General features: G+C 55.7%; 56 protein-coding genes and 1 riboswitch (2 of these 57 cut by a window edge). Of the genes, 28 read left to right on the top strand and 28 right to left on the bottom strand.

The window, feature by feature from the left end; translation table 11 throughout:
- The 3 genes from ADIMK_RS08965 to ADIMK_RS08955 all read right to left on the bottom strand — a co-directional run.
- On the bottom strand, positions 1-393 hold the 5' portion of the coding sequence (locus ADIMK_RS08965; protein ID WP_036186502.1) for a TIGR01620 family protein. The gene continues 639 nt to the left of window position 1, outside the view; the window shows 393 of its 1,032 coding nt (coding positions 1-393); its start codon is at positions 391-393; its stop codon lies off the left edge, out of view.
- A complete protein-coding gene (locus tag ADIMK_RS08960) occupies positions 390-1,829 on the bottom strand; it encodes a YcjX family GTP-binding protein (RefSeq protein WP_051692756.1) in 1,440 nt (479 codons plus the stop codon). The genes ADIMK_RS08965 and ADIMK_RS08960 overlap by 4 nt, the downstream gene beginning before the upstream one ends.
- A gap of 78 nt (positions 1,830-1,907) precedes the next feature.
- The gene (locus ADIMK_RS08955; protein ID WP_036186498.1) at positions 1,908-2,522 is read right to left on the bottom strand and encodes a LysE family translocator; all 615 of its coding nucleotides are present in this window, start codon (positions 2,520-2,522) and stop codon (positions 1,908-1,910) included.
- Positions 2,523-2,676: 154 nt separating this feature from the next.
- On the opposite strand from ADIMK_RS08955, the gene ADIMK_RS08950 reads away from it, so the two are divergent.
- The 3 genes from ADIMK_RS08950 (at position 2,677) to ADIMK_RS08940 (ending at position 4,798) form a co-directional block, all read left to right on the top strand.
- On the top strand, positions 2,677-3,207 hold the full coding sequence (locus ADIMK_RS08950; RefSeq protein WP_036186495.1) for a DUF2058 domain-containing protein: 531 nt from the start codon (positions 2,677-2,679) through the stop codon (positions 3,205-3,207).
- A gap of 81 nt (positions 3,208-3,288) precedes the next feature.
- Positions 3,289-3,921 (top strand): helix-turn-helix domain-containing protein, encoded by a 633-nt coding sequence (locus ADIMK_RS08945; protein ID WP_036186492.1) that lies wholly within the window; start codon positions 3,289-3,291, stop codon positions 3,919-3,921.
- Positions 3,922-3,997: 76 nt separating this feature from the next.
- The gene (locus tag ADIMK_RS08940) at positions 3,998-4,798 is read left to right on the top strand and encodes a response regulator (protein ID WP_036186490.1); all 801 of its coding nucleotides are present in this window, start codon (positions 3,998-4,000) and stop codon (positions 4,796-4,798) included.
- A gap of 9 nt (positions 4,799-4,807) precedes the next feature.
- Here the strand turns inward: ADIMK_RS08940 and alr are convergent, their stop codons facing one another.
- Together alr and ADIMK_RS08930 are read right to left on the bottom strand one after the other, a co-directional pair.
- Positions 4,808-5,887 carry an alanine racemase gene (gene alr / locus ADIMK_RS08935; RefSeq protein WP_036186487.1) on the bottom strand — a complete coding sequence of 360 codons (1,080 nt, stop codon included), beginning with the start codon at positions 5,885-5,887 and terminating at the stop codon, positions 4,808-4,810.
- A gap of 25 nt (positions 5,888-5,912) precedes the next feature.
- Positions 5,913-6,302: a RidA family protein gene (locus tag ADIMK_RS08930; protein ID WP_036186485.1), complete on the bottom strand. Its 390-nt coding sequence runs from the start codon at positions 6,300-6,302 to the stop codon at positions 5,913-5,915.
- 314 nt (positions 6,303-6,616) lie between these two features.
- Between ADIMK_RS08930 and ADIMK_RS08925 the strand changes: the two genes are divergently transcribed.
- The 4 genes from ADIMK_RS08925 to ADIMK_RS08910 all read left to right on the top strand — a co-directional run bounded on the left by ADIMK_RS08925 (position 6,617) and on the right by ADIMK_RS08910 (position 10,459).
- Positions 6,617-7,117 (top strand): Lrp/AsnC ligand binding domain-containing protein, encoded by a 501-nt coding sequence (locus ADIMK_RS08925; RefSeq protein ID WP_036186482.1) that lies wholly within the window; start codon positions 6,617-6,619, stop codon positions 7,115-7,117.
- 254 nt (positions 7,118-7,371) lie between these two features.
- Positions 7,372-8,721, top strand: coding sequence for an alanine/glycine:cation symporter family protein (locus ADIMK_RS08920; RefSeq protein WP_036186479.1), 1,350 nt, complete (start codon positions 7,372-7,374; stop codon positions 8,719-8,721).
- Positions 8,722-8,834: 113 nt separating this feature from the next.
- Positions 8,835-9,602: a TlyA family RNA methyltransferase gene (locus tag ADIMK_RS08915; RefSeq protein WP_036186476.1), complete on the top strand. Its 768-nt coding sequence runs from the start codon at positions 8,835-8,837 to the stop codon at positions 9,600-9,602.
- Positions 9,602-10,459, top strand: a complete 858-nt coding sequence (locus ADIMK_RS08910; RefSeq protein WP_156042858.1) for an RluA family pseudouridine synthase — start codon at positions 9,602-9,604, stop codon at positions 10,457-10,459. Before ADIMK_RS08915 ends, ADIMK_RS08910 begins: the two co-directional genes overlap by 1 nt.
- Positions 10,460-10,462: 3 nt before the next feature.
- Here the strand turns inward: ADIMK_RS08910 and ADIMK_RS08905 are convergent, their stop codons facing one another.
- The 3 genes from ADIMK_RS08905 to ADIMK_RS08895 all read right to left on the bottom strand — a co-directional run bounded on the left by ADIMK_RS08905 (position 10,463) and on the right by ADIMK_RS08895 (position 14,562).
- Complete coding sequence (locus ADIMK_RS08905; protein WP_051692754.1) at positions 10,463-12,415, bottom strand: putative bifunctional diguanylate cyclase/phosphodiesterase; 1,953 nt, start codon at positions 12,413-12,415, stop codon at positions 10,463-10,465.
- Positions 12,415-12,915 (bottom strand): putative pterin-binding protein, encoded by a 501-nt coding sequence (locus ADIMK_RS08900; protein WP_051692746.1) that lies wholly within the window; start codon positions 12,913-12,915, stop codon positions 12,415-12,417. The genes ADIMK_RS08905 and ADIMK_RS08900 overlap by 1 nt, the downstream gene beginning before the upstream one ends.
- A gap of 162 nt (positions 12,916-13,077) precedes the next feature.
- A complete protein-coding gene (locus ADIMK_RS08895; RefSeq protein ID WP_036186473.1) occupies positions 13,078-14,562 on the bottom strand; it encodes a RimK family ATP-grasp domain-containing protein in 1,485 nt (494 codons plus the stop codon).
- Positions 14,563-14,709: 147 nt separating this feature from the next.
- Between ADIMK_RS08895 and ADIMK_RS08890 the strand changes: the two genes are divergently transcribed.
- A complete protein-coding gene (locus ADIMK_RS08890; protein WP_036186471.1) occupies positions 14,710-15,825 on the top strand; it encodes a GNAT family N-acetyltransferase/peptidase C39 family protein in 1,116 nt (371 codons plus the stop codon).
- A gap of 73 nt (positions 15,826-15,898) precedes the next feature.
- Here the strand turns inward: ADIMK_RS08890 and ftsZ are convergent, their stop codons facing one another.
- The 5 genes from ftsZ to ADIMK_RS08865 all read right to left on the bottom strand — a co-directional run bounded on the left by ftsZ (position 15,899) and on the right by ADIMK_RS08865 (position 20,954).
- On the bottom strand, positions 15,899-17,098 hold the full coding sequence (gene ftsZ / locus ADIMK_RS08885; RefSeq protein ID WP_036186468.1) for a cell division protein FtsZ: 1,200 nt from the start codon (positions 17,096-17,098) through the stop codon (positions 15,899-15,901).
- A 130-nt stretch (positions 17,099-17,228) separates the two neighbouring features.
- Complete coding sequence (gene ftsA, locus ADIMK_RS08880; RefSeq protein ID WP_036186465.1) at positions 17,229-18,491, bottom strand: cell division protein FtsA; 1,263 nt, start codon at positions 18,489-18,491, stop codon at positions 17,229-17,231.
- A gap of 582 nt (positions 18,492-19,073) precedes the next feature.
- The gene (locus tag ADIMK_RS08875) at positions 19,074-19,799 is read right to left on the bottom strand and encodes a phosphatase PAP2 family protein (protein ID WP_036186462.1); all 726 of its coding nucleotides are present in this window, start codon (positions 19,797-19,799) and stop codon (positions 19,074-19,076) included.
- A 156-nt stretch (positions 19,800-19,955) separates the two neighbouring features.
- On the bottom strand, positions 19,956-20,582 hold the full coding sequence (locus ADIMK_RS08870) for a hypothetical protein (RefSeq protein ID WP_036186459.1): 627 nt from the start codon (positions 20,580-20,582) through the stop codon (positions 19,956-19,958).
- An 18-nt stretch (positions 20,583-20,600) separates the two neighbouring features.
- The gene (locus ADIMK_RS08865; RefSeq protein ID WP_036186456.1) at positions 20,601-20,954 is read right to left on the bottom strand and encodes a hypothetical protein; all 354 of its coding nucleotides are present in this window, start codon (positions 20,952-20,954) and stop codon (positions 20,601-20,603) included.
- 132 nt (positions 20,955-21,086) lie between these two features.
- On the opposite strand from ADIMK_RS08865, the gene ADIMK_RS08860 reads away from it, so the two are divergent.
- The 5 genes from ADIMK_RS08860 (at position 21,087) to ADIMK_RS08840 (ending at position 25,748) form a co-directional block, all read left to right on the top strand.
- Positions 21,087-21,728: an O-methyltransferase gene (locus tag ADIMK_RS08860; RefSeq protein WP_036186454.1), complete on the top strand. Its 642-nt coding sequence runs from the start codon at positions 21,087-21,089 to the stop codon at positions 21,726-21,728.
- 22 nt (positions 21,729-21,750) lie between these two features.
- Entirely contained in the window at positions 21,751-24,075 is a 2,325-nt protein-coding gene (locus ADIMK_RS08855; protein WP_036186451.1) for an intermembrane phospholipid transport YdbH family protein, read from the top strand.
- A 75-nt stretch (positions 24,076-24,150) separates the two neighbouring features.
- Positions 24,151-24,348, top strand: a complete 198-nt coding sequence (locus ADIMK_RS08850) for a YnbE family lipoprotein (protein ID WP_036186447.1) — start codon at positions 24,151-24,153, stop codon at positions 24,346-24,348.
- Between the two features lie 14 nt (positions 24,349-24,362).
- Positions 24,363-24,698, top strand: coding sequence for a YdbL family probable chaperone protein (locus tag ADIMK_RS08845; RefSeq protein ID WP_036186444.1), 336 nt, complete (start codon positions 24,363-24,365; stop codon positions 24,696-24,698).
- Positions 24,699-24,701: 3 nt separating this feature from the next.
- Positions 24,702-25,748, top strand: coding sequence for a lipid A deacylase LpxR family protein (locus ADIMK_RS08840; RefSeq protein WP_036186442.1), 1,047 nt, complete (start codon positions 24,702-24,704; stop codon positions 25,746-25,748).
- A gap of 12 nt (positions 25,749-25,760) precedes the next feature.
- Here ADIMK_RS08840 and ADIMK_RS08835 read toward each other — a convergent pair whose 3' ends face one another.
- From ADIMK_RS08835 to ADIMK_RS08825, 3 genes are read right to left on the bottom strand one after another with little or no spacing between them, the layout of a single operon-like run.
- Positions 25,761-26,054 (bottom strand): DUF2149 domain-containing protein, encoded by a 294-nt coding sequence (locus tag ADIMK_RS08835; protein ID WP_081849726.1) that lies wholly within the window; start codon positions 26,052-26,054, stop codon positions 25,761-25,763.
- Entirely contained in the window at positions 26,054-26,530 is a 477-nt protein-coding gene (locus ADIMK_RS08830) for a MotA/TolQ/ExbB proton channel family protein (RefSeq protein ID WP_051692744.1), read from the bottom strand. The genes ADIMK_RS08835 and ADIMK_RS08830 overlap by 1 nt, the downstream gene beginning before the upstream one ends.
- Positions 26,530-30,924, bottom strand: coding sequence for a cobaltochelatase subunit CobN (locus ADIMK_RS08825; protein WP_081849725.1), 4,395 nt, complete (start codon positions 30,922-30,924; stop codon positions 26,530-26,532). The genes ADIMK_RS08830 and ADIMK_RS08825 overlap by 1 nt, the downstream gene beginning before the upstream one ends.
- 210 nt (positions 30,925-31,134) lie before the next feature.
- A riboswitch (cobalamin riboswitch) is annotated at positions 31,135-31,359 on the bottom strand.
- An 88-nt stretch (positions 31,360-31,447) separates the two neighbouring features.
- On the opposite strand from ADIMK_RS08825, the gene ADIMK_RS08820 reads away from it, so the two are divergent.
- The gene (locus tag ADIMK_RS08820; protein ID WP_303645114.1) at positions 31,448-31,732 is read left to right on the top strand and encodes an MGMT family protein; all 285 of its coding nucleotides are present in this window, start codon (positions 31,448-31,450) and stop codon (positions 31,730-31,732) included.
- A 5-nt stretch (positions 31,733-31,737) separates the two neighbouring features.
- Here the strand turns inward: ADIMK_RS08820 and ADIMK_RS08815 are convergent, their stop codons facing one another.
- On the bottom strand, positions 31,738-32,907 hold the full coding sequence (locus ADIMK_RS08815) for a DUF5610 domain-containing protein (protein WP_036186435.1): 1,170 nt from the start codon (positions 32,905-32,907) through the stop codon (positions 31,738-31,740).
- 237 nt (positions 32,908-33,144) lie between these two features.
- Between ADIMK_RS08815 and ADIMK_RS08810 the strand changes: the two genes are divergently transcribed.
- Entirely contained in the window at positions 33,145-33,645 is a 501-nt protein-coding gene (locus ADIMK_RS08810) for a GNAT family N-acetyltransferase (RefSeq protein WP_036186433.1), read from the top strand.
- Here the strand turns inward: ADIMK_RS08810 and ADIMK_RS08805 are convergent.
- On the bottom strand, positions 33,642-34,190 hold the full coding sequence (locus tag ADIMK_RS08805; protein ID WP_036186431.1) for a YaeQ family protein: 549 nt from the start codon (positions 34,188-34,190) through the stop codon (positions 33,642-33,644). The two genes, ADIMK_RS08810 and ADIMK_RS08805, sit on opposite strands and share 4 nt — an antisense overlap.
- 85 nt (positions 34,191-34,275) lie before the next feature.
- On the opposite strand from ADIMK_RS08805, the gene ADIMK_RS08800 reads away from it, so the two are divergent.
- A complete protein-coding gene (locus tag ADIMK_RS08800) occupies positions 34,276-34,902 on the top strand; it encodes a DUF2238 domain-containing protein (protein ID WP_036186430.1) in 627 nt (208 codons plus the stop codon).
- 6 nt (positions 34,903-34,908) lie between these two features.
- A complete protein-coding gene (locus ADIMK_RS08795) occupies positions 34,909-36,246 on the top strand; it encodes a magnesium transporter (protein ID WP_036186428.1) in 1,338 nt (445 codons plus the stop codon).
- Positions 36,247-36,252: 6 nt separating this feature from the next.
- On the opposite strand, the gene ADIMK_RS08790 is transcribed toward ADIMK_RS08795, so the two are convergent.
- On the bottom strand, positions 36,253-37,380 hold the full coding sequence (locus ADIMK_RS08790) for a GGDEF domain-containing protein (protein ID WP_051692743.1): 1,128 nt from the start codon (positions 37,378-37,380) through the stop codon (positions 36,253-36,255).
- Between the two features lie 288 nt (positions 37,381-37,668).
- Here ADIMK_RS08790 and ADIMK_RS08785 point away from each other — a divergent pair, with 288 nt between their 5' ends.
- Entirely contained in the window at positions 37,669-38,628 is a 960-nt protein-coding gene (locus tag ADIMK_RS08785; protein WP_036186426.1) for a methylenetetrahydrofolate reductase, read from the top strand.
- On the opposite strand, the gene ADIMK_RS08780 is transcribed toward ADIMK_RS08785, so the two are convergent.
- From ADIMK_RS08780 to ADIMK_RS08765, 4 genes are read right to left on the bottom strand one after another with little or no spacing between them, the layout of a single operon-like run.
- The gene (locus tag ADIMK_RS08780; RefSeq protein ID WP_156042853.1) at positions 38,625-39,488 is read right to left on the bottom strand and encodes a retropepsin-like aspartic protease family protein; all 864 of its coding nucleotides are present in this window, start codon (positions 39,486-39,488) and stop codon (positions 38,625-38,627) included. The two genes, ADIMK_RS08785 and ADIMK_RS08780, sit on opposite strands and share 4 nt — an antisense overlap.
- Positions 39,427-39,801, bottom strand: a complete 375-nt coding sequence (locus tag ADIMK_RS08775; RefSeq protein ID WP_036186423.1) for a translation initiation factor Sui1 — start codon at positions 39,799-39,801, stop codon at positions 39,427-39,429. The genes ADIMK_RS08780 and ADIMK_RS08775 overlap by 62 nt, the downstream gene beginning before the upstream one ends.
- Before the next feature lie 28 nt (positions 39,802-39,829).
- Positions 39,830-41,155, bottom strand: a complete 1,326-nt coding sequence (locus ADIMK_RS08770) for a deoxyguanosinetriphosphate triphosphohydrolase (protein ID WP_197027511.1) — start codon at positions 41,153-41,155, stop codon at positions 39,830-39,832.
- Positions 41,156-41,172: 17 nt separating this feature from the next.
- Positions 41,173-41,787, bottom strand: a complete 615-nt coding sequence (locus ADIMK_RS08765; protein WP_051692741.1) for a YigZ family protein — start codon at positions 41,785-41,787, stop codon at positions 41,173-41,175.
- Between the two features lie 101 nt (positions 41,788-41,888).
- Between ADIMK_RS08765 and ADIMK_RS08760 the strand changes: the two genes are divergently transcribed.
- From ADIMK_RS08760 to ADIMK_RS21670, 5 genes are all read left to right on the top strand, one after another.
- Positions 41,889-42,863, top strand: coding sequence for a LysR family transcriptional regulator (locus ADIMK_RS08760; RefSeq protein ID WP_231517027.1), 975 nt, complete (start codon positions 41,889-41,891; stop codon positions 42,861-42,863).
- A 90-nt stretch (positions 42,864-42,953) separates the two neighbouring features.
- Entirely contained in the window at positions 42,954-43,988 is a 1,035-nt protein-coding gene (locus tag ADIMK_RS08755; protein WP_051692739.1) for a TRAP transporter substrate-binding protein, read from the top strand.
- A 44-nt stretch (positions 43,989-44,032) separates the two neighbouring features.
- Positions 44,033-44,527: a TRAP transporter small permease gene (locus tag ADIMK_RS08750; protein WP_081849723.1), complete on the top strand. Its 495-nt coding sequence runs from the start codon at positions 44,033-44,035 to the stop codon at positions 44,525-44,527.
- Entirely contained in the window at positions 44,518-45,795 is a 1,278-nt protein-coding gene (locus ADIMK_RS08745; protein ID WP_036186417.1) for a TRAP transporter large permease, read from the top strand. Before ADIMK_RS08750 ends, ADIMK_RS08745 begins: the two co-directional genes overlap by 10 nt.
- 111 nt (positions 45,796-45,906) lie before the next feature.
- Positions 45,907-46,560, top strand: a complete 654-nt coding sequence (locus ADIMK_RS21670; protein WP_231517026.1) for a M15 family metallopeptidase — start codon at positions 45,907-45,909, stop codon at positions 46,558-46,560.
- 165 nt (positions 46,561-46,725) lie between these two features.
- Here ADIMK_RS21670 and phrB read toward each other — a convergent pair whose 3' ends face one another.
- The 4 genes from phrB to ADIMK_RS08725 are packed head-to-tail and all read right to left on the bottom strand — an operon-like array spanning position 46,726 to position 50,424.
- Complete coding sequence (phrB, locus tag ADIMK_RS08740; RefSeq protein WP_036186414.1) at positions 46,726-48,138, bottom strand: deoxyribodipyrimidine photo-lyase; 1,413 nt, start codon at positions 48,136-48,138, stop codon at positions 46,726-46,728.
- A gap of 20 nt (positions 48,139-48,158) precedes the next feature.
- A complete protein-coding gene (locus ADIMK_RS08735) occupies positions 48,159-49,133 on the bottom strand; it encodes a YbgA family protein (protein WP_036186410.1) in 975 nt (324 codons plus the stop codon).
- A gap of 38 nt (positions 49,134-49,171) precedes the next feature.
- On the bottom strand, positions 49,172-49,822 hold the full coding sequence (locus ADIMK_RS08730) for a ChrR family anti-sigma-E factor (protein ID WP_036186407.1): 651 nt from the start codon (positions 49,820-49,822) through the stop codon (positions 49,172-49,174).
- Positions 49,819-50,424 carry a sigma-70 family RNA polymerase sigma factor gene (locus tag ADIMK_RS08725; RefSeq protein ID WP_051692738.1) on the bottom strand — a complete coding sequence of 202 codons (606 nt, stop codon included), beginning with the start codon at positions 50,422-50,424 and terminating at the stop codon, positions 49,819-49,821. Before ADIMK_RS08725 ends, ADIMK_RS08730 begins: the two co-directional genes overlap by 4 nt.
- Before the next feature lie 149 nt (positions 50,425-50,573).
- On the opposite strand from ADIMK_RS08725, the gene ADIMK_RS08720 reads away from it, so the two are divergent.
- From ADIMK_RS08720 to ADIMK_RS08705, 4 genes are read left to right on the top strand one after another with little or no spacing between them, the layout of a single operon-like run.
- Positions 50,574-51,944: an NAD(P)/FAD-dependent oxidoreductase gene (locus ADIMK_RS08720; protein ID WP_036186404.1), complete on the top strand. Its 1,371-nt coding sequence runs from the start codon at positions 50,574-50,576 to the stop codon at positions 51,942-51,944.
- Positions 51,938-52,756, top strand: a complete 819-nt coding sequence (locus tag ADIMK_RS08715; RefSeq protein ID WP_036186402.1) for a DUF1365 domain-containing protein — start codon at positions 51,938-51,940, stop codon at positions 52,754-52,756. The genes ADIMK_RS08720 and ADIMK_RS08715 overlap by 7 nt, the downstream gene beginning before the upstream one ends.
- The gene (locus ADIMK_RS08710; RefSeq protein ID WP_051692736.1) at positions 52,743-54,014 is read left to right on the top strand and encodes an SAM-dependent methyltransferase; all 1,272 of its coding nucleotides are present in this window, start codon (positions 52,743-52,745) and stop codon (positions 54,012-54,014) included. Before ADIMK_RS08715 ends, ADIMK_RS08710 begins: the two co-directional genes overlap by 14 nt.
- Positions 54,011-54,505 (top strand): DUF3833 family protein, encoded by a 495-nt coding sequence (locus ADIMK_RS08705; protein ID WP_051692734.1) that lies wholly within the window; start codon positions 54,011-54,013, stop codon positions 54,503-54,505. Before ADIMK_RS08710 ends, ADIMK_RS08705 begins: the two co-directional genes overlap by 4 nt.
- Before the next feature lie 187 nt (positions 54,506-54,692).
- Here ADIMK_RS08705 and ADIMK_RS08700 read toward each other — a convergent pair whose 3' ends face one another.
- Positions 54,693-56,366, bottom strand: a complete 1,674-nt coding sequence (locus ADIMK_RS08700; protein ID WP_036186399.1) for a methyl-accepting chemotaxis protein — start codon at positions 56,364-56,366, stop codon at positions 54,693-54,695.
- A 282-nt stretch (positions 56,367-56,648) separates the two neighbouring features.
- Between ADIMK_RS08700 and ADIMK_RS08695 the strand changes: the two genes are divergently transcribed.
- A protein-coding gene (locus ADIMK_RS08695; RefSeq protein WP_197027510.1) for a peptidylprolyl isomerase crosses the window boundary here: on the top strand, positions 56,649-56,981 show its 5' portion. 231 nt of this gene lie beyond the right edge of the window; only the first 333 of its 564 coding nucleotides appear in the window; the start codon lies at positions 56,649-56,651; its stop codon lies beyond the right edge, outside the window.

The raw sequence follows: 56,981 nt of genomic DNA, 5'->3' as shown, positions 1-56,981 counted from the left end.
AAGACGCTCAACATTTCGCAGTTGGCGTAGCCCCTTTAAAGCCAGCCACCCTTGCACAGCGCCGCTAAGGGCCAACACCACCAGTAATACACTCACCACTGAACCAGCGGCAGGATGGAGGGTGTAGGACCAGTCCAACAACCTGTACAGCTCGACACCCACCGCACCAATAAGCGTGGCCGTCAGTGATACGCCAAACACCCGCCGCCAGCGGCCTTTTCGGCGCGCTAACCTCTGAGTCGTCACTGCCGCGGGAGGTTCTTCAACAACATCCGTTATCTGCTGCAGCGAAAACTCCTGCGCTGACATAGAGTTTTCAGCCGCCTTATCAGCGGTATCAAGCTGTGAAGGGTCGACCCAAACCGCTTTTTGATAGCGAGGTTGCTCACTCATTGAAACTGGTCTCCCGTCATGTACTCCAGCAGTTGATCAAGGCGGATATGATGAGAGGACTTGAGATCAGCCGAAGGCAAGCGATGCGGCGCGAAGTCGACGAATCGGAAACGATCCTGTGTCCAGTCTTCACTACCGGGAAGCTCGGTTGGGATCTCGCCCGGAAATAACGCAACCTCCTCGCCGGTGTCCTTGCGCAGCCCTCTCAGGCACGACAGGGTCTGACCGTCCACATGCGCCTGAGCGGCCTGGGTTGCGCGCACGGAGGCAATGGCCATGCACCGGGTATCAATTCCCTCAAAGCCCATGTCACGCTGAGCATCCTGCACAATCAACTCCAGAAAACGGTCCAGATTATGATGCTGATTGGCAGTGACGTGATCGGCCTTGGTCGATGCGAACAACACACGATCAATGCGCGGACTGAACAGACGACGCAAGAAACCCGAGCGCCCGTAGTTGAAGCTTTGCAGTATCGCACTCAACGCCTGCTTCATGTCGTTGAAGCAGGCCTCGCCCCGATTCAAGGTTTTAAGGCAATCCACCAGCACCACCTGACGGTCGAAGCGGGAAAAGTAGCGTACATAGAATGGCCGTATCACTTGCTGGCGATATTGCTCATATCGCTGCTGCAGCGTCCAGCGCAATGAACCTTCCGGTGCTTCTGAACTGACGGGCTCAGGCAACACCAGCGGAAACAGCTGCAACAGCTCACTCCCCTCCATATCCCCGGGAAGCACACAACGCCCAGGTTGCAGAAGGCTCAACGCATGCGGATCTCGCCGCAATATCTGCAGCAGGGTTGAATACTCCCGACTCAGTTCCTGAAGCAGCGCGTCATCCCGCGGCGAGTTCCAGTCAATCCTCTGCAGCTTTTGCAACCACCCCGCCGCAACCGTGCGTCGCGGCTCTTTCATGAACAGCTGACGCTGGCTCTCACACCATTGCTCGAAGCTCTGCTCAAGCATCGGCAGATCAAGTAACCACTCCCCGGGGTAGTCGATAATATCGAGAAACAGCGTACTGCTATCCCCAAATACACGGCGTAACCCAGGCGCCCTGCGATAACGAATCGCCAGACGCACTTCAGACAATCCCCGGGTGGATTGCGGCCAATGCGGCGATGGCTGGGATAGTCCTTCTATTGCATCCCGCAGGGGAAAGGGCGAACTGGATTCAGCACTGAGATCCCGCGTACCAACCACACGACCATTGGCGGCCAGTTCGAAAAACGGCAAGGAACCGCTTTTGTGGGCGTGTAAAAGGTGATGGACCAAAGCGGTGATAAATACTGTTTTCCCACTCTGGCTCAGCCCAGTTACCGCCAGACGCAGATGCCGATCCATACTCTGTTCAGCCAGATCCGTCAGCCGGTTGCGCAGATCATCGACCCGCACATCACCCATCCAGGATTTCAGTCTTTTCGATACGCCCATTGCCACCTCTTGTTGCCAGACACCCCGAGGGTATGCCAGAGCTCATTAAACAGAGCTTAAAGAACGCAAGACGTTCAATTAGAGCGTGACCACCCGAACAGCCAGACCGACCAGAAGCGCGCCAGTCGCGCGTTCGACAAACTTAGCGCGTCGGCGCAACGCTTTCAGCAATCGAGGGTGAGAAAGCAGCAGGGCTACCAGCGTATACCAGGCACCATCGACCACCGTGGCCGTCACAATCATCAGCCACTGCGACAATACACTTTGCTCAGCGCTGACAAACTGTGAAAAAAGCGCCATGAAAAACAGCGCCAGCTTGGGGTTAAGCAGAGAGACAACAGCGCCAGCACGAGCGGCGCCCATCAAGGAATGTACCTGGGCCTCCCCAGCATCGAGCGTGCCCGCCTCGCCAGCGTGTCGCCAGGCCTTAATGCCCATCCACGCCAGATAGGCGGCCCCCGCCCAGCTCAATGCAGTAAATACCAGCTGCTGCCCTGTCACCAGCAACGCCAGACCATGCACTGTCAAAAACGCCCAAAGGCCAACACCCAGGGCATGAGAAAGGCCGGCCACAACGCCATGCCAGCGACTGTTACGCACCGTCTCGCGAAGCACTACAGCAAGACTTGGCCCCGGCGACATGGCCCCCATCAGGCAGACCATAAACAGAGACCCCCACAGCACCCACGACATACTTCTCTCCCTTCCCTGACTGATATGACTTCATACATTATCTACCCTGTCCGCTATCCTGTCACAGGTAGAAACAGCTCGTCGGGCTGCACCTCTCCCTCGGCTTGAGGTATAGTGCCGCCCTTGGTAAATCAGAGATTTTTCGGGTATCAGCATGGCAATTTCACTTCAGGATCAACTCCTCAAGGCCGGTATAGCCAACAAGCAACAGGCCAAGAAAGCCAAGCAGGAAAAGAAGAAAGAGAAGAAGGGACAGGCACCTGCCAATAACGGCGATGAGCAGGCAGCGTTGGAAGCAGCACGCAAAGCCAAGGCCGAACGCGATCGTGAGCTTAACCGCCAGCGTGAAGCCGAGCAGGCACAGAAAGCAGCCACTGCCGAAGTACGCCAACTGCTCGCACAGCACGCTGTTCGCCTGCCGCAAAACGGTGAAACCCGTTACAACTTCGTGCATGAAAAGAAGGTCAAGTCACTGTGGATCGACGATTCGATGCTCAAGCAGCTTGCGCGCGAGCAGCTGCTGATCGCATTTTTCGATGGTCGATACCAGATCATTCCGGCTGAGATCGGAGACCGCATCGATCAGCGCCTGACCGGTGTCGTTCTGCCACGTCCAGAACCGGAAAAAACGGAAGAGGACGATCCTTATGCCAATTATCAAATCCCGGACGACCTGATGTGGTGATACAAGGGCTCCGCTGAGGGTATACTGTTGGAAACTTCGTTTCCTTTAGTCTGACAGTGTTTCTCGGCCGGAGCTCATTCAATGCCCGATCAACCCCACTTTCTCCAGTCAGAAAAACAGAACCTTCATGTCGAGCGTGCCGAAGAAGACGCCCGGGTCGAGCCATTACAACTCGGGCAGCGCGTCCGGGAGATACGCCTGAGCCAGAACCTCACCCTTGAGGAGGCCAGCAAACTGACGGGCCTTGCCCGCTCGACCCTGTCCAAAATAGAAAACGAGCAGATATCCCCCACCTTCAGCGCCGTCACCAAGCTGGTAAACGGTCTGGGCATCGACATACCCCAACTCTTCACCCAGCCCAAGCGCGATCGCGCCGGTGGTGGCCGTCGCGATATTACCCGCTTCGGCGAGGGCCGCCCGCACCCCACGCCGACCTACGAACATGAGCTGCTGTCGACCGCTCTAACCAGGAAAAAGATGATTCCCTATCGCACCGCGGTAAGGGCACGCAGTTTCGACGAGTACAAGGAGTGGGTACGCCACGACGGCGAGGAGTTTCTCTACGTGTTGGAGGGGCAGGTCATGCTCTATACCGAGTTTTACGAGCCGATCCTGCTCGGTGTCGGCGACAGCGCCTACTATGACTGCGAAATGGGGCACGCGTTGGTTTCGGTCGGCGAAGAAGACGCGATCGTGCTCTGGGTCACGGCCTGAGCACAGAGCTCTGGCAATCCCACCCCAAGCGTTTTATCGTTGCCGTTAAATAACAATTAACGCGCAGGAGCGCCCAATGTCCCGCATCAATACCGATGAGCTGCACATTCTTCTGATCGAGCCCTCCTCGACTCAACGCAAGATCATCATGCACCAGCTGGCAGATGAACACGTCGGTTCGATTGATGCCGTTAGCAATCAGGCTGAAGCGATCAGCTACCTGACACGGATGCGCCCCGATCTGGTAATCAGCGCCCTCTATTTTGAAGACGGCTCGGCTGACCAACTCCTTAAGCAGATTCGCTCGAGCAAAGCCCTGTCAGACCTGCCCTTCATGCTGATCTCCAGCGAAAGCCGTCGCGAACAGCTCGAAATATTCAAGCAATCGGGCGTTGTGGCCATTCTGCCCAAACCCTTTACCCGCGAACATCTGACCAAAGCGCTGAATGCCACGCTGGACCTACTCGATCAGGATGATCTGGAGCTGGAGATGTTCGATATCGACAGCATCCGAGTACTGGTTGTCGATGACAGTCGCATGGCGCGACGCCACATCATGCGCGTTCTGCAAAATCTCGGTGTTCGCCACCTGATCGAGGCGACTGACGGTCGTGAGGCGATTGAGCGGCTGCAGCGGGAGATGGTGGATCTGGTGGTCACCGACTACAACATGCCGGAAGTAAACGGCGCGGAACTGGCCGAGTTTATACGCCATTCGGCGCTGCACTCGCACCTGCCGATCATGATGGTCACATCTGAAGCCAACGATGCACATCTGCGTAACATCAGCCACTCCGGCGTCGATGCACTGGCAGACAAGCCGTTCGAACCGGATACGGTCAAGCAGCTTCTTGTGCGGCTGCTTGACCGTCGCTAGCGGACCCGTTTACTCGCTGTAGAAACGGGGTACCCGGGGGGTCAGGCAGGTCACCATGGTATAGGGGATGGTGTCACACCATAGCGCCACTTCCGATACTGGCAACTGTTTGCCGAACAGCTCGACGCGGTCTCCGACTTCAACCTCGGGCAGGTCGGTCAGATCGATTGTCATCATATCCATCGACACACGCCCGGCAACCGGTACTCGCCGCCCCTTCACCACCACCGGCGTACCATTTTTGGCATGGCGCGGATACCCATCTCCGTAGCCCATGGCGATTGTGCCGATCCGCGTCGGACGCTCACATACGAATGTGCCGCCGTAGCCGACAGCCTCTCCCGGCGCCACGTCGCGTATCGCAATAATCTCAGTGCTCAGTGTCATCGCCGGCAGCAGCTGGTCGGCAACCGGTTGAGGCGCCATGAACGGCGTCGCTCCGTACAGCATCATGCCCGGACGCAACCAGTTACGGTGAGCACCCGGCCAAGCCATGATCGCCGCCGAGTTACTCAGACAAGCCGCCAAACCTTCTGAACCGGCCAGCGCTTCAAAGCACTCTATCTGATGCTTGGTCGCCGACTGCTCCGGCTCGTCAGAGCGCGCGAAGTGAGTCATCAGAATCACTTCGGACACGCAGTCCAGCGCCTTCAACCGGCTGACAGCCGCCGGCACGTCAGAAGGTGCAAAGCCAAGACGATGCATCCCCGTATCCACTTTAAGAAAGACGGGAAAAACGGATGCCATCTGCGCCTGCTCAAGGGCCACCAACTGGTGTTCGCTGTGTACCGCGGGCCAGAATCCCTGGGCGTCTACTTCCGGCAGCTCGCCGGCATCGAAACACCCTTCAAGCAACATGATCGGTTTAGCGATACCCGCTGCACGCAGCTCAAGCGCCTCTTCTATGCAGGCCACACCAAAAGCTGGAACCTCAGATTCCAACGCTCTTGCAACCTCGATAGCGCCGTGGCCGTATGCGTTAGCCTTGACGATCGCCACTGCACGAGCGTTCGGCGCCTGCGCACAGGCCAGCCGGTAGTTATGCCGGATCGCACTCAGATCCACATCGGCACGTACCTTTCGACTCATTCAGATCCTCCTCCGTCTCGGCCGCTTAACCGGCAGTGACCATAATGCCTTCTACTTCGATATCCACGCCCTTGGGCAGCTGTTTGACAGCATAGGCGGCACGCGCCGGATAAGGCTCACTGAAGTAGCGCCCCATTACCGCGTTAACCTGCGCGAAGTGATCCATATCCGACAGCAGGATCGTCAATTTAACGATGTCAGCAAGCGAACCACCGGAGGCTTCTGCAACGGCGCTGAGGTTTTCGAACACCTGCACAGCCTGAGCTTCAAAAGACTCGGTTACCACTTCCATGGTTTCCGGCACCAGGGGGATCTGGCCAGACATATATACGGTGTTGCCTACTTTGACAGCCTGCGAGTAGGTACCGATTGCCGCCGGCGCCTTGTCTGTGCTGATAATGCTCTTATTGGACATAGTTAATCCTTTCAAAAACGCTTATAAATTGGGTCAGGAAACGGAGGAGGACCTGACGCACGTATCTTCCCCCAAGCGACCACTCGCTCGCCAGCCCCAATTCGACATACACATGCGTGTTACTCACATACCGAGTAGCGGGACGCAGTCGTTTGCCTTATCTTTTAGCATCACCTACACCTCAGATAAGTGTGCGCAGCGGATGATGTGCGTTCCATTCTAAGCGATTGAATGAATTAATTTTTTGTGAATTTGTTAAAATTGCATTAGAATAAACTGAATTTCATCTTTATTTTGGCGAAAAAGACCAAGTTATGGCCAATATACAGAAAACAAGAAAACTCGATCGCATCGATCGCAACATTCTGACCATCCTTCAGAACGAAGGCCGTATATCCTATACGGAACTCGCTGACCGGGTCGGACTGTCGACGACCCCCTGCATGGAAAGGGTAAAGCGCCTGGAGCGCGATGGCGTGATTACTGGGTACCACGCCAAGGTCAATCCGGAGATGCTGGATTTCAACCTGCTGGTTTTTGTCGAGATAGCCCTCTCCTATCAGTCGCCAGATGCCTTCGAGAAGTTCAATAAAGCGGTCGATAAACTGCCCTATATTCTCGAGTGCCACCTGGTCTCGGGCGACGCCGACTATCTACTCAAGGCGCGCCTGCACGATATGTCACAGTATCGTGAGCTTCTCGGCCAGATGTTATTGACCCTCCCCGGTGTAAAGAACTCCAAAAGCTACATCGTAATGGAGGAAGTAAAAGAGCAGTCCGAGCTTCCCACCGACATCAGCGCGAAAGGCGAGTGAGATCACTCGCCTTTCGCCACTCCCTGTACAACGGCCCCTCACCGCCTAAGCTAAAAATTTAACCGGGATCAAAAACGGCCCCCTCCAGGCAACTTTACGTGCACTGCGAATGGACATAGCAGAATTTAGTTTTTAGGATTAGCCGCTTCTGACCTTAAATACACTGACTAAAACCCAATACTCAGGTATTAAAACCATAAAAAATACCAATATCAGGTTAGGTCAGCTGATATCAACAACTGTGGAGACTCACCATGGATGCGTTTGAATCGATGATAGCGAGCATTAACGGCATCGTCTGGGGACCGATGATGCTGATTCTAATTCTCGGCGTCGGCTTCTTCCTTTCTCTGGGCCTGAAATTGATGCCGATTCTAAAAATCGGCACTGGGTTCCGACTACTCTGGAGCGGCCGCACCGCTTCATCCGATGATCTGAGCAAGGGCGAGATTCCGCCGTTCCAAGCCTTGATGACGGCGCTGTCCGCCACCGTCGGCACCGGGAACATTGCCGGTGTCGCCACCGCCATTTTCCTGGGTGGACCCGGCGCACTGTTCTGGATGTGGATAACCGCCCTTATCGGTATGGCCACCAAATACTCGGAAGCGGTGCTGGCAGTGAATTACCGTGAAACCGATGAACAGGGCAACCATGTCGGCGGTCCGATGTACTACATCCGCAACGGCTTGGGTAAAAACTGGGCCTGGATGGGCGTGGCTTTCGCAATCTTCGGTGCCTGCGCCGGCTTCGGTATCGGCAACACGGTACAGTCCAACTCCGTGGCCGCGGTGCTGGAGAGCAATTTCCAGATCCCGACCTGGGCCAGCGGCATAATCATCGCCGTTTTGGTGGGTGCCGTTCTGCTCGGCGGTATCAAACGTATCGGTAGCGTCGCCGGGGCCCTGGTACCGTTCATGGCGATCTCCTATATCCTGGCGGGACTAGTAGTGCTGGCGATTCAGGCCGATCAAGTGCCGCACGCCCTGGCGCTGATCTTCGAGCACGCATTCTCCCCCATCGCCGCCGAGGGCGGTTTCGCCGGTGCTGCTGTCTGGGCGGCGATCCGCTTCGGTGTGGCGCGCGGTGTGTTCTCCAACGAGGCTGGACTGGGATCCGCCCCGATCGCACACGCAGCTGCGCAGACCCACAGCCCGGTGCGTCAGGGACTGGTTGCGATGCTGGGTACCTTTATCGACACCCTGATGGTCTGCACCATCACTGGCCTGGTCATCGTCAGCTCTGGCGCCTGGACCGGCGGGGAATCCGGCGCTGCGCTGACCAGCGCCGCCTTTGCATCGGCACTGCCATCTTTCGGTAACTACCTGGTCGCCATCGCGCTGGCCATTTTCGCCTTCACCACGATTATCGGCTGGTCATTCTATGGCGAGAAGTGCGTCGAGTTCCTGTTTGGTGTCAAAGCGATCATGCCCTACCGAATCCTGTGGATTCTGGCAATCCCAGCAGGTGCCATGCTCAGCTTGGACTTCGTCTGGCTGGTGGCCGACACATTGAATGCGCTGATGGCGATCCCCAACCTGATCGCGCTGGCACTGCTGAGCCCCGTCGTATTCAAACTGACCCGCGAATACTTCGACAATCAGTAACGCCCGCGTACTCCCGGCGGCCCGATAAATCCGGGCCGCCGTTTCGTTTCACCCCTCCCTGAAGCTGCCTAACACGTTATACTAGCGCCCTTTCCAACTCCACGGATTACACCATGCTACGCCTGGATTTGCTGCTGGTTCAAAGAGGACTGGCCGATACACGTGCACGCGCCCAACGGCTGATCAAGGAGGGGCGGGTACGTATACAACTGGGCCAGTGGCAGCCTGCTCTGAAGACAGGCATTAAAGTGCCCGAAGAGATCGCCATTGAGGTGGAACCCAGCGAAGAGGACCGTTTCGTTTCGAGAGGTGCCCTGAAACTACTGCCGGCACTGGACAGGTTCGCTCCTGATCTTCAGGGTAAAATCGCCATTGATGTGGGACAGTCCACCGGCGGCTTTACCGACTGCCTGCTGCAGCATAATGCACGCCGTGTCGTCGGTATTGAGGTTGGACATGACCAGCTGGCCGAGCGCCTTAGACAGGACCCTCGAGTTGTTTGCCTCGAAGGCTACAACGCACGCCAGCTAAGTGCCGATCTGCTTGAGCATACCAGCGGAAAAGGGTTCGACCTGGCGGTGATGGATGTGTCGTTCATCTCGCAAACGCTGATCCTGGACTCTCTCGCCCCACTGGTCGCGCCCGAGGGTTTGTTGATAACACTGATCAAACCGCAATTCGAGGTCGGGCCCGAGCATGTCGGCAAGGGTGGAATTGTGCGTGATGCAACACTCTACCCCAAGGTACGGGCACAAATAGAATCGCAGCTGACCCGCTTGGGTTTCAGCACGCTAGAATGCAGTGACAGCCCGATTCTCGGCGGAGACGGCAACCGAGAATTCGTACTGGTCGCCCAAAAGAACATTAACGAGACACCATAATGCAGATAACGCTGGAGCGTCAGATCGCCCCTTCTCTGGCCAATCAAAAAGCGACCGACTTTCTCGCCGGGGAGTCGGGTTTATCGCGCCAACGCATCAAGGACGCGATGTCCAAGGGCGCAGTCTGGCTTAAACGGGGCCGCAATCGCAAACGCCTGCGCAAGGCCACAGAGCAGCTTCGCTCTGGCGACCTGATACAGCTGTATTATGATGACGAGCTGCTGGCACGCACCGCGGATACACCTGTATGCCTGCACGACGCCAGCGGATACTCCGTTTGGTTCAAGCCAGCCGGCGTGCTGGCCCAGGGCAACGACTTTGGCGATCACCTGTCCTTGCTGCGCATTGCCGAGCTGGGCCTTGAGCCCAAGCGCGCGACCTTTCCTGTACACCGCATCGATCGTGAAACCGCCGGGCTTATGCTGATTGCTCATAAGCAAAGTGTCGCAGCCAAACTCTCTGCCATGTTTCAGGAAAGAGAGATTACCAAGCGCTACCGCGCTCTGGTTCTTGGCGAGCTGCCCGGCACCGGCACTATCGATAGCCGCCTCGACGGAAAACCTGCACTGACGCGCTATCGCCTTATGAGCTATAACGCCGACACGAATCAAAGTCTTGCAGAGGTCGAGATCGACACGGGTCGCACCCATCAGATACGACGGCATCTTAATGGTATCGGGCACCCCGTGATTGGCGATCCCCGCTACGGAGAGGGTAACAAGAACTCGGAAGGGCTTCAGCTTTTCGCGACAACGCTTGCGTTCACCTGCCCGCTGAGGCGACAACCGGTCACCTTTGAACTGTCTGATGCATTTCTACGGACACATTGCCAATACACCTTTGCCGGCAACGCATAATCTCTATTTTGGATTCTCATCATGCACAGGCGGGTAAACACCCTCCCGCCTGAACAACCGCTCCCCTCGCTTCTGAGCCTGAAGCATTTCGGTGAGCTGCTTGCTATCCACCGGCTTCGAGAACAGATATCCCTGCCCGAACACACACCCCTCCCGACGCAGATCGTCAACGTTCTGGAGGTTTTCGATGCCCTCGGCGATCACTTGCAGATCGAGACTTTCAGCCAGCCCGATAATGCTGCGAATAATCCTTGGATCTTTGGGCGTAATATTCAGATCACTGATAAAGCTGCGATCAATCTTCAACTTGTCGACCGGCAGCCGCTTAAGGTGGTTCAGGGAGGAGTAGCCGGTGCCGAAGTCATCCAACGCAATCTGCACGCCCAACTTCTTGATGTTGAACAGTGTATCGGGGGAGCTTTCGATATCCCGCATCGTGGTGTCTTCGGTCACCTCTATGATCAGCTGTTGGGCGGGCATACCCGTGTCGTCAAGCAACCGCATCAGCGAGCCGCAGAGATCATGCTGCGCATACATTGAAGGCGAAATATTAACCGCCACGCAAACCGTCTCGAACCCCTGCTGTGCCCAACGGACATATTGCAGACACGCCTGCCGGATCACCCACTCGTTGAACTCAAGCGCCATGCCATATTGCTCGGCGACAGCCACCACCTCCAGCGGCGAAATAGCGCCATAACTTGGATGATGCCACCTCAACAGCGCCTCGACCGATACGATCTTTCCGCTCTCGAACGCCACAACAGGCTGATAATTCAGTACCAGCTGGTCACCGGCTATGGCGGTTTTCAGATCGCGGGCGATGATATTCATGCGCTGGAGCGTTTCGTTCATCTCCGGCTCGAAACGGCGATAACCGGCACCACCCTCCCGCTTGGCCCGGTACATGGCCAAATCGGCATTGATCAGTACCTGAGCGACATCGTCACCATCGATTGGAAAGACACTGACCCCCAAACTCGCCGAGGGAAAGATGGCGTTGCCCTTAAGACGAATCTCCTGCCCTAACTGTTGCCACAACCGCCGTGACAGCTCCATGCACTCTTTGGGATCTTGAACCAGCTCCTGAATGATTAGGAACTCGTCCCCACCCATCCGAGCTACTGTTTGCTGATGTCCCATGAACTGGCGCAACCGGTCAGCGATCGTCCGCAACATTTGGTCGCCGTGGTTATGGCCAAGCGTGTCGTTAACATCCTTGAAATTGTTTAGATCGATGAGGTGTATGCCTAACAACGTGCCCTGCTTGCGCGCGCGGTTCGCAGCCGTTACAAGTTTTTGGTTTACGAATTTACGATTGGGCAGACTTGTGAGGTCATCATGGAGCGATTGATGCCGGTTACGCGCACTCTCTCTGATCAACATGACAATGAGCAAGGCACCACTGAGCGCCAGACCAATCAACGATACGCTGACCAACCAGTTGAGTTCGAACACACGCTTGATACGCCCTTGTGCGATGGGGCCGTTAAAGCTATCGACGTTAAACGTGCGAACCTGACTCTCATACTGATTTAACCTATGAATGAGCGATTCAGCCACTTTCAAATCACCCTGCTCAAGCGAGACCACCTGCGGTTCAATCTCACGCAGAGTCGAGCGAAGTGCGGTCAACAGTTCCTCTGCGCCCGAAACCTCTCGAAGCTCTTTGGACTCACTGCCCAGGCTAAGAATCTCCACCCGACTCCAGAGCAGATCAAAACGCAATAGAAGCTCATCCGTACTTTCCCGCCCAAGTCCGACAAGCTCAAGGATTCTGGTGAACTTGATCAGTTCAATCTCAAGCTCTGACGCGGCCCAGCCGCTGCCTTTCTGGGTAACCGAGATGAGCTGTGACGATTCGATATGCCGCTGATAACTAACCATGGTGCTGACGGCAAACACGCCAACAGCAATGACCAAAAGCAAAAATCGGGGAGAGCGGTAACGAGGCATCAGTGCAGCTCTATACGACGCAGCTGCCACACCTGATTGGCTTGGTGACGCGACTGGTCAGCAAGTGGCAAATCCTCGAAAGGGTAGACGATCCAGAGTGGCCCCTTGTCACGAACACGCATGTAGCTGCCGTTGTTCTTGATCGCAACAAGTACCGGTACGGCCGCCAACTCCCGGATGTCCAGCGTAGCGTGATAATCATTGAGCGCCATAACCTCAGCACTCTGACTATTCGAGCCGACATATTCCAGCAGGTCACTCAAATACACACCCTGAAAATGCTGGATCCCCTCAGTCCAGGGCGTAGCCATATCCAACGTGCTCTGAGGCAGCGCTTCGAGCATTTCACGATCGAAATCCGCCCGCTGCGGTGCATTGGTATTTGAAATGTCACCACTAATACTCAAGATGACCGGACCCTGAGGCACAGGCAACTCCCCGCCAAAAACGCTGGGCGACATCAATAGCGTCAGCAGCAAGGCACCGATAAACTCACGCAAAACCGACCTCCCGATTGAAACGGCTCAACCCACTGCGGATGTCTTTTTTCTCATGCTTATGGAAAAACCATAGCTAAAAACGGGCATGAGGCCCTTAAGTTAAAAGTATAAGAACTTGATTGTCCACAATAGTTGAGAAACATTCGCATCGGCTGATCTGCATCACACTCTCATCTGCCGTTTGAGTTCCATACGGCGCAAGAACTCCGCCATGATCTCATGGTACAGCGCGCCTCCCAGCTGCAGGTCTTCCACGCCGGAATCGATACTCGGGTTGTCATTCACCTCTATCACCACCACCTTATCGCCGGATTGTTTGATATCCACTCCATACAACCCATCGCCGATCAAGCGCGTTGCTTTCAGTGCGACATCCAGCACTTTACGGGGCACCTCCCAGATAGCGGGGGTATCAAAACCACCGGAATCCGGCTCGTTACCACCTTCATGCCGGTATATCTGCCAGTGATCCTGAACCATGAAATATCGACAGGCGTATAGCGGTTTGTTATTAAGCACGCCGATGCGCCAGTCGTAATCGGTATACATGAACTCCTGCGCCAGAATAAGCGAGGAGTTTTGACGCAAACGCTTCAACTCTTTTGACAGGCTTTCGATCGTCTCGACCTTTATCACACCGCGCGAAAAGGCACCGTCCGGTATTTTCAGCACAACAGGCAAGCCGAGCGTTTCGGCAATAAGTTCTACGGTCTCACCACGTGCATCGCTGACGATCATCGTTTTCGGCGTCGGCACCTTGTGGGTACGCAGAAGGTCAGCCAGGTAGACCTTGTTGGTACAGCGCAGGATCGAGGTCGGATCGTCCATCACCACCAACCCTTCGGCCGCCGCCTTGCGCGCAAATCGGTAGGTGTGATGATCAATTGACGTCGTTTCCCTGATAAACAGCCCGTCATACTCCGCCAGGCGCTGATAATCCTGTTTTCCGATCTGCTGTACGTTGATACCCAGCCGCCTGCCCGCACGCACGAAGCCGGCCAGCGCCGCACGGTCACTTGGCGGCAACTTCTCTTTTGGATCGATCAGCATCGCAAGATCATAACGATAGTGCTTACGGGTACGCGGCTTGCGCCAAATTCGATTGCTGAATCGATCCAACGACTGAGCAAAGCGATCCTGTTCGGACTCATCCGCCAGATCGCGCAGTGCACCTTGCTTGATGCGTTGAATATGCCAGCCCTGATCACGCTTGAGTCTCACCTCAAGCAGCGGGATCGGAAAGCGCTCAAACAACTGATGCGCCAGCGGCGTAAGCTGAGGCGTATCGATCTCACCAAAAAAGATACGCAGATCGAGCTGCTGAGACTGTTCGCCATCGTTCAGCGCCAGGCGATCCAGTGCGGCCTCCACGGCTTCCAGCTCCAATGACCAAAGCGATTTCCGGCGCAGATCATTGATCACCTGCACTGAAGGAATAACGTTGTGTCCACGCGCTTCGGCCAGCAAAGAGCAGTAATACCCCCGACCCAGCGCACGTGAGTTACGGCAACAGTTGATCACACGCGTGCGTCCCTTGCCCTCCCCCTCTGGCAGTGACATGTACTGCTCGAACGAGATCACGTCACGACTGGGAAAATAGGGTGCCCAGTCCTCCAGATCATCCACCACAACGTAAAAACCGGCCATGCCTTACTCTCCTTCAGTCCTCGTCGGCAGTATGCCCCCAGACGTATCAACTTCACACGGCTTGCTGAAAATAATCTTCCTGCACGGCGTGGCACAGGGCTTCTCCCCGGTGTAGGATCGGCTCAAAGTCTCACCTGAGTCCGCCCCATGGACAACATCCTGATTCGCTCTGCACAGCGAAGCGACCTTGATCAGCTCTGCCAACTCGAAAATCGCTGTTTCGACGGCGACAAACTGTCCCGGCGTAACTTTCAGCACATGCTTCGCTCGGAACACGCCGACCTTCTGGTTGCCGACAACGGCCAGGAACTCGGCGGATACGCGCTTGTGCTCTATCGATCGGGCACCAACCTGGCGCGCCTCTACTCCATTGCCATCACGCCAGACTGGCGTGGGCAGGGAATATCCAATCGCTTACTTGAGGGTGCAGAGCAGCAAGCACGGGCTCGGGACAGCGCCTTCATGAGGCTGGAGGTCAGTGTAGAGAACAACAAGGCCATTCGATTATACGAGCTTAGCGGATACCATCGATTCGGCCGGATAACAGCCTATTACGAGAACGGCAGTGATGCTTGGCGCATGGAGAAAACCATTCGCCGAAAGGTGCAACACCCCAAGCCTCGCACCGACTACTACGAGCAGAGCACTCCCTTCACCTGCGGGCCGGCCAGCCTGATGATGGCGATGAAACACCTCGCCCCACAGTACGAGATGAACCGAACAGAGGAGCTGAGGATCTGGCGTGAATCGACCACTATCTACATGACATCTGGTCATGGCGGCTGCTCGCCTCACGGTCTGGCACTCAGCGCATGGCAAAGAGGTTTCAGTGTCCGATTATGTGTGACACCCGCCTCAACACCCTTTATCGACAGTGTGCGGGACCCCGACAAAAAGAGCGTGATTGAGCTTGTACATGAGGACTACCGGCAACAAATAGCCAATACGGAGATTGAGCTGATCAACGCCGAGCTGGATCTGCCGTCTCTGATCGCGCAGCTGCAAGCAGGAGCCGTTGCTGTCACGCTAATCAGTACCTGGCGGCTTAACCGAAACAAGGCACCGCACTGGGTCGTGATTGGATCAGCGGACGAACGCCACGTCTATATCAGCGACCCCGATTTCGACAGAGATCCCTGGCATAGCGAAACCGACTATATAGACGTTCCGGTAGGGCTGGAGGAGTTTCAGGCGATGTCACGCTTCGGCAAAAGCCGGTTACGCGCAACGCTATTGCTGACGAAAAGGAAAAAACCCGCCTGAGCAATGCAGAACTCAGGCGGGAAACCTGGACGGTCATACGACCGCTTCGGTTACGCTCCTTTCCAGCGAAGGATTAGTCCGCCTGTCGACGCAGGAAGGCGGGTATATCGAGAAAATCCATATCATCCGTGCCGGTGCGCTTCATCTCGTGCTGAACCGCTTCCGGCTTTGCACTGCGCTCTTCGTTCTGACGGTTGCGCATCACCGTCGGCAACTCCATCTGAGAGAAGTCAGTGGTCACATTCTTGGTCACCCGGGCGCTGGCCGCCGTTGTGGTGGTTGTTCCACCATTGGCAACACGCACCTGCTGGCTTTCCGCCTTGGCCAAGCCCGTGGCGACAACCGTCACCTTGATCTCTTCGCTCATGTCCGGATCGATAACGGTACCGACGACAATGGTCGCATTCTCGGAGGCATACTCCTCGACCAGATCACCGATCTCGGAGAACTCACCCAACCCGAGGTCCATACCAGCTGTAATGTTTACCAGAATGCCGCTGGCACCCTTGAGATCAACATCTTCCAGCAGCGGGCTGTTGATCGCCGCTTCGGTCGCCTCCTGAGCGCGGTTATCACCCTTAGCACGACCGGTACCCATCATCGCCATGCCCATCTCGGACATGACAGTGCGTACGTCAGCAAAGTCGACGTTGATCATACCCGGGCGGATAATCAGATCGGCGATGCCCTGTACTGCCCCTTTCAATACATCGTTGGCAGTACTGAAAGCCTGAATGAGGCTGCAGTTTTTACCCAATACCGGCAGCAGCTTTTCATTCGGGATGATAATCAGGGAATCCACACTCTCCTGAAGTTCGCGAATACCCTGATCGGCAACCTTCATGCGTTTGCGCCCCTCGAACGGGAAAGGACGCGTCACAACCGCGACGGTCAGGATACCCATCTCGCGAGCGACTTCCGCGACGATCGGTGCCGCACCTGTGCCGGTGCCACCACCCATACCCGCGGTAATGAAGACCATATCCGCACCGGAAAGTGCCTCAGCAATGCGATCGCGATCTTCCAGGGCAGCTGAGCGCCCAACTTCAGGATTGGCACCGGCACCAAGGCCCTTGGTGAGTTCGCCGCCAATATGCAGCACGGTGCGCGCAGCCATCTTACTCAGTGCCTGAGCGTCGGTGTTGGCACAGATGAACTCCACCCCTTCAACTTCAGAGCTCACCATATGATCGACGGCATTACCGCCGCCGCCACCAACACCGACAACCTTGATAACTGCACTCTGCGGTACGCTATCAATCAGTTCAAACATTTCTGCGTCTCCTTCCAGGTTCTTCGATTCCCGATCTGACGTCGGGTTGTTTCTGCATTTTTCGTTAATGGCGTGCCAAACCGGCTAGCCGTGCTCGGCATCCTCGAAGCTCAGAAAGCCAGCTCCGAGATTAAAAATTCCCTTGCAGCCAGGCTTTCATGCGCCCGAACATATCGGGCATCTGAAAACTGCGGCGCTCTTCCACCGGCTGTTGCTTGCGCGCAACCATCGGTTCATGTTCAACAGCGCCAACAGCCTGGCGAGCGTAGTGCAGCAAGCCAATCGCCGTGGCATAAATCGGATTACCCAGCAGATCTTCCATGCCGCGCACACCGTGCGGCCTGGACAGGCGTACCGGCATATGGAAAATCTCTTCGGCAAGTTCTACCGCACCTTCCATTTTCGATGTACCGCCGGTCAGCACGATGCCTCCGGCGATTAAATCTTCAAACCCCGAGCGGCGAATCTCAGCCTGAACCAGGTTAAACAGCTCTTCGTAGCGCGGCTCGACCACTTCCGCCAGCGCCTGACGAGAGAGATCACGTGACGGGCGATCACCGACGCTTGGCACCTTGATCACCTCATCGGCACGCGTCAGCTGAGCCAGTGCACAGGCATATTTGATTTTCAGCTGCTCAGCGTTCACCGACGGCGTACGCAACGCCATTGCTATATCGTTTGTCACCTGATCACCGGCAATCGGTATAACGGCCGTATGCCGGATAGCACCGTGTGTGTAGATGGCGATATCGGTTGTACCTCCACCGATGTCGACCATGCAGACACCCAGATCGCGCTCATCATCTGTCAGCACAGCCTGACTCGATGCCAACTGTTCAAGCACCACCGCGTCGACTTCCAGGCCGCAGCGTCGAATACATTTCTCGATGTTCTGTACCGAGTTGATGGAACCCGTCACCAGATGCACTTTTGCCTCAAGGCGCACACCCGACATGCCCAATGGCTCGCGAATCCCCTCCTGGTTATCGATCAGATACTCCTGCGGCAAAATATGCAGAATCTTCTGATCGGCCGGGATAGCCACAGCACGCGCCGCGTCGATAACCCGCTCCAGATCGTATTCGTTGACCTCTCTGTCACGCACCGCCACGATACCGTGAGAGTTCAAGCTGCTGATATGGCTACCCGCTATACCCACTGTTACCGAGTGAATCTTGCAACCCGCCATCAGCTCAGCTTCTTCTACCGCGCGCTGAATGGAGTTGACCGTCGATTCGATGTTGACCACGACACCCCGCTTGAGCCCCTGCGAAGGCTGCGAGCTAAAGCCGACAATTTCGATATCGCCACCGGGCGTAATTTCACCGACCAGGCACACCACTTTGGATGTACCGATATCGAGCGCCACTATCATGTTATTTGCAATCGTCATAGTCGTCTGAGTCGGGTTGTCTGCATCAGCAGGTTTTAATCGAATCTGCAGCGTTGCAACCGATGCACTCAAAGGATTTAGAGCAAGAAGCGCGCCAAACCAGAAAACCCTTTTTATCGGCTGTCTGCAGAGCAAGTATTGCGTAGACCTGTTTAAAAAAGCAACAGCACCATAAAGGAGAATATCGGCAGGTTTTTGCCGCACTAAAGGGAAATTTCTTTCTATTTCAAACCGCTATACCCAACAGGAGTGAAAAGTTTTGCCGCTTTTAAAAAGCGATATCAAAAAACTTTCATGAACTTCAAAAGCAAAAAAATCAAAATTTAATTTTGAATAACCTGTGACAAATCAATATTTAATTTTGATAAAACACAAAAATATCAAATTTTAATTTTGATCAATCTTAAAAAAATCAAAATTTAATGTTGATTTTAACAGCAAAAGAAATGTCGATTATTCATATCTGTCTCGCCTAATCAGCCCCAGCAACAGGCAGACTGCCCCGCCGGAGTAGCCGAAAAGCAAAATCCCCTATCCGGGCTGCCGGACAGGGGATTCGAATAACGGCAAAGCGCTCTGACGTTATCGCTTATCGCTCTTCGCCAGCATCCACCGTGCAAGTAACATGACGGTGTACCAGCATAGAACCAGACTCCAGAGATCGTGTGAAAGGAAATGCGCTCCTCTAAGCTGCTGGGAGACCCCAAACAGGAGGCCTGCCCCTAAAGCCACGGCAAGCGCCACATACCGCCAGCGAGGGGCTACCGCGACCGCGGCGAAATACAACGCAAGCCAGGCGTAGCCTGCACTGGCATGACCTGCCGGAAAGCAGACGCCATCACCGCCCCCCCGGAGCAGGTTCTGAACCAACGGCACATAGGGCTGATCTCCGCCGAAGATATCAAGACTCCACGGGCAATCCACCCCAGTAATATGCTTGGCGCCGGCGACCAGCGCACTGGCGGTAGCAGGTCCTAATATCAGGTAAAGCAACACCCGGCGATAACGCGAAAGTGCAGGTACTTTCCAGCTCACGACGAAAGCCATACAGACCAGGATCAACAACCCGATACTGAGCTCCCGACCGCCCTTGTGTACGACTTCGCTGAAGAACCAGGAGTCTCGCAAGATCCAGCTACGCCCCTCCTCGGCATACAGCCAGCTCGACCAGGCCAGATCCAATTGCCAGCCGCTGATCAGACTTTGCAGCAATATAGCCACACCCAACGGCTGCAACAGTCTTAGCCAACCGGCCCCATAGGCTGTAGCCGGGAATGGCAACTCTGCGGCTTGGACCTTAACGTTCATAGCGACCCTCATACCAAGGCGTATACCGAGCAACTCGAGAACAGCTCTCGAGACAGTCAGTTCCGGCAAGATTAAGGGTCTAGATATGCCTGCGTTGTCTTAAGGCGAAATTAAACGGCAGCGGGAATAGCGCACCGCTCGAGCGAGTGTCCGGGATCAAGACACCCGTTCGCGCAGCGATGAAGGGATAAGATCAGGGCGGATGGACAGATACTCGCGAATACTGGTACGGCCATCGGCGAGAAAACTCGTATCGAGGAAATTATCGAGCACCTCGTCGCCGTGGCTTGCCGCCGATACCAGGCAGAACTTCAGATACCTTGGGAAAGGTAAAATATCGTCGCGCCAAATAACACCGGTGTAATGCCGCCCTACCCTGTCATGATACTCCTGTTCGGTCACGCACTTGTTCAGACGGTACTCCAGATCGGAGTACCCCGTACACATGCGTGCCGGACACTGAGGCCTTCCATCAAGCGCCACCGGCTGAACCTCTATCCAGCGATATCGATGTTCACGCTCATAAAGCTCGGTAAACTGATCGACCGGACACTCAAATTGGGCAGCGATAATGGAGGTGCTGGCACAGGGTTCGGTAGAACAGGAGGAGACCTCAAGGCTGTCTGGACACTGTCCGTGCCCGGCAATAAACACAATACCGACCTTGTTGAAGATACGGCGGTATCCCGACACCCTCACCAGACGGTAATGGGTAAGGCCCGGCACGCTTTCCCGAGCAGAGCGTTCCGACAATAGTGAACCAAAACCAACGACCGAAATCATCGCCTCCCCCGATACCTGTTACCAATAATAGTAAAGCGCCACAGCGGCCACGACTGTCAGCGGCAGCATGACAATCAGGCTTTTAAGATCCCCGAGGATGCGCTGAAAGACCAGCAGATGCACGATGGGGAAGGTGATGAACATGCACGAGAGCGGAATCCACCAGTGCAGTTTGAGGAAACCGAATGCCATGGCGCCCAACAGGGTAATGGCGCCGAGGTTACCGGCCATGATGACGGTAATCTGCCCGTTCGGTTTCTGCATGAACGCGGGCCGTTGATCCAGCGCCAGCTTGTTAAGTGCCCCGGCGCTCAGCGCAGCTGACATCGAAACGATACCGGCGAAAAGAAAGATATAAAGTGGTTCGGCCATAGCGCCTCCTTGTCTGTGAGGAGGCAATTGTAACGGCAGAAAGCATCAGATGATATTTCCGGCAGGCACCTGTGTGGTATCGAAAATGGTAGACTAACGCCTTTCAAGCCACTATCGACAAGCAACAGCCCTATGCCCGAATTTCTCGTTAACGAAGCCATTGAAGATTACGCCTATCTGCAAACCAGCGCAGAGCCGCCGCTGCTGCAGGAGCTTATCGACCAGACCAATCTGAATATGGGATGGCCTCAGAAGCTATCCGGTCGGCTGGTAGGACGTACTCTCAAACTACTCTCGGCTATGGTCAGGCCCAAGCAGGCACTGGAGATCGGCATGTTCACCGGCTATTCCGCACTGTCTATCGCCGAAGGGATGCCGGATGACGGGCGTCTGGTCTGCTGCGAAACTAATCCGCGCGCCATCGAGTTTGCCCAGGGATTTTTCGACCGCAGTGAACATGGCCACAAGATCGAAGTGATCTTCGGCCGAGCACTGGACACCATCGAGAAGCTGGATATGGCGCTCGATTTCACCTTCATCGACGCCGACAAGCGCAACTACCTCAATTACTATGAGCGTGTAAAGGAGATGACGCGCCCCGGTGGTCTGATTGTACTCGACAACGTGCTCTGGTCCGGCAAGGTGTTGCAACCAGAATCGGAAATCGACGATATTCTCGTGGAAACGAACAGACGTATTGCTGAAGATCCTGATGTCGAGAACGTGTTTCTGACGCTTCGCGACGGGCTTAACGTCGTACGCAAGAAGGATTGATTGTCAGCCACAGGGAGGCATCATGCGAAAACTGCTCTGGTTGTTGCTGCCTATCCCACTGCTGATCATCGCACTGTACACAGCCCTGCCATATGTCGCGCGCTCGCTGATCGAGCAGTGGCTGACAGATCAGGGCTTCACCGCCCCTCGAATCGAGCTGACACACCCGGGATGGGATCGCCTCGAGATTCCATCCCTGGCCCTTAAGCAAAGCGGCAACGAAAGGCAGATTCAGGTCAACGCCCGCAACGTTACCATTCTGTTTGATCCCCGACGCCTGATTCTGGCACAAGAGATCAGCGAGATTCGTATCCCGCAGATGCAGATCGGTATTACCGCCGAGCGCAGCATCGAAGCGCGACTCGAAACCAGCGCCGCTAAAGATTTCGACCTGAATCGAGTACCACCTTCGCTCCTGTTCCAGTACGCGCCATCGCGCAGACTGGTGATTGGAGAGGTCGCGATCGATTATCAAGCGCCTGAGCAGCCGGCCATAAAAGCCCGCGGCAACATCGATCTGACGCGTCAGCAATTACTAAGCCGCGTGCGCGTTGATATCACGCCTCAAAGCGGAACAGCGCTCGACCCGGTCTATCTGGACGCCAATTTCAGCGCCCGTCAGCAACTGGCTCTGGCGCTCTCACGCGATAACCTGATGCTGACTCAGATTACCGGCGACATCCGTACACAGGGCCCCGAGTGGAGTGCACACTTACGCAGTGAACTTGAGTTGCACTCACTGTTTGCTTGGATGCAGGGGTTAGTACCCCTGCTACCGGTGCCGATTAAAGAGGGCCGCCTAGGCAGCACACTGGATATCCGATGGCCGTCACGTCTGCCGCTGGACAACGCGCGATTGCTAGAGGCCTTAAGCGCTGAGGCCACCGCCACACTTCACGCTCAAGGCGGCCCGACCCGCATTGATGAAACACGCGTCGACAGCATCGATCTTCAGCTATCGGCCAAAGCCATCGTTGCGGCGGCCAACGTTCAACTGAGCATTCAACCACAGAGCCGTATTCAGGCGCTCAATGCCCGCACCGATGATTGGGCGACTGAAAGCCTGAAACTGCAGCTTGAGCAGGCCGTGAATGTCGAGACAGCACTCTCAAGTGACACGCCGCTGTCAGTTTCACCGATACGGCTGACCCTTTCACCCGAGAAAATCACACTCAGCGAGGGCGATTCAATTTCGCTGTCCCCGGTCGCAGCCGATATCAGGCTATCGACCGCCCCATTGAGCGCCGATTTCCAAATGTCCAGTAAAGCGGCATCGCTCGTGCTTAGCGGTAAAGAGCTCCCGAGCGCTGCCGTGCTGTTGCGCGGAAACTGGCAGCCAGATCGTGCGACCGGCAGTCTGCAGCTGAACACGCGAGCACCCGAAGCCAGCCTCAGCGCTAACTGGCAGCTCAGCGACAAGCAAGTCCGTGCAGACTGGCGTATGGCACCTGTCAGCCTTTCATCCCTGCAACCGACGCTAAAACGCTGGATCACTCAGTGGCCTGACGACCTCAATATCCTCAAAGGAGAGCTCAAACTAAGCGGACAACTCTCGGGTCCGTCGCCAGGCGCAGCAACTACCTCGACCGATATTGCGCTGCGCAGCGCACATCTGGCATATGGGACTCAACTCGAAGCGGAAGGTCTGGATGCGGATTTGGCCCTATCCGTCAGCCAGAACGCAAAAATCCGCTCAACCGGTGTACTTCATGCCGATCAGATCCGTACCGGTATCGATATCCTTGATACCCGTATCGCATACCGGTTCACACAAACCGAAGCTGGGCGTGCAACACTTGCGCTGGAACCGATCGATCTCAATTTGCTGGGTGGCCGGATACGACTACCGGCACTGGAGCTAAACCCCTTCGCGCCCTCGTTTCAGACGACTGCCAGCCTTGAGCAGATTCAGCTGAGCGAGGCGCTGAGTCTCTACCAGCAACCGGGGCTCACCGGCGAGACCTCCCTGGAAGGCGATCTGCCGATCACCTTCAATAATGGCGAGCTGGAAATCAGTGGCGGACAGATCAGCAGCAACGCCCCGGGCTGGATCCGCTACCAGCCCAGCGCCGAACTCGAAGCGGCCGCGCAGGCCAATACGGGGCTGCAGTTAGCGCTATCGGCCCTTAGCAACCTCCAACTTGATCAGCTCGATCTACGGGTAAACTACGCCCCCAACGGCGATCTGGAACTGAACAGCCGGCTGCGCGGTCAGAATCCAGACTGGCAGCAGGGGCGTCCGATCGATCTATCGCTCAATATCGAAGAAAATCTGTTACAGCTGTTAAGATCATTGCAGATATCACAACGGATCGGTGAATCGCTGCAGAAGCAGTTGAAGCGCTGAGCCTTAAGACCCTGTTAAGCTCGGTCATGGGAGCCTTGAGATGACAACCCACTTAACCGCGGAGGAGTTCCGACTATGCTGACATCAGGTGCGTACCGTCTCGCTCTGCCAGTCATGATATTGCTGCTGACAGCCTGCACGCCGACCGTGCAGATCGCGGCGCCCTCTGACCCGATCACCATCAACCTTAACGTCAAGATCGAGCATGAAATACTGGTCAAGGTAGACAAGCAGATCGACACACTGCTTGAAGAGAACAGCGAGCTATTTTAAGGAAGGTGACACAGATGAAGCGAATTACACTGCGGGCAATGATGGCGGCCCTGCTCATTATGTTGGCCACGCCGTCCTTTGCCCTGACGCTGGATGAGGCCAAAGCACGCGGCCTGGTGGGCGAACAGAGCACCGGCTACCTCGGCATCGTGACCGGCAGCGCCAATGGCGAGGTCAAGGCGCTGGTGAAATCGATCAACGACCAGCGCAAATCGCTCTATATCCAGAAGGCAAAAGAGGCCGGAGTCGAGGTGAAGATCATGGAGCTTCGCACTGGCGAGCGCCTGCTCAAGCGTGCCGGCAACGGCGAGTATGTGCGTACGCCCGATGGCAAGTGGATACAGAAATAAGTGATGCGACGTAAGGCCTTGTTACTGGCGTCGGCCCTGCTCGGCGCTACGGCATCACCTCTGGTTTTCTCCGCCCCCGGCGATGACAGCTGGACACTGAGCCTGTATCTGGAAAACGACCTGTTTGCCGATACCGACCAACAGTACACCAACGGCGTGCGCGCCTCCTGGGTCTCGCCCGAGATCGACAGTTTTATCGACGATCCCACCATTCCGGGCTGGATACGCGGCACCAACCGCGCGCTGACCATGTTCGACCCGCAGCCGGCACGCTTTGAAAAAGAGCCCAGCCGTCGCCTGATCGTCACCCTTGGTCAGCAGATGTACACACCTGCCGACCGGGATCGAACCACGCTCGATCCAAACGATCGCCCCTATGCTGGCTGGCTCTATCTGGGCTTTGGCTACCACACGCGCACCCGCCACAAGCTCAAGTCGTTCGAGGCTAACCTTGGCGTCGTAGGTCCCTGGTCACTGGCAGAAGAGAGTCAGAATTTCATTCACGATCTGCGTGGATTCAAGAAGTTCAAGGGCTGGGACAACCAACTGCATAATGAACCGGGTGTCCAGTTCATCTACGAATACAAGCAGCGTCTGATGTTCGGCGGCCTGTTCGAAAATTTCCAGCACGACCTGATCGGACATGCCGGAGGCAGTCTCGGTAATGTCGCGACCTACCTCAATACCGGTGCAGAGTACCGTATCGGTTATAACCTGCCGCAGGATTTCGGCACCTCAGCCCTGCGTACAGGCGGCGATAACAGCACCCCCACCTCCGTCGATCCAAGGCTACACAACGAATGGGGCGTCCATGCGTTCCTGTCGCTGGATGGCCGCTGGGTTGCCCGGGACATTTTTCTTGATGGCAACACCTTCAGAGACAGCCACTCGGTCGACAAGAAGCCGCTGGTCGGTGATGCTGCCTGGGGCGTCGCCGCGACCTGGGAGCGATGGAAACTGTCACTGGCGCGCTACTACCGCACCCAGCAGTTCGAAGGACAGGACGGCGGCCACAAGTTCGGCTCTATCGCCCTCTCCTATTCGTTCTGACCGACCGGATCCTCAGTCACCGATCAGAATCAGCTTGCCGGTTTTCGGATCGCGGTAAACCTGCCCTACCGACTCGAACCCCTGACCGGCAGCGCCCTCCATACCCTTGGGCATCTGCGGCAGCTCGCGCCCTTGGGATATCGCCTGACGCGGCTTGAAATGTTCGGCCAACGAAGGACTTTGTGCGACCAGCGCGGCAATCAGCCCGCAGGCAAACACCAGCATCAGGTCCAACAGATTGGCCAACGGCCCGAGCGGCTCATCCAGCTCCTGATCAAAACGGCTTTGTCGCCACCCTCCATTCACTATGCGGCCTCCTTCAGTTTCACCGGATCCAGCCTCGGACGAGACTCGATCTGGGTCAGAAGCTGGTCATACCAGCGCCGTCTCAGCCGTCCAAGCACAAAGCCCAGTATTCCGCCTAACAGCCCCATCACCGTCGTATCGAAGGCGACCGTCATTGCAGTCGTCAGAATGGACAACTCACCATCACCGAGCGCGGACAACCCGGGTCCAAGTGGGATCAGCGTCCCCATCAATCCAAGCATCGGACAGATCCGGGTGATGAAGTCTGCCCGCTCGATCCGGCGACGCCCCTGTCGCATCGCCCGCTCGGCATCGCCCCTCTCACGCAGGCGCTGCAACCCGCCGCAGCGCTCGCCAAGTGCTAGCCCCGACTCCCAGAGGCTCAGCGCCAGAAAGAACATCAGCCCCCACACCACAGGTTCGAGAAGCAAACCGGTAATCTGGTGCATGATGGTCAGTGAATAGGATGAAAGCATCAGTGTTTACCTCCCAGACGACCCCGTAGCAGGCCGCCGATAATGAGTAAGAGTGCCAGCACCAGCAACGGCCAGATCATGATCGGTGCAGGGCTGGACGCCTGCTCCGAGCGCTCGGGCGATGCCTGCTCAGGCTCAACGGCAGCTGACTCGGGCTGATCAAGTTGAATCTCCCGAATATGGCTTGGTGCATCGTCGGTGGCCGCTTCCTGATTCGGCATACGGCTGGCCGCCAGCACCTGCTTAAGCGCCTCGGCGGTGTCCGGCGTCAGGCGCGGCATGACAAAGTCATAAACGGGGTGCCGGGCATGGGTATGACCACTGCCGGGAATACCATATTGCAGGATGTTGTCGGCAAAACTCTTCGCCAGCTCATCGAGCGTTGCATCGTCGGTTTGCCAGAAGCCTTTCTGGGCGGCCACCAGCATCACTGCCATGATATTGCTGCGTACCTGCTGGTTATGGCCCTCCTTGAGAAATTCATCGACACCGAGATCGAGCGTGTCATCCAGATAGACCGACTTGACCTCGTCCCACACCCAGGACTGGATAATCTCGGGGCTGGTTACCTGCCACCCCCAGAGGTACTCCACAAACTCACTGCCCAACGTCCGCGCGCCCGAGTAGCCCTCCTCCATCAATGGCTTGATCCACTGTGGATTCAGGAAGCGGCCTCGCAACTCAGTGCCCAACGCCTGAGCCAGCGGGTCCAGACGTGCCTGCTCGGCATTGGCATGCTGAATCACGAAACTCTCCGGCGCTTTACCGGTAACCGTTTCGACCGCCAGATTAAGCCCGCCGAGGTAATCAAAGGCGTCGTTGTTATCGATCAGCCCATACAGATGGCTGGCACGGCCCAGATAACTGCGTCCAACCTGCTCCAGTTGACGCACGAAGTCGTCCTGAGCGCTGAGTCCCGTATTGCCCATACCATAGGCATGACCCATTCGCTTGATATAGGCCTCACCCACCTGTGTGCGTGAATCCCAGCTGCCCGAGCGCTCCACCAATCGATTGACGCCGGCACCGTAGGCACCGGGGGCAGTGCCAAACACACGCAGGCTGGCGCGGCGCCCAAGATCAGCTGAAGCCTGATCGCCATTTTCCCTCAGCAGCTGCCGCACCTCGTCAACCCAGTGTGCGGCCACCCGATTTGCCTCCAGCGACTCCTCGCCTCTGGTTGCCAAGCCGTCCAGCGGTGACAGAGCACCCTCAAGCGCAGGTACGAGAGCCGGATAGTCACGGGCGATGGTTTCACCACTGGCGGAAAGCGCCAGCAAAACGGCCTGATCGACCCACTCTAGCTGACGCCCGTACAGATCACGGAACAGACCCGAGGTGGTAAACAGCACATCATGGCGCCGCGGACGATGTTTATCGAGCGGCAGCAATTCCAGATCCTTGAAGATACCGCGGCTGTTCCATACCGGCTTGACGCCCAGCATGTCCAGACCGAACGCCACCATGGCACCTTCGTCGCGCACGGCATCCGAGGCCCAGAGGATCACCGCTTCCTTCTTGTCGGCGTTGTCCGAGTGTGCGGCCTGATCACGTGCTTTTTGTGCCAGCTCCGCACCCAAGGTGTATCCCAGCGGCGTTGGCAACAGGCTCGCATCCAGCGCATGGAAATTTCGCCCGGTCGGCAGTGCCTCCGGCGTCTTGATCGGGTCGTTACCTTTACCCGGTATGACAAAGCCTCCATTAAGGGAATTGATCAGTGACGTCATCTCGGCACGCGGCGAGTCACCGAGGGCCTGTCGCCATTGCGGCTTGATCGCTCCACCGTCAGCCATCGAGCTGAGCATGGTGTCGATCGCCTCCTGACTCCAGTTTCGACCGAAGGTGTGCAATCCCAGCGGCATGAACGATTCCTGCAGTTTGGTCAGGTAGTGGCCGACCTCATGCAACAGAAATTCGTCGTCCACCTCATCAAACCCTATGCCTCGCACCTTGAGCTCTTCATCCATGCTGGCGACCAGCTCGTCACGCAGGTTGAGTTGATCAATACGCTGACGAAGATCTTCCACCGCTCGACGTCGCGTGGTTACATCGCTGGCGGCTTCTGCGCTTTCGATCAGCTGACGCAGACCAAGCAGATCATCGTACAACTCGGTAACAGCCAGCGGCGGTGTCAGGTGGTCGATCATGACCGCCTTACCGCGACGCTTGGCCTGTATGCCCTCGCCAACGCCATCAACGATGTAGGGATAGATACTGGGCAGATCGCCAATCATCAGGGACGGATAATCGTCTTCCGCCATGCCGACACTGCGACGGGGCAGAAACTCGTAGGTCGAGTGACGCCCGACGTGGATCAGGGCGTCCGCCTTAAACTGATCACGCAGATAGTGGTAGAACGCCAGATATTGATGCGGTGGAGGAAATGACATGTTGGCATGCAGAAGCTCCTCGTTGAGTTCCCAGCCACGCGGCGGCTGCGGACCGACAAAGACATTGCCAAATTGCAGCCCCGGTATAAGGATCTGCCCCTGCCACACCATCGTGCGGCCCGGTGCTTCACCCCAGCCCCTGAGCCCCTCGATCCACATGCCGACCAGCGCATCCACCAGCTGATCAGCGTCCTGCCACTGCTCGGTGCGCTCTTTGGGCAACAGGCTGTCCGTCAGCAGAGACTGATAGCGTGTTGATAACTGATCGAGCAGATCCAGCGCCCGCTCACGCCCCTTGTTGCGCACGCCATCGAGGGCATGACGCAGATCTCCGAGCGTTCTCTGCACAAGCGACTGCAGTTCAGCATGAATAGCCGGATCGATCGGTTGGGCCTGATTATCCGACAACAGCGGCTTTACACGGGCGTGCAGATACCCAAGCGGGCCGTACACCATCTCCTGCTGCACCGTTTGCGGCAAGGTTGCAAACCACTGGCGATAGTCGTCGCTATCGACATGTGCCACCAGCGGAGCCATCTGTTCCAGCGCCTTGCGGTCCTCCGGTAGATTCACACCTCGCTGCTGAAGCAGGTCCAGCAGTACCTCCGGCGACTCGGGGAGGTCGCCGGTTTCATAACCTTCGGCTTGAAGCGATTTCAGAATCTCCCACAGCGACTGAGGCACGTTCAGATTGTCAGCGCCGATGTTGTGGCGCCCCGGCGGGTGGTTGTAGTACACAATCGCCACCCGTTTTTCGTGATTAGAGAGTTGGCGCAACTTGAGCCAGCGCTCAATACGCCGCTGTTGACGGGACACCGCATCGTCGAGCGGCTTCGAAAGTGTCAATCGCACACCGGTCAGCGCATCGACCCGGGCCTCGGACGCCAACGCCAGCACTTCGGGCTGACTCACTCCCTGTAACTCGGGCATGGCAACCCGGTAATAAACCGAGTCGACAGGTAACCCGTTGACCGAGAGCGCGTAGGTCTGTGCGTTATATTCATCAACGCGTATCCCCTTGAACACGGGCACGTTGAGATCCTTCAGTCGCTCGCTCACCGCTTCCCGGCTATCACCACCGCCGATGACAAAATCCTGTATGGAAAGAATTGCCCAGGGCGCATCACTCGGTGCAAGCTCGCCGATCAGTGCAACAGCCTCCTCACTGGCATCCCCCCAAGCCGCCAGCACCGATACACACTGCAAGCCGATTCCCTGACAAAGCCGCTGATGCAGAGCCCAGTTTCCAGGCAGATCGCCGGTTTGGTGATCCAGCACGAAGAGTGTGGGGACATCACTGGACAACTGCGCTTTGAGCACATCAGGGCTCATCGACTTGGTATCGAGATATACCCGCACCGGCTCATCAATTTGCGGCGCTTTGAGATCCGTGGAGTTAGGCCGTAACAAGCGCTGCCAGAGCATGGCCAGATTGTCGGCATTGCGGTATTGCCAGTACGCCTTTGCCAGCAGCCAGTTGGCGAATGCGGGATACTGCTGTTGCTGGACACGAAGCCAGTCGATATAGGGTCTATCCGCAGGCGCTCGACTGAACAGATGCTTTTTATCCTGTTCATCAAGATTCTCGAATTGACCGCCCTCGGTATCCTGATGCAGTGCGTATAGCCTGCGATCACTGTGGAAGATCAACCGCGTCTGATGAGTGCCCCGAGGCAATGACAGAAGACGCTCAACCGGTGTGCCGAAAACGCCTGCAAAGAGCACCACATCGGCACTGCCGAGCAGCGTCTGCAGCTCGGTGTCATCCATCTCGTTAACCTGAGATACGCTGCGCAACTGGATGCTATGATCTGGATAATTCTTGAGAAAGCGGTGAGCACCGGCAGCCAGTACCGGCGCTGACCGATCAGATATAATCGCCACTGCCTGCTTGGCGGTATCGGCCAACGCGGGTAACGGCCATGCAAGCGAGCACAATAACAGCACGAGAAGCAGACTGAGTTGGATCGAATTTAGCAGTAAGGGTTTTGGAAGGTTGCGCATGCAGACTCCTGAAAAAATCCACACGCACCGGCAAGCCAGATTCGATAAAGCACTGTTCGAACCGCAAAACATGCAAAACTCATCAATAACCCGGATCGGATACCCAGGCCAACGGCAAACGCCAACCGGGCCGAGCGCTATCGGGTCTTGAAATAGAATAATGCTGTCTCAGGACACCCCGCCTGGTGCGCACTCAGCGAACCTCGACGAAGGTTCGCACCATTACTGGCCGGTCTCCGGGCTTGGAAAAGGGTTCTGGCGTCAAGGGCCAGTTCCGATGGACTGAAGCCTTCCCATGGATCTCTCCACAGTGGCGTTGTATCAGCCTGTCACTTTTCGTTACCGTTGCGGGGGCAGCGCAGGATTTTCACCTGACTTCCCGATTATCCCCTGAATGGCTGAAGGCCACGGGGCACCTGTAATGAGGTTGCAGAGGGTAACCAGACAGCAGCACTGCTGCAAGTCCGATCGATGAGAATTCAGCAAAGGCAGGCAGGATATGAGTGATCCGGCGTTAAATGAAATGATCTGGCAAATCGTGGCGTCCATTCCGCCGGGAAAAGTGGCCACCTATGGTCAGGTGGCGGCTCTGGCAGGCTGCCCGAATCATGCGCGCTACGTGGGTTCGACACTTAAAAAACTGCCCAAGGATACAACCCTGCCCTGGCATCGGGTGGTAAACGCCAAGGGAGAGTCGTCCTTTCCCAAGGACAGCGACGGCTACAAACGACAGCTCGCGCGCCTGAACGATGAGGGTGTTTCTTTCCGCAACGGAAAGCTATCGCTTAGCCAGTACGGGTGGGTTTAACGCCGTCACTCCGATTCGGTATCGGTATTGAGCAGATCATCCGATTCGCTGTTACCTTGCGGGAGGACTGAATCCAGAAGCCGGGACAAATTGTCGTTCATCTGCGTCTGTTGCTCATCGGATGCACCGGTGTAGCGGGCGTCCTGCTGGATCAGGCCAGAGAACAACTCTCGCCCGAACTGCCCCGGCGCTCCGAGGAATCCCAGTGACGGTGCGCCAACACTATCAGCAAGCTCTTTCATCAGATGGCCAAGGCGTCGGCCCGGCTTATCGACAGCCTGGTCCGTCTGCTGTACCTGCTCGTAACTGGCGACGCTCGAATACTGGCGAGAGTAGCTCATATTCAGGTTCATCGATGACAGTTCGGCGCTATCGAAATCAAGGTGGGCGCTGCGCTCAAAGGCCTTTTGAACATCACCGTCGAAGAACTCGTCGGCAAGCTTGCTCACATCCTTGATCAGATTCTGCAGCGCATCGAGTTCATCCTCATCCAAATCGCCCTCGACACTGAACTGATATTCGCTGCTCTCCGACCGGCTCAAGCTGAAAAATGCTGCCGAGCCACCGGCGCTGTCCGTTGAGGCGGCAAATGCGGCCTCGAAACTCTGGGACCGCGAAAAGTTGATCGAAATACGATCACCGTCGCGAGTGGTTACCTCGAGTGTCATATCCTCGGCATTGCTGAAGCGCTCAAACATCCCAATGCGAGTTGAAGAGGTTATATCCGACGGCTGACTCTGCCCGGGCGCAATAGCTGCCAGGGCATCGTTGGTCGCAGCCTCAGTTGCATCGACCTGAGCGGCAATATCACCGTGCAGTACGTTAAGGCTGCTGAGCACTTCCCGTGCCTGGGCAAAGCCCTTCTCCACACCCTCAAGCGCCGCCTGATACATCGACTGCAGACGCTCGCTGTCGGCCCCCCGGTCGGCGGCAGACGCAAGCCCAGACGCCACGAAATCCGCAATACGCCCGGCTACCTTTTCAGGCGTATAGTCATCCGCCTCCAGCGCTTTTATATCCTCGGCGGTCATACCGGGTATGTTATCCGCCAGCTTGCCGAGCAACTTCTCCATCGCCGATGCATTGAGGCTGCCGGACAGCTGATTCTGGTCACTGTTGGACTTGACCGGGTTATAGAGTTGAGTACTCAGGGGCGAGAAGGAGATGTTGGGCACGGTCGGCTCCGGGGTGCTTATAATCGGGTGTTCAGGTACCGCAATAGACCAATCCCGGCCCTGCGACACCGTCCTTTAGTTATCGGTTGCTCAGTCCATAACTTTAATACAAATGCTCAATTTTTGACCAAAATCAGGCATAAACGGAGCCACCTCCCCTCCCTGCTATCCATCACTTGTCAGCGCCGACTGGCGGGAGTAATTTAACCGGTCGGTCAAAAAGGAGAATAAGAAACAATGGTGAGCCAACCCAATATTGAGATCATCGAAGCCGATCTGGGTGTTGCCGAACAAGCTGACGATTTTCGCCAACTCCTGAATGAGTACGCGCAAGACCCCATGGGCGGCGCTCACCCGCTGGATCAGGATGTGCTGGAGCGTCTGCCACTTGCGCTTACACAACGCAGTGACAGCTACACACTTATTGCTTATTGCGACAGCAAGCCCGCGGGCCTGCTCAACGCTTTCGAGGGGTTTTCCACCTTCGCCTGCGCGCCACTGCTCAATATCCATGACGTGGTCGTGAGTCAGGGCTTCCGCGGCAAGGGTATCGCTGACCTGCTACTTGAGGCTGCCGAGGGGATCGCCCGCCGCACAGGGTGCTGCAAGCTCACGCTGGAAGTGCTGGAAAACAACACCCGGGCACAGTCGGTGTACCGGCGTTGTGGCTATGCCGGTTACGAGCTGGACCCGGAAACCGGCAAAGCGATGTTCTGGCAGAAAGTGCTGAAAGACTAAATAGTCGGTTGCATCTCGGCAGGGGTCAGCTCTGCACTGCCTGCATCGGAGGTAAACCAAAGCTGTCCATCCTGCACCGTGCACTGCAAACGCATCTGGCGGGCAACCAGAGCAGTCAGTGCCGCGCTGTCGGTCTCGGTTATACGCAACACACGCAGGTTATCGAACCGGATCAGTGAACGCTTGATCCCTTGCCACCAGGGGTCTACCTGCTGATCACTGCCATAGACCAGCAATACCACTTCCTTCGCGCGCGAACAGGCTTTGCGCAAGCGTTTTTCACTGGGTAGCCCAACCTCGATCCAGCGCTCGATTTCACCGTTGGGCGCGTACTGCCACAGATCCGGCTCATCATCGACACACAGGCCACGGGTAAAGCTCAAGTCCTCATCCGCATAGAGCGCAAATGCCAGCAGACGCATCATCATCCGCTGCTCTGTCTCCGAAGGGTGCAGCGCCATTGTCAGCGGATACTCGGCATAATGGTGCCGATCGAGATCCGAGATATTCAGCGTCGCTTTATAAATTATTGATTTTAGTGCCATCTGACTGTTGATCCTGAGGTCTGCGCGGGTGAGTATTATACTAGTCGATAGTCGTCTTAGGGCCGCGAAGCGGAAGGATAGCGCCATGCCCCGTCTCTGGATACTGATATTTACTGTCGTGCTGCTGTGGTCGGGCTGGGCACCGAAAGATCGTCTGACCTGGTTTCTTGAAGTAGCTCCCGCGCTGGCGGCACTGGTTTTGCTCTGGAGTACACGCCACCGCTTTCCACTGACGCCCCTCACCCTTTGGCTGGTGTTGGTTCACTGCCTCATACTGATGGTCGGCGGCCACTATACCTATGCAGAAGTCCCACTTTTCGACTGGATCGCCCAGTGGCTCGACCAAAGCCGCAACAACTATGACAAACTCGGACATCTGGCACAGGGCTTTGTACCGGCACTGTGCGCGCGCGAGCTGATCCTGCGTCTGAAGCTGATCAACGGGCGTCGCTGGAGCGCCTTTTTTATCATCTGCTTCTGCCTTGCGCTCAGCGCTTTCTATGAGCTGATCGAATGGTGGGTGGCGCTCGCCTCCAACGAAGCGGCCGATGCGTTTCTTGGCACCCAGGGATACGTCTGGGATACCCAGTCTGACATGCTGATGGCGTTGATCGGCGCCGTACTCGCGCTTGCCACACTCGGCCGTTATCATGACCGCCAATTGGCACGACTCGACCGTTATCCGGTTCCATTGTCCACCAACGCTGCGTGACCGCCCATGAGTGAAGAGATCAAACAACGCATAGATCAGCTTATTCGCAGCGATGAAGAGGCCGATGCCCCTCTCTACCCCGAGGTATCGGACAGCATGGAACCTGATCAGGTCGCACTGCTGCTCGAGTCTCTGCCGCGCGAAGCCCGTGCCGAATGCTGGGCCCAGGTACCGGTCGAGCAGCGTGTCGATGTTCTGGTGGAGATGCGCACCGAGGCGCGGGCCTCGCTGCTGCGCGACTTCGACAGTCAGGCACTGGATCAGCTGATTTCGGACCTTGATGCCGAAACCCTCATCGAGCTGGCCGAATCACTGCCTGAAGATGTTGTCGATATTGCACTGGCACGTATGGACGAGCGCCAGCGCGAGCACTATGAGCGTTCCGCTCAGTACGATGAAAACGCGATAGGACGTTACGTCGATCACCAGTTGCTGATCCTGCCGCAGAACAGCCGTGTTAGAGACGCTGTGCGCCTGCTACGCCGGGAAACACCCCTGTTTACGCAACACCTCTGGCTGGTGGATCGTACCGGTCGCTATGCCGGGGCCGTTGAGACACGCGCCCTGTTCGGGCAACCGGATCATCTACCGCTGATAGAGCTTGAGGAAGATGAGTTCGAACCGCTGCAGGCAACACGCTCCCTGCGCGAGGCCACCGAAGCGTTCGAACATGCAGAGGTGAGCGCGCTTCCGGTGGTCGATGACAGCGGTCGCCTGCTGGGCCGGATGACGCAAACACTGGCGCTGGAGCTACTGCATGAACATTACGAAGGCCAGTTGATGGCCAGTGCTGGTCTGGACGAGGAGGAGGACCTCTTCGCTCCGGTCATGCGCAGCTCCCGCCGCCGTGCCACCTGGCTCGGTATCAACCTGCTCACCGCATTTCTCGCTTCTTGGGCTATCGGACTTTTCGAAGGCACTCTGCAGGAGGTGGTCGCGCTGGCGGTTCTGATGCCCGTTGTCGCATCAATGGGTGGTATAGCCGGCAGCCAGACGCTGACACTGATTATTCGTGGCCTGGCGTTGGGGCAGATCAGTGCCGCCAACATCATGCCGCTTTTGCGCAAAGAACTCAGTGTCGGCGGACTCAATGGCGTTCTATGGGCGCTGGTGATCGGGTTTGTCGCCGCGTATTGGTTCTCAAGCCCCGGTATTGGCCTCGTCATCGCGCTGGCGATCGTGGTCAATATCGCCGTTGCCGCACTCTCCGGTGTCATGGTGCCGGTACTGCTTGAAAAACTGAAGATCGATCCGGCGCTCTCCGGCTCGGTGATTCTGACCACCGTCACAGATGTGGTGGGCTTTGTGGTCTTTCTTGGCCTGGGATCACTCTTCCTGACCTGATCGGCGTCAGTTGTCCTGACCACCGATCAATCTGACCGAGGCGCTTTTAGGGCACTCAGGCTGCTCTGTGTCCTGACCTTTATGCTCTGCCTTGTTCTGATACATCGCACGATCGGCCTGGCTGAGAAACTGTCCGGCGCTGGGGTAATAATCAGGCCCTGCCTGCGCAATCCCGATACTTAACCGTATGGCTCCTTCGCATTCTGCCAATGCCTCGACCAGACGATTTACGCAGATATCCTGTGCCTGTCTGGCGTTGCAGCGCGGCAAAATGATGCAGAACTCGTCGCCGCCATAGCGGAAACAACCGTCTTCACTGCGCGATACCTGCAGGATGGCATTGCCGACATTACGCAGTATCTCATCACCGCGCTGATGTCCCTCGGTATCGTTGAACAGCTTGAAATCATTAATATCGATATAGACCAGACTGATCATCTCGCTGCGGTTTTCCGCCATACGGAGATAGCGCGTCAGCGTCTCATTCAGGTAGCGGACCGACTGAAGGCCGGTCAAAGGGTCGGTACGCGCCATCCGCTCGAGCTGATGGGTACGCTCACGCACCTTCTCTTCAAGAATTCTCGCGTACTCTTCAGACTTTTCACGCGAGGTTTCGATCTCGGATAGCAGGCTGCGAATGTAAGTCTCGAACACCAGCGTTATGTCGAACATGAATACTTTTTCGACCGCCTGCAATGTATCCATCCGCCGATCCGCATCGGGAATCTTGCTGCCGAGATAATCGGCGATCAGGCTTTTGAGAGTATACACCGCAGACAGATACAGCTTGGTATCGACACCGATACGCTTGTGTACAAGTCCGATACGCAGACGGTTATTGACATAGTCGATGTCATAGACACCGCTGAACAGGTCTGAAATGTAGCGCTGCTGCGCGTTACGCAGACGCTGCAAGGTATCGGCATCGCCAATCAGCAAGGCGATTTCCGGTGTGTTCGTCTGCATCTCGTAAAAGGTATCGACGATGCCGCCAAGCCCCGACTCGACAATTTCGCGCGCATCCACAATCAACTTGATATCACGCTCTGTAATCATAAACAGGCGCTGGCGGTTTTCGATCTCGAATTCCGTTATACGAAGCTGTTCCAGCAAAGTCTGGTCTGTTTGCTTCATACAAATTCCCTCTTGGTAACGATCCCTGCTCTGTTGACCAATTAAGCCGTAAGCTCGTCTGTTAAGCTTAGGTCAAGATAACCAACTAACCTGATCGGGTATAACACTTTCCCGCGAAATTGACCAGTGATCGCAGACGCCGCCAGAGGTAAGGTTGCAGCGATTTTTGATATGGATATGAACCCGCTTCACCTCAACTGCAGAAGATTTCATCATATAACTAAAAGATCTGAATCCGTTTCACATTTATAATGCACCCAGCGAAACGAGACAGAATGGACAATCATCATGCAACTGAGCCTGCGCGAAAAGTTTGCCGACCCCAGCCGGGGCATCTACTTCATCGGAACCACACCGCCGAGGGATACCACCAGCGATGAACAGATGAAGGAGATAGCCGGAAAACTGCTATCCCGCCTGGCAAAGCTGGAGTACGACGGACTGATCATCTACGACATTCAGGATGAAAGTGCTCGTATCGACACCCCTCGCCCCTTCCCGTTCAAGGAAACACGTGATCCGCGTGAGTATTCACGTCTGATCTCAGACCTTTCCAATCGGGAAACCATTACCTACAAAAGCGTTGCCCAGCGTGACCGGGCCGATTTCGATCGCTGGCTGGACGAAGCGTGGAACGACTTCGGCCTGCGCAATCTGGTGCTGGTCGGCAGCCCCTCTTCAGAGGGCGATATTCGCCTGACCCTGCCGGAAGCCTATGCAGCGATCAACGAACATCAATACCCCTTCCATCTCGGGGGCGTCACCATTGCCGAGCGCCATGCGATCAAAGGCAACGAGCATGAGCGTCTGCTCAACAAGCAGGCCAACGGCGTTGAATTCTTCGTTTCACAGGCCGTGTATAACCCTCAAGCGACCATCGATCTGCTGGCCAGCTATGCCCGCAGCTGCCGCGAACAGGGGATCACGCCGAAACGCATCATTCTGACGTTTACGCCCTGTGGTAGCGCCAAAACGCTGGAATTTATGGAGTGGCTGGGTATTTCGGTTCCGCCTGCAACACGGTGGCGGATATTGGATGCACAGAACCCCTTGGCTGAGTCGATCCGTATCTGTCAGAACAGCCTCGACCAGATTCTCGAAGCCTGCATACCACTGGGTCTGCCGCTAGGACTGAATATCGAGAGCCTCACCAACCGCAAGGAAGAGATCGACGCATCGATCCAGCTCTATCGCCTGCTTAAGGCAACATTGGATCTAAAGCTCGCCGAACATCAGCTTGAAGGCTAATCAACGGGTTGATCCTTCGGGGTCAGTGACTGAATCAGTTCATTGGCCCCCATCGCCTGCTGCGCTTTCAATGTTTCCCGCTTCGCCTTGAGCTCTTCGTACCGCTCAGGCTCCCAGATAATCACTTTGCGCTGGAAGTCGACCTTGTACTGGACCTGACGCAGGAAATCCATTCCCAGAAGACCGTCGTGCCTGGAGCGGCCGATATGATCAATCACCATCGCTCTGGCCGACTTGATCTTGAAAGGCCCAATCTCGATCCGATCCAGATTGATCGCGTGGACATCGATGATATCACCGCTGGCAACCTTGGCCTTGCCCGCCCGGTAGGTTGAGCCATTCAACCCAGACAACGCCTCCCGATGAAATACCGTGCCCGACGCCCCTGTATCCAACAGCATCTGAGTATCGGCACGACGTCCGCCGTAAACGGCCCTTACCGGCAGAATCACGCCATTGTCGATTATCCTGACCGGCGTTTCGAGTTCGGCAATCGCCTCATCGAGCGATGCCAGAGAGCTGTCGATTTCACTGCGTAGCCGGTTGAGCTGTCGATCACGCGGCGACAGCTCCTGATGACTGTTCAGTGCGCCGGGCTCAGCACGGGTTTCAACCTGATCACGAAACTGAATCGGGATCTGGCTCTGTCGATTAACGAAGACCTTGCGCCCACGCTCGTCGATATAGTGGTAAATCTCGGCCGAAACCGGCAGGGACGCGAGCACAAGCATCAACAGTAACGACTTGCACAGCGGTCCGCGCGCCGCTGACAAACGCCCCTGCCGCTTGAACAAGCCTTCAGCCACCGGCCAGCTTGACCTTGAACCCTTCGGATTCGAGGAGTTGTTTGATCGGTTCACGGTGATCTCCCTGTATTTCGAGCACACCGTCCTTGAGTGCGCCCCCTGTTCCACATCGCTGCTTGAGCCGCTTCAACAGCGCTTTCAGCTCACTTTCCGACACCGGCACACCGCTGATGGTTGTGACGCCCTTACCTTTACGACCGGAGGTCTCTCGGCGAATTCGCACGATGCCATCCAGTGACGCCAGGCGCTGTTTATCCGCCAGTTCGTCGCAAATACAGTCATCAAGCGCCTTGCCGCACTCGGGACAGAGCCGCCCCTTGTCGGTGGAGTAAACCAATCGGCTGAGTTGATCCTGCAGTGATGCCATGTCTAAACCTTTTCTCTGTCTTTTGCACTCAAAGCCCAATACCACCGCCAATCTGGCGGGCAAGGTATGTGGCGTAAGTGTCGGTCATTCCACCGATAAAATCGAGCGCACGAATATAGCACTGATACAGCGGCAGATCCGGTGCCGGTGCGTGGATTCCCATTAGGCTCAGTATCTTCTGGCTGCGGTAGCCCAGATCATCCGGGCCCTGGCTGTGCTGCTCCCAGACCGCCTCAATAAACGCCTCAAGCAGAACGCCCAGCGTGGTATAGGCGCCCACCTCGAGTTCCGCCTTGCGGGTATCCGGGAACACCCTTTCTCGAGCCAGCTTCTTGGCGCTATAGATACCATCACGCACCATCGGATCGCCGTCGCTGACCAGCTCCCCCGTGTACTCGCCCCGCATGATGGCGGGCAGATTAGTCATGAACGCAGAGACCACCGAGTTGACCATATTCTCCATGGCCTTGCCGCGCAGTGCGGAGATTTTGCGCCGAGCCGATGCCTGGCTGGCAAAGATCTCGTCATCAAACTCCAGATCGCCACACATCTCCAGTAGTATGGGTTTGACCTCTTCGAAGGTTAAAAGATGCAGTTCTATCGCGTCTTCAAGATCCAGAATGGCATAACAGATGTCGTCCGCCGCCTCCATCAGGAACGCCAACGGATGACGCGCCCAGTAGTTTTCATCCAGACGGATCAGCCCGAGTTCGCGCCCCAACGCATTGAGGATATCGACCTCCGCCAGAAAACAGCTGAATTTGCCCTTTTTTCCTCCCCGCTCGGCTGTCCAGGGGTATTTAAGCAGCGCACCGAGGGTGGGATAGGTCAGACGAAGCCCGCCATCGAACAGGTTGTTTTCGATACGGGTGACGACTCGAAACCCCTGCGCATTGCCCTCGAAGGTCTGCAGGTCCAGACGCTCTCCGACGCTGAGCGAGACGAAACGTGGATCATCGGCACGGCGGCGGAACCAGTCGCGTATGGCGTACTCTCCGGCGTGGCCGAACGGTGGATTGCCAATATCGTGGGCCAAACAGGCCGACTGCACGATCATGCCGATATCGTAGGCACTGACCCAGGGCGGCAGTTGATCGGCGAGCAACTCACCTACCCGAATACCCAGACTGCGACCGAGGCTACCAACCTCCATGGAGTGAGTCAGGCGGGTGTGTATGTGGTCGTTAAGCGCCATCGGATGCACCTGGGTCTTGCGCCCCAGGCGCCGGAAGGCACTTGAGAAGATGATGCGATCATGATCCTTGTGGAAATGGCTACGGCCCAGCTCCTGTTCACTTACCTGCTCATGACCGTAGCGTTTGGTCGTCAGCAGCTCGGACCACTGCATCTGCATTATTACATCCTCTGTGTTCAGTAGAGCTTCCTGTATACCATACCCAGATGCGCACGCTCATCCAGCGCGGCGCAAATCGAGGGGGCATTACGTGCCGGCAGTGTCAGTTGCAACACGACGCCCGCCCCATAGGCGCTTTCGACGACGACCGCTTCAAAGCGGTTGATCATGGAGTCGATACTGCCCTGCTGATCGTATGAGAACTCGATCTCAATACCGGACATGGGCTCACGATGTTCCAGTGGCCAGCTGGCCAGCAGCTCCTTGACCGCCCCGCCATATGCACGAACAAGACCGCCTGCACCAAGCTTGATACCCCCGAAAAAGCGGGTGACCACAACACAGCAATCGCCAACACCCTGTCCCATCATGACGTTCAGCATCGGTTTGCCCGCTGTGCCTGAGGGTTCACCATCGTCATCGCTACCGGCTGCCCTTGGCATCGATGGCGACCCGATGATATAGGCCGAGCAGTGGTGGTTCGCAGAGGGAAAACGCTGACGCTGCGACTCGACGAAAGCACGAACCTCAGCGTCAGAGCTGACGGGGCAACCGGTGGCGATAAAGCGGCTCTTCTTGACCTCGGTTTCTACCTCGAACTGGGCAACGGGTACCCGGAAGCTGTCTGACACTTCGCTCTCCGCACGGATCGTTTGGTACAAAAGAGCGTATGTTAACCGCGGGACATGCAGAGCCACAAATTGACATAGCATTCGTAAAGGAATGACGTACATTGCAGAGCAAGGAAGTATCTTATTTCATTAGGTCAGTCGATATGCAGCAATTAAACCCACGCGCCCTTGAATATCTCAACGCCGTTGCCAAGCATGGGGCCATCCGCAAGGCGGCTGCCAGGTTAAACGTTGACCCATCAGCAATCAGTCGCCTGCTATCGCAATTGGAAGACAATATCGGCATGCCGGTTTGGGATCGATCCAACCCTCAGAAACCACTCACCCCAGCAGGTGAAGAGTTGCTGCGTTATTTTAAAACCATGCAGGCAAGTGAAGCCGCAACCATGTCACGCATCCATGACTTGGTCGGTTTGAGAACAGGTGAAGTCCGAGTGGCCGTTGGCGAGGGATTCATTTCTGACTTGATATCGTTTCCCCTTCAAAGTTTCTTAACAGCTTACCCTGGGATTAGGATTAGCGTTGAAATGGCGGGGGCACTGGATGCAGTACAGATGCTTGAAGATTCCACGATAGACTTTGCCATTACCTACGCACCTGCCCGACACCCAAAACTTCATTGCTTAGCAGAACGACATCACCCACTGGATTTGATAACACCTGTGGACCATCCTTTGGTGCAAGAAACTCCCCCCCTGTCTTTTGAGCACATCCTCAACGTTCCACTCGCGCTTATTGATAGTTCTACCGGCATGGGAAGGCTCGTGAGTTTTGTAGAGGAAGTAAGTCATGTGAGACTAGAACCGAGGTTAAGAACAAACTCCGTCGCAGTACTTAAAAATTTCGTCACGTCCGGGATGGGCATTACGTTCATGCCCAAACTTACTGTGATCGATGAAATTCGTTCGGGAAAGATTTCGGTGGTTCCCATGGAACATCAAGCCCTGTCACAAGCAAGAGCAAGAGTGCTATGTGCCGAGGGACGAGAACTCACCCTGGCTGCTCAAGCATTCCTTGATCACCTCAAACACTCTATGGCCTTTCTGAAATTCGACGCTAACGAGGTCAAGTGTTGACCAAAAATCAACAGTTAACTCATTGCGATGTCAACATATCAATAGCTATGGTTTGGGTGTCTTCACATAACCGAATTAGGATGGCAACGAATGGAAACAAAGAGCAACAGTTCCACTCCGCTTCGCTTTATTAAGAAACTGACCCTTGGTATTGGCGTCGCTATTTTCGCTAGCAGCCTGCAGGCCGAGACGATTAATCTTAGCTATAACGGAGCTCCCGATGCAGAGAAGAACGCCGTACACCTTTTCGCGACAAACCTGAAGAAGATTGTTGAAGAAAAAACAAATGGGGAGGTTACCCTCAAGCTCTACCCCAACAGCATGCTGGGTGAAGAACAGGAGCGTATGGAGCAGGTAATCAATAGTCCCAGCTTAAATGTGGCGTCATTCGGAGGTATCTCCCCCTTATTTCCGGAAATCTTCGTGAGCGCCATTCCGTTTATGTTCGATGATTTCGATTCGGCTCGCGCATTCTTCGACGAGGGCGAGTACTGGAAAGCAGCTCGCAAAGCCTTTTATGAAAAGACAGGCGCTCATATCATGGCTGTCGTTGAGGAAGGCGGCTTCTTGGCTTTTACAAATAATCAACGTCCGATTCATACGCCAGCTGACTTTGATGGACTGCGCTTCCGAGCAATGGACAAGAGCCAAGTCGCTCTCTACGAGTCCTTCGGAGCATCCGGCACGCCTATTCCATGGACCGAGGTTTACCTTGCCCTACGTACTGGCGTCGCGGATGGTCAGATGAACCCGCCGATGTACATTATTTTAGGTAGTTTGTACGAGGTGCAGAAATATCTGACGTTGGCAAACATTCAGTATTCAGATCAATTCCTGGTTGCAAACGACGACCTACTCAAAAATCTGAGCGATGAAAACCGCAAGCTGCTTGAGGACGCTGTCGTAGAAGCTAACGCGATTAACCGAAAAGCTGTTGAAAGTCAGGTAGAGAGCAGAATCCAATACCTGTCTGAACAGGGAATGGAAGTGTATCGTCCTTCCGCTGAAGACCTTCAGAAATTTAAAGATGTGGGTCAGCCCTCTTATCTTGCTTGGCTGAACGAGCAGTCAATAGACAAAAAATGGATTGATATGGCGCTCAAGGACGCAGAGAACGTCAAGTAAATGAAAGCACGGGTGCTCGAAAGAGCACCCTCTCGAGGCCAATAATGAATATAAAATCAGTTCGGATAGGCTTAGTCACCGGCCTTCTTAATATATCAACGGCATTACTTCTTGGAAATGTAATTATCCTTTTATACGGTGTGATCGCACGATACTTAATTAACCACTCACCCATATGGATGGATGAGCTTTCGCGGTATTTGATTATTTCCAGCGTTATGCTCGTCGCGGCCGTTGTGTATATAAAAGATGACCATATGCGGGTGACAATTTTACAAAAGGCATTGAAAGGCAACATCAGCAAGCTTATCCAGATTTACCATTGGCTTATAATTACTTCTTTGAGTGCGTTTATATGCTATGTAAGTGCCACCTATGCGATTTCAGTTTCTAAGTTCACAACAACAGGCTTGGGCATAAGTAAAACAGTTCCATTAATGGCCATCCCGATCGGATTCGGGTTGATCACGCTTGTTTCTTTATTAATGGGGCCTTTTTATCACGAGAAATATAAAGAGGAGAAGCCAGTATGTTACTAGCACTATTTGGCACATTTATTATAAATGTTCTACTAGGCTTGCCTTTATTTATATGTTTATTTCTTGCCGCCATAGCTGGGTTTTTATTTACTGATTTCAGTCTCATTCCTAGACTGCTACCCCAGCAGCTTTTTGGTGGAATTGATGTTTTCTCTCTAATGGCCATTCCGCTATTTATTTTGGCAGGTAACCTGATGAATGGTGCAGGTTTAACACCTCAACTCATTCGGCTGGCAAACTCGCTGGTTGGCCACCTGCGCGGCGGTTTGGGTTACGTGAATGTTGTCTCAAGTGTATTTTTTGCTGGCGTTAACGGCTCGGCCGTTGCCGATACATCGGCGTTGGGATCCTTGTTGGTTCCTGCAATGAAGAAAGAGGGATACTCGACAAGCTATGCCGCCGGGCTGACAGCGGGAAGTTCCTTGATCGGCCCGATCATTCCGCCGAGTATCTTTATGATCCTATACGCATCATTGACCAATACCTCAGTTGGCGATCTGTTCCTGGGGGGCGTGATTCCCGGCTTGGTACTTGGTCTGGCGTTCATGGTCATGAACTGGTACTACGCTCGGAAAGTAAATCTGGCTGTTCACCACGACAAGCCGACCCCTGCCAACATACTGATTTCGTTCATAAAAGCATCTCCCGCTCTGATGGCTCCGTTCATCATAGTAGCGAGCATCGTATTCGGGTTTGTCACTCCGACAGAGTCAGGGGCCCTTATCGTCGCCTACGCCTCGATAGTGGGCATCCTAAGCCGCAACCTTACGGCGAAAGCGGCCTGGAAAGCGCTCGTCGAAACGACGCTGCTAACCAGTGCTATCTTTCTGATCATCGGAGCTTCGTCAGTCGTAAGTTGGCTTTTGGCGTATGCCCAGGTGCCTGAGCAGTTCTCGGTTTTACTTGCCCCCTTCGCCGACAGCCCGGTTGCTGTGCTTCTTATGCTAAGCCTCATTACATTTGGCGTGGGTATGCTTATGGAAGAAGTATCGGCATTGATGCTGTTAACCCCCGTTTTTCTGCCCATAGCCCTTCATGCAGGTGTCGACCCGGTTCATCTCGGTATCATCATCACCATGAATATAACAATAGCGCTCATAACCCCGCCTATGGGTGCCTGCGTTTTTGTTGCTGCAGCGGTCAGTAAGCTTGATTTGACTGTGATGTTCAAAGCCATTTGGCCTTTTGTGGCTGTTGCTTTAGTTGTGCTGATCACTGTGATCATCTTCCCATCACTTACGCTGTATATTCCGAGCCTTTTTAAATAAGTTATGACCAAATTACATGAGATCCCTATACCCAATTACAGCATGCCTGATTGGGACGTATATCAGTCCACACCGATAGTAGAGTGTGACGATCCATTGGTGCCAGTAAGTGTGTCAAAGCGAATCGGCTTTTATCCGGCTTATTACAAAATGAATGTTGCTAACTCCATACCGGAATGCCACGTTCGTTCCCAAGTGTTCGATCGTTTGCTGCATGCAGCAAGTCTCTTGCCCAAAGGAATCCAACTGGTTGTATTGGACGGCTGGAGGCCTTTTGCAGTACAACAATATTTGTTTGATACGCTGGTAAACTTAATAATGCATACCCATGTTCAGTTAACCTCAGAAGAAGTTAATCTTGCAGCGAGGAACTTGGTTTCTCCACCCAGTACCGACCCACGCGCCCCAAGCCCTCACTTAACCGGAGGATCAGTGGATGTAACGTTGGCAGATGATGAGGGACGTTTTTTAGATATGGGATCTCTATTTGACGAAGCCAGCCCATCATCATGGACATATTACTTTGAAGATAAATCACTAAATTCCCGTGAAACTCTAGCTAGAAATAATCGAAGAATGCTGTTCAATGCGATGACTAAATCGGGTTTTACTAATTTACCAAGTGAATGGTGGCACTATGACTTTGGAAATCAGCTCTGGGCCTATAACTCGGGTAACCAAAATGCTATATACGGAGCTACTCGCCCACTCGGGATAGAAAAACTTTGGCAGAAACAGCTTAGCCGAGACATTTCGTCCCGTTAGGAATGTGTACCGATTAGCTGTCGCCGCAAGCAGTAAAATATTTCTAAACGCTTGCGGCTTTCTTATCTGAACACTTTATCTTGTGCCCCCTTTATTTATCCATGACCAACATAGAGGATAAAGGTCTTACTTTTCTTATGTTACTTATGAGTCCATCGCGATCCACTAGGACTGGTAGTCATTCAGCGCGGCTTGCCGGGCCTGCCGGTAATCGATGATCGGTTCCGGTCTCCCCGCCTGAGCGCCGGCGCCGGGTTGTTGACGTCGCTTATGCGGCGTTAGGGCCCTGAGTTCGGGCAACCAATGGGCCACGAACGTGCCCTCAGGATCGAACTTTTCGCCCTGCGTCTGCGGATTAAAAATGCGAAAGTAAGGCGCGGCATCGGCTCCAACAGAGCTGCTCCACTGCCACCCACCCAAGTTCGACGCAAAATCGGCATCGATTAGATGGCGCATGAAAAAATCTGCCCCGCGGCGCCAATCGACACGTAGCAGCTTGGTCAGATAAGACGCCACAACCATGCGCAGACGATTGTGCATCCAGCCGGTCTCCAAAAGCTGTTTCATCGCCGCATCAACGATTGGAAATCCGGTCTCCCCACGACACCAGGCATCGAATGCAGCGTCTTCCCCAAGCCAGCTGATCCTCGCCTCGACCTCGGGTCGAAAGGGCTCAAGCCGAGAAAGCCCTGGAAAGGCCACCAGAAGATGCCGGTAAAACTCGCGCCATATCAGCTCGTTTAACCAGCTTGAATTCAGCCAGTCTGGGTCATCGCACTGTGCACGTAGCGCCGCCATGCACTGACGGGGAGAGAGCGCACCAATGGTAAGATACGGCGAGAGCCTCGATGTGCCCTCCGCATCGGGATCCGTTCGTGGAAAATCGCGCTTTTTCGCGTAGTCCTGCACCCGCTCCCGCACAAACCGGTTAAGCCGCTCGCTGATCGCCTCCTCGCCGACCGGCCAGAGATCGTTTCGATAGGAAAGCGCGGTGTAATCAAGATCCTCCGGTATAGGATCCGACTCACAGGCCCTATGATGCCGCGGTTGAGGAACCGCCAGTACCGGTTGATCGAAATCGATCAGCCGTTTGCGCCATGCGTTGCTGAACGGCGTATAGACCTTGAACGGCCCTCCTTGTCCGGTCAGCACCTGTCCGGGCGGAATAATCAGCTCTCCATGAAAGGCTCGCGTGGCGATGCCTGCTTTCTCGGCTTCTGCGCAGACCGCGCCATCCCGCTGACGCTCGTTCAGCGGATACTCGTAGTTGAAGCAGATCTCGGTAGCGTTCAGTGTTCGCGCCAGCTCAGTCAGCGCCTTTGGGCAATCATCGAAGCGCTTAAGGCGCAAAACTTTCAGCGGCAACCGAAGGCGCTCTCGCTCGCTTTGCAGGGATTCCAGCTGGTCGCGCCACAGCCCCATGCGGGCGGCAGACTCACCATGCGCCTCCCAGGTTTCGGGGGTAAGGGTTACAACCAAAACAACGGAAGCTTCATCCCGGCAGGCGTGGGCAAGCGCGGGGTTGTCGGTCAATCGCAGATCGTTACGCAGCCAGACCAGACGTACAGGGGCGGTCATCAAAAATAGTCCATTCTCGATCAGATGTAGTTTCGCAAGCCCAGTTCGTGCGGATAGGGGTTCAGATAGGTTTGCTCACACACATATTCGCTGCCATAGCGCTTGAGATAGTGTTTGAGCAATGCAAGGGGAACAACCAGAGGCACCTGCCCCAGCCGATACTGTTCGATCCCCTCAAGGAGTTCCTGCTTACAATCCGAGTCGAGCGACTTTTTCAGATAACCAAGCAGGTGCATCAGCACATTGGTGTGTGTTTTGCGGGACGCGCGGTGGGTCATGTGCTCCATGAAGGATACGATGTAGCGTTGCATGGCCTCGGGCAGAGGCAACTGATGCGCCTCGGCCAGAAAGCGTCCCAGCTCCCGGTAGCCCTTATAGTGGTGAGCCATGAGCAGGTATTTCTGGCGGCTGTGGAACTGAATCAGATTATGGTAGCTGGGATCAGCCTCCACACTGCGCTTCCAGTCGTCATAGGCGAATACTCTGGCGATAAAGTTATCACGCAGAACAGGGTCGTTCAGGCGCGCCTCCTCCTCAATCGGCAACACCGGATTGCTCTCGCGCAGGGCCCTGACGAATATACCGCTACCGGCGGTATTGGGCATTCCGTTGGGGTGGTACACCTTGACCCTCTCCATGCCGCAACTGGGCGAACCTTTCATTAGGATGTAACCACGCAGATCAACCCGCTCACGCCCCACTTTTCGGCCCGCATCGAGCAGTTTGTCGGTGACATCGATACTGGCATCGACCGTACCCAGCGCCTTAGGCAGGTCGTCACCTTCAGCCACCAGCCGTATCGGCTCACGCGGTACACCCAGCCCTATCGCCATCTCGGGGCAGAAGGGGTGATAACTGAAACAATCGGACAGCACCTCGAGACAGTAACGTGAGCGTTTATGGCCTCCGTTATAGCGCACCTGCTCTCCGAGCAGACAGCTGCTGATTCCGACCGGGATCTTCTGGTCCAATACCAAAGGTTTGATATCCGGCATATCACTCTCCGCTACAGCACTCTATCGCGTTCAACCTGTCACAACCGCACGAACGGCTGGATCAACCGCCCCACCAAACCGCTGAACTTGAGCGGTGCATCGGTTGCAATCAGGCAGATACACTCTTGATCGGTATCGACAATCGGCTGATGGTCAATCTCGGCATCCACATCGGCCACATCGCCAACCCGAAAACGCCCCAGCTCATCGGAATAGGATCCCCTGAGAATCAGGGTTAGCTCACTACCCCGGTGTCCATGGTGGGGAACCGACACACCCGGAGCGATGCGCAACAAGCGCGTAGCGCCGGGGCCTGACAAACCCAGATCGTACTGATGCACCCCGTAACCCAGCCGGCGCCAGGCTAGGCCATTGAGCGAACACCCCAGTAGACTCCCCAAAGGCGATGGTACCTCTGGATCGGCATACTCAACCGACTCACTCTCAGCTGCCGGCACGTCAGGCTCGTCAAGGCGGTCCATCAGCCGATCAAGGGCTCCGGCGTCCAACGCCGCAGGCTTGACACGTTCAAGCAGCGTGCCGCCCACCGCCTCATTGAGACTGACCTTCTCCCGGCATGAGGCACACCACTGAAGGTGACAGGCGACCAACAGCGCCATCCCTTGCGGCATGGATCCACTGGCGTATGCCATCAGTGTGGCATCATCGAAGTGATGACTGATATTCATGACTCCTCCCCCCACAGCAGGCGCAACTTGTTGAAAGCCAGTCTCAGGCGCGATTTCACGCTACCCATGGGGATACCCAGTTGCTCGGCGATTTCAGAATGACTCTTACCCTCGTAGTAGGACAGAAAGAGCACTTGCGCCTGCGCCTCGGGCAGCTCGGAGATCGCCTGCTGCATACGATGTTCAAGTACTGCGTGTTCGCCGTAATGGCGCTCATCCGGGTCAGCCTCTTCCGCTGGCAACTCGTATTCGAAAACCCGTTCACGCCTCAAGCGATCGATGCATAGGTTCCGCGCCAAGGTAAAAATCCAGGTACTGGCATTGGCCTTGTCGGCGTTAAACAGGTGCGCTTTGCGCCAGACATTCAACATCGCCTCCTGCGCCAGCTCTTCAGCAACAGCAGCAGGCACGCCCAGTCGTAGTACATAGCCTTTCAGGCGCGGCCCAAAATGCGAGAACAGTTGGGCAAAAAGCTGCTTGTCACGGGTCTGCGCCATACGTGTCAGACACCGGCTCCAGCTTTCGCAGTCGGACAAGTCTCGATCGACTTTCGTTTCAGCGGCGGCTATCAACTTATCTTCCTCGGTTTCAGATTCCCGCATACTCTCCTCGTTGATACGCACCTTGCCGTTATCTGGATCATCAAGGCGCCGAAACTTTCATCAGGTACTGTAAACGCATCGAGTGATCTGTTTGATCCGCCCCGGCGTAATGAGTGCCAAAGACGCGTACTAATTAGGATAACGCAGTTATGACCGTCAGCATCATGCGCCCACTCAAAATCGCCGTCATCGGCTCGGGTATATCGGGACTCTCCTGTGCCTGGCTGTTGAGCCGTCATCATCAGGTAACCCTGTTTGAAAAGGACGACCGCCCGGGCGGACACTCCAATACCGCGCAGCTCGACATGGACGAACGCAACGCGGTTGCGGTCGACACAGGTTTCATCGTCTACAACCCGGTCAACTACCCCAATCTGGTTAAGCTCTTTGATCATCTGGGTGTCGAGACGACCGCAACCGACATGTCCTTTGCCGTATCAATCGAGAAAGGCAGGCTGGAGTACAGCGGCTGCGGACTTCCGGGATTTTTTGCCCAAAAGCGCAACTTGATCAATACCGCGCATTGGAATCTGTTACGGGAGATTCTGCGCTTTTATCGACAGGCACCTGAGTTGGTCGCCTGCGCTGCAAACGAGCCGCTCACCCTCGGCCAGATGCTTTCACGATATGGCTACAGCCGTAATTTTATCGACAATCACCTTGTACCGATGGGTGCGGCAATCTGGTCTACCCCGGCTGAGAGGATGCTGGACTACCCAGCGCTTACCTTCCTGCGGTTCTGTCAGAATCACGGTCTGGTCCAACTCAAGGATAGGCCGCAGTGGAGCACGGTTGTTGGCGGCAGTCGAGAATATGTAAAGCGTCTGCTGGCTCCGCTTGAGGGCCGGGTGCGCTATAACAGTCGCATCCACAAGGTGCAGCGTTCAAACGCCAAGGTGATTCTGCATCATCAGCATGGGCAGCAGGAGACGTTCGATCACGTTGTGCTTGCCTGTCATGCCGATCAGACCCTCTCACTGCTTGCTGATCCGAGCGCCGACGAGAGACAGCTGCTGAAGTGTTTCCCATACCAGCGTAACCGCGCCATTCTGCACTCCGATCCGTCCCTGATGCCCAGCCGCAAGAAAGCCTGGGCAAGCTGGAACTACCTCTGCTCAGGTGAACCGGGCGAGCCACCTGCCGTCAGCTACTGGATGAACCGCCTGCAGCCGCTGGCCACCGAACGCGACCTTTTTGTCACGCTCAATCCACCGCATGAACCCGAAACCGAACTGATTCACCGCAGTTATCTCTATGACCACCCCCAGTTCACGCTGGATTCGGTATCGGCACAGCGCGAACTCTGGACACTGCAAGGCTCCCGAAACACCTGGTTTTGCGGCGCCTGGTTCGGTTACGGGTTCCACGAGGACGGTTTGCAAAGTGGGTTGGCCGTTGCCGAGGCTCTCGGCGGCTGCAAACGCCCCTGGCATCTGGAAAACCCGAACAGCCGTATCCATGTGCAGCCGGTCATCCAGCCTCAGGCGGCAAAGATAGTCGAGGCACTGGCATCATGCTGACCCATATCCAGCCATCCGACTGTTGCCTGTACGCAGGTCAGGTGATGCACCACCGTTTCCAGCCACGCAGGCACCGCTTTATCTACCGTGTTGTAAGCTGGCTCATCGACCTCGACCGGCTCGACAGCCTGAACCAGCGGTTGCGCCTGTTTTCCGTGGGCCGCTTCAACCTGTTTGCGTTTTATCCCGGTGACCACGGTGATGGCAGCAAGACGCCGTTGCAGCAGCAGATAAGGGACAGGATGGCCGCTGCCAATATCGATGCCCAGGGCGCGATCAAGTTGCTGTGTTATCCGAGAATTCTGGGTTATGTCTTCAACCCGCTCAGCGTTTACTTCTGCCACAACCGCGAGGGCCAGCTAAGTGCAGTGCTCTACGAGGTAAGCAATACCTTCGGTGAGCGGCATAGTTACCTGATAGAGGCCCCTTCGGAGCGCCAAGGCGATGCGTTACGCCAGCAGTGTCCGAAAGCCTTGTATGTTTCACCGTTTATGCCGATGAACGCCCACTATCGCTTCAGGATTGTACCGCCGGACAAACGGGTCTCAGTCTGCATTCGTCAGTGCGACAACGACGGCAGCAGCCTGCTTCATGCAACCTTTACCGGCAAACGCCAGCCACTAACCGATGCACAGCTGGTGCGTACCTTTCTGCTCTATCCGCTGATGACAGTGAAGGTGATAGCCGGAATCCACTGGGAGGCCCTGCGTCTGTGGCGCAAGGGCGTGCCGCTGCAACCCCGAGTTGCCGCCCCATCACAACCGATTACCCTGATCAGAACTGCGAGGACGTCCGCCGATGAAACCGTCTGAGTACCCCGCCGCCACCTTATCAGCCACGGCAACTTCCGAGGGCTGGCTCAACCGCCGCTGGATTTCGTTCCTCAACCGGATGATGCCGAAACTCACCTACGGACGCCTCGACCTGCAACTGCCCAGCGGCAGCTGGATATCCTGCGGGCAGCTCCGCGAAGGCGCACCACACGCGCAAATCAGGCTGAACAGCTACCGACCGCTGAGACGACTGCTGCGTGGCGGGCTGATCGGTTGGGCAGAGGGATTCATGGAGGGTGAGTGGGATTGCCCCGATATCCATGACCTCGCTCTCTGGGCCGTAGGTAACGAATCCGGGCTTCAGGCGTTTATGCACGGGCATCCCTGGCTGCGGCTGGTGAACCGATTGACTCACCTGTGTAACAACAACTCCCGCCGTGGTAGCCGTCGTAACATCGCCTACCACTACGATCTGGGCAACGACTTTTATCGGCTCTGGCTTGATCCGAGCATGACTTACTCGGCGGCCCTGTTTAAAGGCGATGAGCCCCTATTTGACGCCCAACAGCACAAATACCGCTCCATTGCCCGCAAGCTTGGGCTTAAGCCGGGCGATAGCGTGTTGGAGGTTGGCTGCGGTTGGGGCGGCTTTGCAGAGCTTGCAGCACGTGAGTTCGGTGTGCAGGTACACGGCATCACCCTGTCCAGTGAGCAACTGGACTGGGCACGCGAGCGCATCAGCGCCGCAGGTCTGGATGAGCAATGCCGCTTCAGCCTGACCGACTACCGTGATGTGGAGGAGCAGTACGACCACATCGTGTCGATCGAAATGTTCGAGGCGGTAGGTGAAAAACACTGGGGAAGTTACTTTGCCATGCTCAGGCGCTGCCTGAAGCCCGGGGGGGAGGCGCTACTTCAGCTGATCAGCATCGATGATCGGCGCTTCGAGCACTACCGTCGTAACCCCGACTTTATCCAACGTTACATCTTCCCCGGCGGAATGCTGCCAAGTCCGGCTGCACTGAAGGCACAACTGGACAGCAGTCATTTCGAGCTGCTCGATGAGCAACGCTTCGGTCTCGACTATGCTCGCACACTGGTGCATTGGCGCGAGTCATTCTGCAGAGAGTGGGACAAGATAACTGCATTGGGGTTTGACGAGCGTTTCCGCCGCATGTGGCTCTATTATCTTGGCTATTGCGAAGCGGGCTTCAGAACCCGCAGAGTCGACGTCGGCTTCTACCATCTGAAACCCAAACCGGTACTCGCAACTGACATCGAGGGTGCCGCGCAATGAGTGCGCACGCGGCCACCGACATGGAGACGCTGAAACTCGAAGCGTTTTTTGACGGCAAGGTCTATGCCTGGGGATTGTTCGAGGCTCGTTTCGGCCAGCTCAAGCGCGAGTTTCAGGTCGAGATTGATGGCCGCTGGGATGGCAGCACGCTACGGCTGGAGGAGCAGTTCCTGTATCAGGATGGCGCACGAGACCGCAGGGTTTGGACGATCCGCCCTCAAGAAGACGGACGCTATGTCGGCCATGCGGCCGACCTGACGGCCGAGGCGGAGGGCGTTGCCACAGGATCACGGCTGAACTGGCGCTATCGCATGCGGCTGCAAACCGGGCACGGCGCTATCGTGGTGCGTTTCGAGGACGACTTTTTCCTCCGTCCCGGCGAGGTGATGATCAACCGGGCACGCGTCAGTAAGTGGGGTATTCGTCTTGGGGAAGTAACGCTGTTCTTCTGTCCAGCCCGTAACCTCACAGCGCCGCCATTCATGCTGTAATCCGCCTGAGCATCGATTCGGTCACCGGCAACGCATGTACGCAGCGAGTGCCCCCCATCACGAAAAGGTCGCTGACACGGCCGTTATCCCGACACAGATGTTATCGGGCTATAACATGACGCTCATCGTACCTTTTTCATTCATCGCTGTACGATGAGCGCCCTGTTCTCGATTAGGCCTGGCAGGCTCACACTTTAAAACGCCCGACCAACTGGCTCAGGCGTTTTTCGATATCTGCCATACTCATCGACATACCTGAGACTTTTTCCGCGTTATCGGTAGTGCTCTCGGCAATATCCGCGATCTTCTGCACGTTCTGACTGATCTCGTCAGCAACAGCCGTCTGCTGTTCAGCAGCACTGGCAATTTGGGTGTTCATCTCGGTAATGAGGCCAACCGATTCTGTAATGCGGGCCAGAGCCTCTCTGGCTGTGGCCGCCGTATCCATGGTCGCACGGCTCTGGTTTTGGCTGGCCTCCATAACCGATACCGCATCGCGTGTACCGCTCTGAAGTTTCTCGATCATGCGGTGAATCTCTTCTGTGCTCTGCTGCGTTCTAGTTGCAAGCGTTCGCACCTCGTCCGCAACCACTGCGAATCCGCGCCCCTGCTCACCGGCACGTGCCGCCTCGATTGCCGCATTCAGCGCCAGAAGATTGGTCTGCTCTGCAACGCCCTGAATCACATTGACGATGCTGCCGATCTGATCGGCATCCTGCCCCAGTCGGGCAATCACCTCGGCCGCACGATTAACATCCTCTGCCAGACGGTTTACCGACTCTATTGTCTTGGCCACGACCTCCTGCCCGTCGGCCGCCTGCAGATCGGCATCGCGCGCAGCGCCAGCTGCCTGAGAGGCGCTACCGGCTACCTGCTGAACAGCCGCAGCCATCTCGTGTATAGCGGCAGCAGCCTGATCGGTTTCACGCTTCTGCAGATTGGCCTCGGTATGTGTCTTATCCACAACGCCGTTCAGACTCGCCGTTGACTCGGTCAACGATGCGACAGCATTCTTGACCTCGACGATAACCTGCTGGATGTTTTGGGCAAAGCCGTTGAAGCCGACGGCCACCTGACCCACCTCATCCTGACTATCCACCGACAGACGCTGGGTCAGATCGCCATCACCCTGGCTGATCGCGTTCAATGCCTGAGCGGTGCGCTGCAACGGGCGCACGATCAGGCCGCTGACATATAGGGTAACCAGCACCACCAACAGCAGAATCCCCGCAATCATTGAGGCGACGGTCAGCATCGTACCGTCGATTTTGTGCTTGATTTCCGCCCGTCTGGTCTCAACGATTTTGTCGATGTCGTCAATATAAACGCCGGTTCCCAGCGACCAGCCCCAGCTGTCGATGCCGGCGGCATAACTGAGTTTGGGCAGCACCGCCTGGGCGCTGGGTTTGAGCCAGTCATACTCGACATACCCTCCCCCTTTGCGCGACACGCTGACCAGCTCATCAATCACCCGCACACCATTAGGATCTTTGACACTAATGAAGTTCTTACCCTCCGACGAAGGGTCAGGCCCGTAAGCAATCCTGTTACCGTCGAAGTCATACACAAAGATATAACCGTCATCGCCGAACGAGATCGCACGCAGTACATCCCGCGCCTGAGACTTGGCTTCCTCTCCACCTTTGGCGACGAATGGAGCAACCGCCGTCACCGCACTTTCAACATAATTTTTGAGTTCTTCGCGTTTAGCGCTGATCAGCCCCTCTCGAACACTATCGATCTCGGCCTGTCCCATCGCGGCCATCTCGATATAAACCGTGACCATGACAGCGGCCGTAACCATAAGAATGGGTACAATAGAGAAGAGCAGGAGTTTGCCTTTCAGTCGGAACAACTTCATTACACAACCTCAACAGGCAGGTTACGGGTTTGATCGCCACTGTCATTGAGCTCAACTCGATGACTTGGCGGTTTTCGGAATATTGCAGCTCACAATGCTTATATCGGCCAGATCAGGCAGACATTAAAAGGGATACGCGCAGCGACCAAGACTCTTTACAATACGTGAATCTGTCGACGTGCATATTAGACCTTTTTGATATGTTGATCACCGTTTAGTTGGCAGGTCGGGCCCTGATAAAACGCAAACCCCAAGATGCGATCAACTGATAAGGAGAGAGTGATGCGAAAACTGTTGGCAAAAGTTGCCGCCTGTCTGGTCGTGCTGGCCAGTGTATCTGCCAATGCCGAGACAGTGCGACTGACAACCAGCATGGGAACAATCGAGCTGGAACTGCTCAGTGCCGAAGCACCGAAAAGTACCGAAAACTTTCTGGGTTATGTGCAGAGCGGGTACTACGACGGCATGATTTTCCATCGCGTCATCCCGGGCTTCATGATCCAGGGCGGCGGCATGGACGAGAATTTCAAACCGCGCTCGACCCGTCCTCCGGTGGCCAATGAATCGGACAACGGCCTGTCCAACATGCGCGGCACCGTCGCCATGGCGCGTACT

This window comes from Marinobacterium lacunae, assembly GCF_000705555.1.
Classification (GTDB): Bacteria; Pseudomonadota; Gammaproteobacteria; order Pseudomonadales; family Balneatricaceae; genus Marinobacterium_D; species Marinobacterium_D lacunae.
The sequence above is the reverse complement of the archived record's forward strand: the minus strand, read 5'-3'. Positions and strand labels throughout refer to the sequence as shown.

Bases quoted from the DNA above. Each gene is read 5' to 3' on its own strand.
- ADIMK_RS08960 (WP_051692756.1), bottom strand. From the start codon at position 1,829: ATGGGCGTATCGAAAAGACTGAAATCCTGGATGGGTGATGTGCGGGTC.
- ADIMK_RS08955 (WP_036186498.1), bottom strand. From the start codon at position 2,522: ATGTCGTGGGTGCTGTGGGGGTCTCTGTTTATGGTCTGCCTGATGGGG.
- ADIMK_RS08950 (WP_036186495.1), top strand. From the start codon at position 2,677: ATGGCAATTTCACTTCAGGATCAACTCCTCAAGGCCGGTATAGCCAAC.
- ADIMK_RS08945 (WP_036186492.1), top strand. From the start codon at position 3,289: ATGCCCGATCAACCCCACTTTCTCCAGTCAGAAAAACAGAACCTTCAT.
- ADIMK_RS08940 (WP_036186490.1), top strand. From the start codon at position 3,998: ATGTCCCGCATCAATACCGATGAGCTGCACATTCTTCTGATCGAGCCC.
- alr (WP_036186487.1), bottom strand. From the start codon at position 5,887: ATGAGTCGAAAGGTACGTGCCGATGTGGATCTGAGTGCGATCCGGCAT.
- ADIMK_RS08930 (WP_036186485.1), bottom strand. From the start codon at position 6,302: ATGTCCAATAAGAGCATTATCAGCACAGACAAGGCGCCGGCGGCAATC.
- ADIMK_RS08925 (WP_036186482.1), top strand. From the start codon at position 6,617: ATGGCCAATATACAGAAAACAAGAAAACTCGATCGCATCGATCGCAAC.
- ADIMK_RS08920 (WP_036186479.1), top strand. From the start codon at position 7,372: ATGGATGCGTTTGAATCGATGATAGCGAGCATTAACGGCATCGTCTGG.
- ADIMK_RS08915 (WP_036186476.1), top strand. From the start codon at position 8,835: ATGCTACGCCTGGATTTGCTGCTGGTTCAAAGAGGACTGGCCGATACA.
- ADIMK_RS08910 (WP_156042858.1), top strand. From the start codon at position 9,602: ATGCAGATAACGCTGGAGCGTCAGATCGCCCCTTCTCTGGCCAATCAA.
- ADIMK_RS08905 (WP_051692754.1), bottom strand. From the start codon at position 12,415: ATGCCTCGTTACCGCTCTCCCCGATTTTTGCTTTTGGTCATTGCTGTT.
- ADIMK_RS08895 (WP_036186473.1), bottom strand. From the start codon at position 14,562: ATGGCCGGTTTTTACGTTGTGGTGGATGATCTGGAGGACTGGGCACCC.
- ADIMK_RS08890 (WP_036186471.1), top strand. From the start codon at position 14,710: ATGGACAACATCCTGATTCGCTCTGCACAGCGAAGCGACCTTGATCAG.
- ftsZ (WP_036186468.1), bottom strand. From the start codon at position 17,098: ATGTTTGAACTGATTGATAGCGTACCGCAGAGTGCAGTTATCAAGGTT.
- ftsA (WP_036186465.1), bottom strand. From the start codon at position 18,491: ATGACGATTGCAAATAACATGATAGTGGCGCTCGATATCGGTACATCC.
- ADIMK_RS08875 (WP_036186462.1), bottom strand. From the start codon at position 19,799: ATGAACGTTAAGGTCCAAGCCGCAGAGTTGCCATTCCCGGCTACAGCC.
- ADIMK_RS08870 (WP_036186459.1), bottom strand. From the start codon at position 20,582: ATGATTTCGGTCGTTGGTTTTGGTTCACTATTGTCGGAACGCTCTGCT.
- ADIMK_RS08865 (WP_036186456.1), bottom strand. From the start codon at position 20,954: ATGGCCGAACCACTTTATATCTTTCTTTTCGCCGGTATCGTTTCGATG.
- ADIMK_RS08860 (WP_036186454.1), top strand. From the start codon at position 21,087: ATGCCCGAATTTCTCGTTAACGAAGCCATTGAAGATTACGCCTATCTG.
- ADIMK_RS08855 (WP_036186451.1), top strand. From the start codon at position 21,751: ATGCGAAAACTGCTCTGGTTGTTGCTGCCTATCCCACTGCTGATCATC.
- ADIMK_RS08850 (WP_036186447.1), top strand. From the start codon at position 24,151: ATGCTGACATCAGGTGCGTACCGTCTCGCTCTGCCAGTCATGATATTG.
- ADIMK_RS08845 (WP_036186444.1), top strand. From the start codon at position 24,363: ATGAAGCGAATTACACTGCGGGCAATGATGGCGGCCCTGCTCATTATG.
- ADIMK_RS08840 (WP_036186442.1), top strand. From the start codon at position 24,702: ATGCGACGTAAGGCCTTGTTACTGGCGTCGGCCCTGCTCGGCGCTACG.
- ADIMK_RS08830 (WP_051692744.1), bottom strand. From the start codon at position 26,530: ATGCTTTCATCCTATTCACTGACCATCATGCACCAGATTACCGGTTTG.
- ADIMK_RS08825 (WP_081849725.1), bottom strand. From the start codon at position 30,924: ATGCGCAACCTTCCAAAACCCTTACTGCTAAATTCGATCCAACTCAGT.
- ADIMK_RS08820 (WP_303645114.1), top strand. From the start codon at position 31,448: ATGATCTGGCAAATCGTGGCGTCCATTCCGCCGGGAAAAGTGGCCACC.
- ADIMK_RS08810 (WP_036186433.1), top strand. From the start codon at position 33,145: ATGGTGAGCCAACCCAATATTGAGATCATCGAAGCCGATCTGGGTGTT.
- ADIMK_RS08805 (WP_036186431.1), bottom strand. From the start codon at position 34,190: ATGGCACTAAAATCAATAATTTATAAAGCGACGCTGAATATCTCGGAT.
- ADIMK_RS08800 (WP_036186430.1), top strand. From the start codon at position 34,276: ATGCCCCGTCTCTGGATACTGATATTTACTGTCGTGCTGCTGTGGTCG.
- ADIMK_RS08795 (WP_036186428.1), top strand. From the start codon at position 34,909: ATGAGTGAAGAGATCAAACAACGCATAGATCAGCTTATTCGCAGCGAT.
- ADIMK_RS08790 (WP_051692743.1), bottom strand. From the start codon at position 37,380: ATGAAGCAAACAGACCAGACTTTGCTGGAACAGCTTCGTATAACGGAA.
- ADIMK_RS08785 (WP_036186426.1), top strand. From the start codon at position 37,669: ATGCAACTGAGCCTGCGCGAAAAGTTTGCCGACCCCAGCCGGGGCATC.
- ADIMK_RS08775 (WP_036186423.1), bottom strand. From the start codon at position 39,801: ATGGCATCACTGCAGGATCAACTCAGCCGATTGGTTTACTCCACCGAC.
- ADIMK_RS08770 (WP_197027511.1), bottom strand. From the start codon at position 41,155: ATGCAGATGCAGTGGTCCGAGCTGCTGACGACCAAACGCTACGGTCAT.
- ADIMK_RS08755 (WP_051692739.1), top strand. From the start codon at position 42,954: ATGGAAACAAAGAGCAACAGTTCCACTCCGCTTCGCTTTATTAAGAAA.
- ADIMK_RS08750 (WP_081849723.1), top strand. From the start codon at position 44,033: ATGAATATAAAATCAGTTCGGATAGGCTTAGTCACCGGCCTTCTTAAT.
- ADIMK_RS08745 (WP_036186417.1), top strand. From the start codon at position 44,518: ATGTTACTAGCACTATTTGGCACATTTATTATAAATGTTCTACTAGGC.
- phrB (WP_036186414.1), bottom strand. From the start codon at position 48,138: ATGACCGCCCCTGTACGTCTGGTCTGGCTGCGTAACGATCTGCGATTG.
- ADIMK_RS08735 (WP_036186410.1), bottom strand. From the start codon at position 49,133: ATGCCGGATATCAAACCTTTGGTATTGGACCAGAAGATCCCGGTCGGA.
- ADIMK_RS08730 (WP_036186407.1), bottom strand. From the start codon at position 49,822: ATGAATATCAGTCATCACTTCGATGATGCCACACTGATGGCATACGCC.
- ADIMK_RS08725 (WP_051692738.1), bottom strand. From the start codon at position 50,424: ATGCGGGAATCTGAAACCGAGGAAGATAAGTTGATAGCCGCCGCTGAA.
- ADIMK_RS08720 (WP_036186404.1), top strand. From the start codon at position 50,574: ATGACCGTCAGCATCATGCGCCCACTCAAAATCGCCGTCATCGGCTCG.
- ADIMK_RS08715 (WP_036186402.1), top strand. From the start codon at position 51,938: ATGCTGACCCATATCCAGCCATCCGACTGTTGCCTGTACGCAGGTCAG.
- ADIMK_RS08710 (WP_051692736.1), top strand. From the start codon at position 52,743: ATGAAACCGTCTGAGTACCCCGCCGCCACCTTATCAGCCACGGCAACT.
- ADIMK_RS08705 (WP_051692734.1), top strand. From the start codon at position 54,011: ATGAGTGCGCACGCGGCCACCGACATGGAGACGCTGAAACTCGAAGCG.
- ADIMK_RS08700 (WP_036186399.1), bottom strand. From the start codon at position 56,366: ATGAAGTTGTTCCGACTGAAAGGCAAACTCCTGCTCTTCTCTATTGTA.